The organism is Streptomyces sp. WM6378 (assembly GCF_001279695.1).
Taxonomy (GTDB): domain Bacteria; phylum Actinomycetota; class Actinomycetes; order Streptomycetales; family Streptomycetaceae; genus Streptomyces.
Window position 1 is genome coordinate 1 of the sequence record NZ_LGDD01000047.1, and the last position, 55632, is coordinate 55632.

Below are 55632 nucleotides of genomic sequence, written 5' to 3' on the forward strand. Positions count from 1 at the left end.
TACCGCACCCCCATCGAGTACGAAGTACGCTCCGAGAACGACACCATCCCGGCTGCCGGTTAGCCACCGAGCCTGGAACCCAAATGGTGGGTCAGGTCACATAGCGTCGTCAAGCGGCACCGCGAAGAGCTGTCCAGCAACGGAATGATCACCCTCAGCGCCGATGACCTGCGTGGCGATGTCATGGCCAAAACGGCCACGACATCCGATGCGTCCGACGGCGACCCCGAAAGTTATCCACAGAGGCGCCCTCGCCTCCGGGTTTTCACCCGCCGAGCCGTCCTCAACATAGCCATGCTTCTTCGCGACAGCGAAGTGGCGCGGTGCGTGCGTACCTACCTCCTCGACACTGAGGAAACCCCCAGGACCGTCATCGCGAGCGATCCCCGCCACGACGGTCTGGACCTCCGGGTCACCAACCTGGAGGGCTCCATGGCCCAGATCGGGCCCGCGCTCCAGGAGCTCGGTCCGGTGCTGCGGCGGATGTCGGTGCGGCTGGAGGCGATGGACCATCGGATGGCGGCGATGGATCACCGCATGGAAGCGATGGACCGGCGGCTCGAAGTCGTGGACGGTCGCCTGGAGAGCGTGGACCGACGGCTGGCCGCTGTGGACCACCGCCTCGAATCCACGGGCCGACGAGTGGAATCCGTGGACCGCCGGCTCGACGCCACCAACCATGTGGTCGGCGCCATGAGCGTCCGGCTCACCGATCTCTCCGAGGACGTCGCCGACATCCAGCGGCGGCTCCCCCATCCCCCTCATCCGCCTCATCCGCGTCGCAAGCGCCGGAGGTAGGTGGCCGGAGGTAGGTAGCCCGAGGTATCCGACCCCCGGCCGCACAACAGGCGGTGCCCGGCGACCAGTTGATGTCGCCGGGCACCGCCCCCGTCCGGGGAACCCCCGTCACTCCTCCCCGGCCAGCTTGAGGGTGCGCAGCTTCTGGCCCGCGTACCAGGTGGCCGCCGCGGTCACGCCCACCAGGAGGACGATCGCCAGCGGCAGGCCCACGTCGGAGGAGATCATGCCGTTCTCGCCGATCCTCTGGGCCAGGGCGAGCGACCACTGCTGGACGCTCAGGGTGCGTGCACCCGGCACCAGGTTGCCGAACAGCGACTCCCAGACCAGCGCGTACACCAGGCCGAAGACCACGGCGTGCCGGGTGACGGTGCCGAGCAGCAGGAAGACCGCAGCGTACGCGATGGAGGCGACCAGGGCCGCCACCGTGTAGGCGATCGCGATCTGCTGGCCGTTGCCGTTCAGGATGAACCCGGCGATCAGCGTGGGGATCGCGGAGAACGCCATCGTCACGGCGATCGCGACGATCAGCTTGGTGAAGATGATCGTCGAGCGCTTCACCGGCTTGGCCAGCAGGTAGACGATCGAGCCGTCGTCGATCTCGGGGCCGATCGCGCCGGTGCCGGCGATGACGCCGATCAGCGGCACCATCGTGGCCAGCGCGAAGCTGCCGAGGAGGTCGGCGGTGACCTGGTCGTCGGCTCCGCTGAAGGAACGCACGGCCACCGAGATCACGATCAGCAGGGCGGGCAGGACGAAGAGAATGGCGGCCCGGCGGCGGCCGAGCAGAGCCCGGTAGGTGAGCCGGGCGACGGTCGGGTTGTACATGGGAACGTCACCGCTCCTTTCAGGCGCTCAGGCCGCTACGAGGTAGGAGAAGACGGATTCGAGGGACTCGTCGGACGGCGAGACCGTCAGCAGACGGATGCCGTTCGCCTTGGCCACCTGGGGGAGCAGCGTGGTGAACCGGCCGAAGTCGACGGCCTGGATGCGCAGCGCGCCCTCCTTGAGGTCCACCTCGATCCCGGCGGTCGAGGGGTCGGCGATCAGGGCGGCGGCCAGCGCGCGGTCGTCGCTGGAGCGGATCAGATAGCGGTGCGGGCGGTCCGTCATGAGACGGCGGATCTTGCGGAAGTCGCCGCTGGCCGCGTGCCGTCCGGCAACGATGACCTCGATGTGCGAGGCGAGCTGCTCGACCTCTTCGAGGATGTGCGAGGAGAACAGGACCGTGCGGCCCTCGGCGCCCATCCGCCGCAGCAGGTCCATCAGTTGCATGCGCTGGCGCGGGTCCATGCCGTTGAACGGCTCGTCGAGCAGCAGCACCGACGGATTGTGGACGAGGGCGGAGGCCATCTTGACGCGCTGGCGCATGCCCTTGCTATAGGTCTGGATCTTGCGGTCCTGGGCGTACTCCATCTCGACCGTGGCCAGGGCCCGGCCGGCCTCGCGGGCGCCGAGGCCGTGCAACTCGGCGTTGGCGACGACGAATTCGCGGCCCGTGAGGAAGTCGTACATGGCCTCCCGCTCGGGGACGATGCCGATCTTCTTGTAGACGGACTCGTTGCGCCAGATCTGCTCGCCGTCGAGCGTGACCGTTCCCGTGGAGGGGGCGAGGAAACCGCCCATCATGTTGATGAGGGTGGACTTTCCGGCACCGTTGGGGCCGAGCAGTCCGGTCACGCCGGGGCCGACCGTCATGGTGACGTCGTTGACCGCCACCACGTTGCCGAACCAACGTGAGGTGTGGTCGATGTCGATGGTGGTCACAGCCCGACCTTCCGGTAGCGGCGCATCAGGACGGCGTACGAGCCGTAGATCAGCGCGAGGACGACGAGCAGATAGAGCGCTCCGACTCCCGACCCCGGGCCGTTGCCGCCGGGGAAGTTGGAGCTCGCGCCGAGGAACGCGCTCTGCACGCCGTCGATGAGCGTGATGGGGGAGAACAGGCCGAGCCACTTGACCGCTCCGGGGGAGCCCTGGTTGAAGGCGATGGCCTGGACCGCGGAGACCGCTCCGTAGGAGACGGTCAGGACGGCGATCACGGCGGCCACTCCGAAGCCGCGGCGCGGCGTCAGCGCGGCGATGACCAGGCCGAGGCCCGCGAAGAGGAGCGAGAGCAGTGCCACCGAGACCAGCCCCTGGGCGAACCCCTTGGTCTGGTCCGCGAAGTCGAGTTTGGCGAGCAGGGAGCCGATGTACAGGATCACCAGGGGTGCGCCGGTGATGATGAACAGGGCCGAGGCCATGGCCGCGAACTTGGCCAGGACGTAGTCGAGGCGCTCGATCGGCCGCGAGAAGTACAGCGGCACCGTCTTGAAGCGCAGGTCGCGCGAGACGGTCTGGGGCGCCTGGGCCGCGATGAACAGGCCGATGACGGCCTGGAGGAAGATCGCGTACCGCGTGTACTGCACCGGCAGGTCGTTGGCCTTGGTGGCGACGGCGACCGCGACCATGATGGCCGCGGGCACGCACATCACCGCGAACAGCAGCATCGGAAGCACCTTGGACTTGGCGCTGCGGCCCAGGCCGTACGCGCCGCGCAGGGACTGCGAGAAGAGCGAGCGGCGGGCGTAGGCCCGGCCGAGCCGCGGCCCGTCGTAGTTGCGGTAGCCGATGTTGTGGATCTGGGTCTGGGCGCTGTCAGTTGCCATCGCGGCCGCCTCTCTTCTGCTCGGCGCCGGCCGCGGTGGCTGCCCATGCGGCGGCGCGTTCGGAGACCGGCTCCTGCGCCGGGGTCTGGAACACCTCGGCGATGTGGTGACGGCGCTGTTCCATCCGTACGAGCCCGAGGCCCAGGTGGGCCACGGTGTCGCGGACCGTGTCGTAGGTGTCCTCGCCGGTGGCCTCGATGAGGAGGATGTGGCCGGCGCCCGGCAGTCCGTCCTCGACGCCCGCGTGCAGCGTGAGCCCCGCCGCGGTGAGCGCCTTGCGCACCGCCTCCGTGCCGTCGGGGTGGGTGTCGGAGTCGGTGACCTCGACCGCGAGGGTGGTGGTGATCTGGGTGAAGTCGCTGGTGGAGCTGGAGCGGAGCAGTTGCCCGCCGTCGATGACCACCACGTGGTCGCAGGTGCGCTCCAGCTCGCCCAGGAGGTGCGAGGTGACCAGGACCGAGATGCCGAAGTCGGTGTGGATGCGGCGGATCAGGCCGAGCATCTCGTCGCGGCCGACCGGGTCGAGGCCGTTGGTCGGCTCGTCGAGCAGGACCAGCTGGGGGTCGTGGACGAGCGCCTGGGCGAGCTTGACCCGCTGCTTCATGCCGGTCGAATAGCCGCCGATGGGCCGGTAGCGCTCCTCGTAGAGCCCCACGTGGCGCAGCGTGTCGGCGGTTCGCTCGCGGGCCGCGGTGGCCGGCAGGCCCGACATGCGCGCCATGTGCACGACGAACTCGGTGGCCGAGACGTCGGGTGGCAGGCAGTCGTGCTCCGGCATGTAGCCCACCCGCTCGCGGATGGCGCTGCCGCTGGTGGCCACGTCCAGGCCGAGCACGGCGGCGGTGCCCTCCGTGGCGGGCGAGAGACCCAGCAGGATCTTGATCAACGTGGACTTGCCGGCTCCGTTGGCGCCCACCAGCCCGGTCACGCCGGGGCCGATGTCCAACGAGAGCCGGTCAAGCGCGGTCACCTTGGGGAACCGCTTGCTCAGGCTTTCGGTCGCGATCACAGTCACGTCATCGACGGTAGTGGCGCAGGCCACATGAATCGTCAGCCCAGACGGCTGGATCCATGTCCGACTCCAGAGGTACGAGCCCGTAGGGGAACCCGTACGTGAGGCTGACGGGGTCACCGGCCCGGGGCACGGAGTTGTCCACAACCGGCCCGTTGTCCACAGGCTGGTGCAGGACCCTTGACGCAGCCGCCGGGCATTGTCACATTCATCAGTGTCAAGTTACGCACGCGTAGGGCGACAGGGGTGGACGAATGCCATCGGCACTGAAGGCTGAACCCGACGCGCGGCTGCGCGGGTTCAGGGAAGTACAGAGCCTCGCGTACGAGTGCGCGGAGGCGGTGGCCGCGCAGCTCAAGCCCGGGGTGACCGAGCGGGAAGCCGCGCGGATGCAGCGGGACTGGTTGCGCGAGCGGGGCGTGCGGGACTGGTTCCACCTGCCGTTCGCCTGGTTCGGCGACCGCACGGCGTTCGTGAACTTCCACCTCCCGTTGCAGTTCTTCCCCACCAACCGGCGTCTGGAGGCGGGGATGCCCTTCATCCTCGACATGGCTCCGGTCTACAAGGGCTTCACCGCGGACATCGGCTACTCGGGCTGCCTCGGGCTCAACCCGGTGCACGACCGGCTGCTCGCCGACCTGGAGGCGCACCGCGAGCTGATCCTGCGCGAGGTGCGCGAGAAGCGGCCGCTGCGCGAGATCTACGAGGACGTGGACCGGCTCATGGTCCGCCAGGGCTATGCCAACCGGCACCGCGCCTACCCGTTCGGCGTGATCGCCCACAAGATCGACCAGGTGAAGGAGCGCCGCTGGTCGCCGAACGTCTTCGGGTTCGGCACCCAGGCGCTGAAGGGTCTGGCGAGCGATGCGGTGCACGGCCACCGCGACGGCTGGTCGCCGCTGTGGTCCCCGTACAAGTTCTCCGACCACCCGCCGCAGCCGGGGCTGTGGGCGGTCGAGCCGCACCTCGGGTTCCGGGGTACGGGCGCGAAGTTCGAGGAGATCCTGGTCGTCACCGACTCCAAGGACCCCGAGCAGAGCGCGTTCTGGCTGGACGACGACCTGCCGCATGTGCGGCGCTGGGCCGAGGAGAAGGCGGCGTGAGCGTGACGAGCGTGGACATCGAGGGAGCGCGCGAGCGCTGGGTGCGGACCGGCGGCGTGGAGCTGTGCGTCGCCGAACTGGGCGACGAATCCCAGCCGACCGTGCTCCTGGTGCACGGCTACCCGGACAGCAAGGAGGTGTGGTCCGAGGTCGCCGAGCGGCTTGCCGAGCGCTTCCACGTGGTCCTTTACGACGTCCGCGGGCACGGCCGCTCCACCGCGCCGGCCCCGCTGCGCGGCGGGTTCACGCTGGAGAAGCTGACGGACGACTTCCTGGCGGTCGCGGACGCGGTCAGCCCGGACCGGCCGGTCCATCTGGTCGGCCACGACTGGGGTTCGGTGCAGGGCTGGGAGTTCGCGACCGTCGAGCGCACCGAAGGCCGCATAGCGTCCTTCACCTCGATGTCCGGCCCGTCGCTCGATCACTTCGGGCACTGGATCAAGAGCCGGATGAGCCGCCCGACCCCGCGCAAGGTGGGTCAGCTCCTCGGCCAGGGCGCCAAGTCCTGGTACGTGTACATGCTGCACACCCCGGTCCTGCCCGAGCTGGCCTGGCGCGGCCCGCTCGGCAAGCGGTGGCCGAAGATGCTCCAGCGCCTGGAGAACGTGCCCGCAGACGGCTACCCCACGGCCTCCCTTCCGCAGGACGCGGCGCACGGCGCCTGGCTCTACCGGGACAACGTCCGCGCCCGGCTGCGCCGCCCGCGCCCCGACGCGTACGCCCACGTGCCCGTCCAGCTGATCACGCCGCTCGACGACGTGTTCCTCTCGCCGAAGCTGTACGCCGAACTGGAGCACTGGGCGCCCCAGTTGATCCGCCGCACGCTGCCCGCCAAGCACTGGATACCGCGCACCAGGCCGGACCAACTGGCCGCCTGGATCGGCGAATTCGTCCGTTCCAATGAGGACGGCATCCCGGCCAAGGACACCGTCGCGACGGGCCGGTACGCCGACCGGTTCGGGGGACAGCTGGTCCTGGTGACGGGGGCGGCGAGCGGCATCGGCCGGGCCACGGCCTTCGCGTTCGCCGAGGCCGGGGCGCGGATCGTGGCCGTGGACCGGGACGCCGAGGGGGCGACGCGGACCGCGGAGATGTCCCGGCTGATCGGCTCGCCCGAGGCCTGGGGCGAGGCCGTCGACGTCAGCGACGAGCAGGCGATGGAGAAGCTCGCCGAGAAGGTCGCCACCGAGTACGGCGTCGTCGACGTCCTGGTCAACAACGCGGGAATCGGGCTCTCGGGCTCCTTCTTCGACACCACGGCCGAGGACTGGAAGAAGGTCCTCGACGTCAATCTGTGGGGCGTCATCCACGGCTGCCGCATCTTCGGCAAGCAGATGGCCGAGCGAGGCCAGGGCGGCCACATCGTCAACACCGCGTCCGCCGCCGCCTATCAGCCCTCCCGGGCGCTGCCCGCGTACAGCACGTCGAAGGCCGCGGTGCTGATGCTCAGCGAGTGCCTGCGCGCCGAACTGGCAGGTCAGGGCATCGGCGTCTCGGCGATCTGCCCCGGCCTCGTCAACACCAACATCACCTCGACGACGCACTTCGCGGGCACCGACGCCAAGGAGGAGAAGCGCCTCCAGAAGAAGACCTCGCGCCTGTACGGGCTGCGCAACTTCCCGCCGGAGAAGGTCGCTTCGGCGATCCTGCGCGCCGTGGTGAAGAACCAGGCCGTGGTGCCGGTGACGCCCGAGGCCCGCGGCGCCCACCTCATGTCCCGCTTCGCGCCGAGGACGCTGCGCGCGATCGCCCGATTGGAGCCGCCGCTGTGAGCACGGAGCGCCGGGAAGGCACGAAGAGCGAGGAGCACTACCGAATAACCCCGCGCCGGGTCTCGTTCGACTGGGACGGGACGCCGCTGCACTGGATTCCGGACGAGCCCACCGCCACCCATGTGATCAATGTGCTGCACCTGCTGCTTCCGGCGGGCGAGCGCTGGTTCGTGAAGGTGTTCAAGGAGGCCCTGCCGCTGGTCGCCGACCCGGTGCTGCTCAAGGACGTCAAGGGGTTCATGGGCCAGGAGGCCACCCACAGCGTCCAACACGCCCATGTCCTGGACCACTTGGCGCACCAGCGGCTCGACACCACCGCCTACACCCGGCACGTCGACTTCCTCTTCGAGAAGCTCCTCGGCGAGGCGCCGCCGTTCGGGGCGCCGATTCCGACCCAGGAGTGGCTGCGCTTCCGGCTCTCGCTGATCGCCGCGATCGAGCAGTTCACGGCGGTCCTCGGCAACTGGGTGCTGCACGCCGAGGGCCTGGACCGGGCCGGCTCGGACCCGGTCATGCTCGATCTGCTGCGCTGGCACGGCGCGGAGGAGGTCGAACACCGGGCGGTGGCCTTCGACATGTACCAGCACTGCGGCGGTACGGGCCTGCCCCGCTACGCCCGCCGTGTCGAGGGCATGGCCGTCGTCGCCCCGGTGCTGCTGTGGCTGTGGGTGTGGGGCGCCTCCTATCTGATCCGGCACGACCCCGGGCTCGCGGGCCGGGCGCGCTACTCGCTGCGTGAGCACAACCGGGCCGTACGCCGCGGCCTGCTGCCCACCTGGACGGAACTGGGCTCGGCCATACCCCGCTACTTCCGCCGGTCGTACCATCCCTCGCAGGAGGGCTCCCTGCGCAAGGCCGTCGAATACCTCGCGACCTCGCCGGCGGCCCGAGCGGCGGCGGGCGCGGTGGGCCGCGCCGCCCTGGGGTAGAGGGAGTGGGCTTGTCCGGGCAGTCAGCAGTTCAGCAGGTGGTGCCGCCGACGGCACCGGCCGAGTACCGGATCGAGGACCTGGCGCACGCCAGCGGCGCCACGGTCCGCACGATCCGCGCCTACCAGGACCGGGGCCTGCTGCCCCGGCCCGAGCGGCGCGGCCGCTCCAACGTGTACGGCGACACCCACCTGGCCCGGCTGCACCAGATCGCCGACCTGCTCGACCGCGGCTACACCCTGGCCTCCATCAAGGAGCTTCTGGAGGCCTGGGACGCCGGCCGGGGGCTCGGCGGCGTGCTCGGCCTGGTCGCCGAGGTCAGCGGGCCCTGGACGGACGAGGAGGCCGCCCGCATATCGCGCGCCGACCTCGACGAGACGTTCGGCGGCAACCCCGACGACAAGGCGGTCGCCGAAGCAGTGGAGCTCGGCATCCTGGTGCGCATCCCGGACAACGACGGCGAGTTCCTCGTCCCCAGCCCCCAAGAGCTGGCGGTGGCTGCCGAGTTGCATGCCGCCGGGGTGCCGCTCGACGCCATCTCGGGGCATCTGCGCGAGCTGCGCGGGCAGGTCGAACACATCGCGGCCCGCTTCCTCGACTTCACCACGGAGCACGTCTTCGCCCGCTATCTGGGCCACCACCCCCCGACCGACACCGAGGCCGCGGAGGCAGCCGACCTGGTGCGCCGACTGCGCCCGCTGGCCCAGCAGACGGTGGACGCCGAACTGGCCCGCGCGATGCGCCTGTTCGCGACCCGCCACCTCCAGAAACACCTGGGCGCCCCGGCCGCGACGCCCGCCGCCCCGGACCTCGGCCCGGTGCCGCTCCCCGCCGCGACGGTGCGGGCCGTTCAGGACCTGGTGGGCCCCGACAACGTCACCGCGTTCATCACGGCGGCCACGGAACGCGAGGTCCAGGCGCGCACCTTGGACGCCTTGACTCCCTCAACACCGGACAGCAACTGACTGCCCAGAACCCCAAATCCCCCATACGTGAATTTACTTGACCAAAGCTCGCTTACCGGGCATCAGTTGTCCACAGTGGCGTCAAATTACCTGTGGATAACGTGACTTCACTGTGGAACAAACCCAACTCGGGCCCTCAATAAGGTGATTGCTGTCACGCCATTTCGTTCTGGCTTTGTTCCCTCACTGATCGGCGAGCCAGTTGCCGTGGAAGCCGAACGGCACGCGCTGGGGAAGACGGACCGTCGCGACCGGCGGCGCCGCGAGGTTCTCCGCGTCCAGGATGACGAGATCGCTCGCGTCCCTGGCGGCGTCGTACACATAGCTGAGCAGCCACCCCGGGCCGCCCGGCCGGTCGTCCGCCGGGGCGAACGCCGCCTCCGCCGGGACCCGCCCCGCCGCGAAGTCGTGCCGTGCCACCGCCCCCGTCCGCAGGTCGTACCGGAGCAGCGCCCCCGACACCGGCCCCGAGGACGGCGTCCGCGCCGCCGTGACGTGCCCGAACCCGGCCGCAAGACCGGCCAGCCGGTCGTCGACCCGGGGGAACTCGCAGGCCTGGTCGTCGAGCTGTTCCTCCCGGACCACGCCCGTCGCCAGGTCCAGCGTCCACTTCCACAGGGTGGCCCCGCGTGCCCCCAGCCGCTCGTACCGCACGACGTGCAGCACGATCCGCGCCCCGCGCCCGTCGCCGTCCCCCGCCTCGTCGTACGCGTTCAGCGCGTGGAAGACGTAGCAGGGGTCGACCGTCAGCCACCGCACCTCGCCGTACGGATCGTCCCTGCGCAGCACGCCGAGCCGTGCCCCGTACTCCGCGTCCCAGCGGTAGGGCAGCCCACCGCCGGGACGCATCGCGATCTCCCGGTCGAAGACGGCCGGCAGGTCCATGAACACCACGTGGGAGGCGGTGAGGTGGAAGTCGTGCATCATCGTCGCGCCCGGCACCTCCACCGGCCGGCTCACCACCAACTCGCCCTTGGCGTCGGCCCGGTGATAGGTGAGATACGGCGGCGTGGCCGTCCCGTACCCGAAGAAGTGCAGCTCTCCGGTGACCAAGCAGGTCTTGGGGTGGGCGGTCATCGACGTGGTGAGGCGGCCGCCGAAGTCGTAGGCGCCCAGCGTCTCCAGCTCGTGCCCCGGCCGGCAGTCCAGCTCGTACGGGAAGGACGACTCGACCAGGGCCAGGGTGCGGCCGGCGTGCCGGATCACGTGGGTGTTGGCGACCCCGGCGGTGAGGTCGGTGTTGCCCTGCCGGTCGTGGACCCGCGCTCCGTCGGTGAACGTCGACGTGCGCACCCAGCGGTTGCGGTAGGCGCGGGCCCTGCCGCCTTCGAGCCGGACGCCGTGGGCCATTCCGTCCCCGAAGAACCAGTGCGGGGAAGCGGCGTCCTGCGGGTTGGGCCCGTTGCGTACGTACCAGCCGGTCAGCTCGGGCGGTATGGAGCCGGTCACCGCCAACCGGTGGGTGGTCAGTTCCGCGGCGACCGGGGCGAAGTTGCCCGCGAGGTGCGGGGCGGGCGGGGTCGCCGGGGCGGTGGGCGTCGCGGTCATCGTCAGGCGCCCTTCTGGACGGCGGCGCGGCGGGCGCGCTCCGGGTACTGGGCGGTGATGACGGCCGGGATGGCGAAGCCCGCGACCTGGGCGGCTATCGAGGCGGTGCCGCCCAGCGACTCGGCGTCGATGACGGAGAGGGCGACGGCGGTCAGGGTGAAGGCGAGGGCCCAGACGGAGGTCAGCACCACGTTGATCCGGATGAACACCGGGTTGGTCCACACCTCGCGCGGCGCCTGCCGCTTGGCGATCCCGGTGGTGAAGGGCTTGCGGACGGCCAGCGTGGCCCAGGCCGTCAGGGCCAGCCAGCCGGTGGCCAGCGCGCCGCCGTACTCGCGCAGCCCGCTGTCGGGAGCGGCGAACGCGATGACGCTCAGCACGGCGAAGAAGGCGATCGTGGACTGCTCCAGGATGAGGGAGTCGGCGGACAGCCCGCGCTTGCGGTCCATCGAGAAGAGGTAGGCGGCTGCGGCGAAGGCGGCGAGCGCGCCCCACTGCCAGTGCGCGCTGCCGACAGCGGCGAAGACGATCCACGGGATGAAACCGCGCAGGTAGTTCATGGGAGTCCCCCTTTGTTCCGAGCCCTTCGGCTCAGCTCCACATTCCAACTTCGACATGTCGAATGTAGAGGTTCTCCTTTTGACGTGTCAAGACTGGAAGGTAGAGTGGGACGCATGAGCCTCCGCCATGCAGTCCTGGGCCTGCTGACCAACCGCCCGGCCAGCGGTTACGACCTGATGAAGCTGTTCGAGACCTCGCTCGCCCACGTCTGGTCAGCGACGCAGAGCCAGGTCTACGGAGAGCTGGGCAAACTCGCCGACGGCGGTCTGGTCGAGGTGTCCGCCGAGGGGCCGCGCGGGCGAAAGGAGTACGCGATCACCGAGTCCGGACGATCCGAACTGCGCCGCTGGCTCACCGAGGTCGAGCCCGTCCGCACCCGCCGCAGCGATTCCCTGCTCCGCGTCTTCTTCCTCGGCGAGCTCACCCGCGTCGAGGCGAAGGCGTACCTCCTTGGCGAGGCCGAGCGTTCGGCCCGGCAGCTCGCGGGCCTCAAGGAGGCGGAGGCGGTCATCGACTGGGGCGAGGACCCGATCTCGGTGCACGGCCGGCTCGCCATGGAGTACGGCAAGCGGCTCAACGCGATGCACGAGGAGTGGGCCCGGTGGGCGGCGGAGCGGCTGGCTCCCTGACGAAGCCCGCCGCCAGGATGAATCGGGATGCCGGGGAATTGGGATGCCGGGGCCCCGTCCGGCCCGGCACCCTGGCGGCATGACGGAAAACCCGCCGGAGCCACCGCACGAGAGCGGGCGGCCGCTCCCCGACGACAAACGCACCGTCAAGGTGTCCAAATACCTCTCGAAGCACTTGCGCCATCAGCCCGAGCGGATCGGTCTCGTCCTCGACCCGAACGGCTGGGTGGAGATCGACGTGCTGCTGCGGGCCGCCACCGCGCACCGCTTCCCCATCACCCGCGCCGAGCTCGACCACGTCGTCGCCACCAACGACAAGCGGCGCTTCGCCGTCGAGGGCGGCCGGATCCGGGCCAGCCAGGGCCACACCGTGGCCGTGGACCTCGGCCTGCCGCCCGCCGAACCGCCCGCGTCCCTCTACCACGGCACCGTGGCCCGCAATCTGGACGCGATCCGCGCCGAGGGCCTGCGCCCCATGGACCGGCAGCACGTGCACCTCTCGCCCGACCGGGAGACCGCCACCCGGGTCGGCGCCCGCCGCGGCCGGCCCGTGATCCTGAGCGTCGACGCCGGGGCCATGCACCGGGCCGGCCACGTCTTCCACGTCAGCGCCAACGGGGTCTGGCTGACGGACTCCGTACCGCCGGAGTATCTGCGGCTGCGTGGCTGAGCCGGCACTTGGCATGATCGGTCCCGTGCCCCATCCCCACCTGCCCACCACCGAGTCCGTGGTCGCCGCGATCCGCGCGATCGCCGATGAGCAGCGGCTGGAGGTCGAGGTCACCGACGACATCGGCGCCGACCGCACCTCCCGCCGCACCTCGTCCGGGGTGTTCGCGGTCGTCGATCCGGACGGTTCGCTGCCGCACGAGGCGTACGTCGAACTCGGCGGCTCGCCTTCCCTGACCGTTCGGGTCTATCCCGAGGACGACGCCCAAGTCACCGTCGACGGCGTGCAGTTCGACGACGTGCCGCGCGATGCTGTGCCCGCCTTCCTGCGCTCCGTCTACGGCGGACTCGCCCATGTCAAGGGCCGGTTCTTCCCGCCGGGATGGTGGCTGGTCGTGCCACTGCCCGGCGACGAGACGTACAAGGAACTGGTCCTCGTCGGGCTCAGCCCTTGGATGAGCGCGCGCGTCCGCAGCAAGAAGGGTTAACGGCCGAGCTGCGCGAGCCCCTCGGTCGCGATCTGCTCGAAGACCTTCGGATCGGCCGCGAACTCGGAGTCCGGAATCGGCGCGTGCAGAACGATCTCGGTGAAGCCGAGCTCGAAGTGCCGGCCCGCGAAGTCCACGAACGCGTCCAGGGATTCCAGCGGACGGCCGGGCTGCGGGGTGAAGCCGGTGAGCAGGATCTTGTCCAGCTCGTCCACGTCGCGCCCGATCTGGTCGCAGGCGGCGCCCAGCTTCTTGACCTGCTCGCGAATCGCCTCGACGGACTGCTCGGGCGTGCCGGTCTCGAACAGCTTCGGGTCGCCTGTGGTCACCCACGCCTGCCCGTGCTTCGCCGCCAGCTTCAGCCCGCGCGGGCCGGTCGCGGCCACCGCGAAGGGAATCCTGGGCCGCTGGAGGCAGCCCGGGATGGTGCGCGCCTCGACCGCCGAGTAATAGGTGCCGTCGTACGTCACCGAGTCCTCAGTAAGCAGCCGGTCGAGCAGCGGCACGAACTCGCCGAACCGGTCGGCCCGTTCACGCGGCGTCCACGCCTCCTGGCCCAGCGCGGTGGCGTCGAAGCCGTTGCCGCCCGCGCCGATCCCGAGGGTGATCCGGCCGTTCGACACGTCGTCGAGGGTGATCAGGTCCTTGGCGAGGGTCACCGGGTGCCGGAAGTTCGGCGAGGTGACCAGGGTGCCGAGCCGCAGCCGGGTGGTGGCGGCAGCGGCGGCCGTGAGCGTCGGGACCGCCCCGAACCACGGGCCGTCCCGGAACGTCCGCCAGGACAGATGGTCGTACGTGTACGCGGTGTGGAAGCCCAGCTCCTCGGCGCGCAGCCACTCGTCGCGACCGCCGTCGTGCCAGCGGCGTACCGGAAGAATCACAGTGCTCAGACGCATACCCCGACCCTACGTCGGATAAGTGCGCCCCCGCAGACACCCATGTCCGCCAAGGGGCACCGCGCGCCGTCCTGCCCGGAACTGCACCGGTGTCGCGAACCCCCTCATGCCCCCCGGCGCACCGGTCCGCGCTCTCAGATGTGCGCCCTCTCGCACGCCCGTGCACCTGTATACGGGACAATGGCCCGGTGACCTCTGCTACGGATCCCGCCCCGGCCACCCGTCCCGTACCGACCGCACCACGGCTCATCGCGACCGACCTGGACGGCACCCTGCTGCGGGACGACAAGACCGTGTCGGACCGTACGATCGCCGCCCTGGCCGCCGCCGAGGAGGCGGGCATCGAGGTCTTCTTCGTCACCGGCCGCCCGGCCCGCTGGATGGACGTCGTCAGCGCCCATGTGCACGGGCACGGCCTGGCCATCTGCGGCAACGGCGCGGCCGTCGTCGACCTGCACGGCGACAGCGACGGCCACCGCTTCGTGAAGGTGCGGCCGCTGGAGCGGGCCGCCGCCCTCGACGTCGTCACCCTGCTGCGGGCGGCCGTGCCCGGCACGTCGTTCGCGGTCGAGCGCACCGGTGGCTTCCACCACGAACTCGCCTATCCGCCCATGCACCTGGACCCGGCGGCGAGCATCGCGCCCGCCGAGAAACTGCTGGCCGAGGACGCCGACACGGCACACCAGCCGGTGCTCAAGGTGCTCGCGTTCCACCCCGAGCTGGCCCCGGACGACTTCCTCGCGCTGGCCCGCACGGCGGTCGGGGCGCGCGCCGAGATCACCCGGTCCAGCCCGACCGCGCTCCTGGAAATCAGCGGCGCGGGCGTCTCGAAGGCCTCCACGCTGGCCCTTTGCTGCGCCGAGCGCGGCATCTCGCCCGCCGAGGTGGTGGCCTTCGGCGACATGCCGAACGACATGGAAATGCTGAGCTGGGCCGGCACGTCGTACGCGATGGGCAACGCCCACCCCGATGTCCTGGCCGCCGCCTCCGGCCGCACCGTCGCCAACAACGAGGACGGCGTGGCGGTCGTGATCGAGCAGATCCTCAAGGCGCTCTGAGAGGCGTCTCCGGTGCTGCTGGTGGCCTGCGGCGTGCTTCACGGGATCAACCGGTGGTCGCCGCGGGCCTGTGGTCGCTAGGGCCGGTGGTCGCGCGGCAGGGAGTGTTTCACGTGAAACGCGCTTCCCTGCACCGGCCCTGGCCCGCCCGACCGCGTACCACGGCTGATCAGAGCGGCGCCTCCCACAGGACGGTCGTGCCGCCCCCGGCGTCCCCGAGCCCGGGGCCGTACGAGCTCGATCCGCCCAGCGCCTCCGCACGCCGCTGAAGGTTGCGCAGTCCGCTGCGGCGGCCGCCCGGGGGGATCCCGACGCCGTTGTCCGCGACGGTCAGGCGCACGCCCGCGCTGCCGTCCGGCAGTTGTGCCGTGGCGTCCACGACGACTTCGATCCGGGACGCCTCGGCGTGCCGGAAGGCGTTCGAGAGCGCCTCGCGCAGCGCCGCGATCAGGTTCTTGCCGGTCAGCTCGCCGACCAGGGTGTCGACCGCGCCGAGGAAACGGTGGGCCGGCTTGAAGCCGAGCGGTACGGCGGCCATGTTGATCTCGCGCAGGACGCGGGTGCGCAGCCCCGAGGGCGCCTCGGCCGGGCCCTGCTGGAGCGCGAAGATCGCGGTGCGGATCTCCTGGATGGTGACGTCGAGTTCGTCGACCGCCTTGCCGATGCCGCCCTGCACTTCGGGCACGACAGACTTGCGCTGGGCGCCCTCCAGCATCATCCCGGTGGCGAAGAGGCGCTGGATGACCAGGTCGTGCAGGTCGCGGGCGATCCGGTCGCGGTCCTCGTACACCGCGAGCCGCTCCCGGTCCCGCTGAGCCTCGGCCATCATCAGGGCGAGCGCGGCCTGCGAGGCGAACTGGCTGGCCAGCGTCCGCTCCGCCTCGGTGAACGGGCGTCCGCCGCGCAGCCGGGGCGTGGCGAGAGCGCCGAGGACCCGGCCGCCGCTCTGCAACGGCAGCAGCATGCTCGGCCCGTACCGCTCCGACAGCTTGGTGATCATGCGGAAGTCGGTGGCGGCGTCCTCCACGAAGACAGCCTCGCCCTCAAGCAGGGTCGAGACGACCGGGCTCTCCGGTGGGATCACCACGCCGAGCGAGATGCGCGGGTTGTCGGCGGAGACCGCGACGATCTCCAGGCCGCCCTCCTCCGCGGGCAGCAGCACTATTCCGGCGTCGGAGACGGCGAGATGGCGGGCCTGTTCGGCGACGACCTCCAGGGCGTCGTCCGCGTCGCCGCCGGACAGGAGAGCCGTGGTGACGGCGACCGAGCCGTCGATCCACCGCTCGCGCTGGCGCGCCGCCTCGTAGAGCCGCGCGTTGCCGATGGCGATCCCGGCCTCGGTGGCGAGCACCCGCACCATGTGCAGGTCGTAGTCGTTGAACTCGCCCCCGTTGTGCTTCTCCGTCAGATAGAGATTGCCGAAGATCTGGCCCTGGACGCGGATGGGGACGCCGAGGAAGGTCCGCATCGGGGGGTGGTTCGGGGGGAGCCCGGCCGAACGCGGATCGGCCGAGATCTCCGCGAGCCGCAGCGGCTCGGGGTGGTGGATCAGCCAGCCGAGCAGCCCGCGGTGGCCGTCGGGCCGGTGCCCGATCGCCCGGGCCTCCTCGTCGCTGACCCCGTACGTCACGAAGTCGGAGAGCCCCCGGCCCTCTTCGTTGACGACCCCGATCGCCGCGTACCGGGCGTCGGCGAGCTCGGCCGCCGTCTCGCAGATCCGGTCCAGCGTGGAGTGCAGCTCAAGGCCCGTCCCCACCGAGCGCATCGCCTCAAGCAGCTGCGGCACCCGCGCGGTGAGCTCGGTGGACAGGCCCTGCAGGCTGCGGGTGGCCCGGGTCGCCGCTTCGAGCGGATCCTGGTCCTGGCGGTCGAGATCCGTGACGTCCTGCTGGCCCGTCGGTCTCTTCGGCACTGGCGGCACTGGCATGCCTTGAGACTAGTTAGTCCTATTTGGCGAGGAAAGTCGGGTACTGCGTGGCCTCGGTCTCGCGCTCCCTCTCCAGCATGCGCCGCAGGGGTCCCTCGACCAGCGCCAGATCTTCGTAGGCGCCGCGCTGCACGGTGCGCCCCTCGTCGAGCACGACCACTTCGTCGATGGCTTCCAGCCCCCGCAGCCGGTGCGTGATCAGCACGGTCGTACGGCCTTCGGTGGCATCGAGCAGGTCCTCGGTGAGCGCGTCGGCGGTCGCCAGGTCCAGGTGCTCGGCCGGTTCGTCCAGGACGAGGACGGGGAAGTCGGCGAGCAGGGCCCGGGCCAGCGCGAGCCGCTGGCGCTGGCCGCCGGACAGCCGGGCGCCGTGCTCACCGACGAGGGTGTCGAGGCCGTCGGGCAGAGCGTCGACCCAGTCCAGGAGCCGGGCCCGCGCCAGGGCGGCCCGCAGTTCGTCGTCGGTGGCGTCGGTGCGGGCGAGCCGCAGGTTCTCCCGCACGGAGCTGTCGAAGAGGTGCGCGTCCTGGGCGCACAGCCCGACGAGCCTGCGCACGTCGTCGCCGCCGTGCCGGGTCGCGTCGCTCCCCGCGATCTCGTACGCGCCCTCCTGGGCGTCCAGGAAGCGGAGCAGCACCTGGGCGAGGGTGGTCTTGCCGGATCCGGAGGTGCCGACCACGGCGACCCGCATGCCCTGGGTGAGGCGCAGCCCGAAGTCGTGCAGCGCGTCCCGCTCCTGCCCGGCGTACCGAGCGCTGAGCCCGCGCAGCTCCAGCGGGAACGGCGAGGCGGGCGCGGCGACGGGTACATCCGGCTCCTGTACGGGGGCGGGTGCGTCGAGCACCTCGTAGACGCGCTCGGCGCTGTGCCGGACCCGCTGGCGGGACTGCACGGCGAGCGGCAGGCCGGTCACGGCCTCGAAGGCGGCGAGCGGCACCAGCACGACCACCGCGAGCTCGACCCCGTCGAGGCGACCGGCCACGACCGCCTGCACGCCGACCAGCGCGGCGGCGGCCACGGTGAGTCCGCAGGTCAGAGTGGAGAGACCGGCTCCGAGCGCGGTGGCGGCCGCGCCCCGCGAGGCGATGCGGGTCAGTACCGAGTCGGCGTCCTTCACGTCACGGGTGCGGCGGCCGAGGGCCCCCGCCACGGTGAGTTCGCCGGTTCCGGTGAGCAGATCGGCCACCCGGGTGGCGAGCATCCCGCGGGCCGGGGCGAGCCGGCGCTCGGCCCGCCGTGCCAGGGCGCCGCTGACGAACGGGACCACGACCCCGGCGACGAGGAGTCCGGCGGCGAGCACGGCACCGGCCTCGGGCAGCAGCCAGGCGGTGAACCCGGCGCTCAGCACGGACACCACGACGGCGACGCCGGCGGGGAGGGCCCAGCGCAGCCAGTAGTCCTGGAGTTCGTCCACATCGGCGACCAGGCGGGACAGCAGGTCGCCGCGCCGGGTCTCACGCAGCCCGGCGGGCGCGATCCGCTCCAACTGCCGGTACACCGCGACCCGCAGTTCGGCGAGCATCCGCAGCACGGCGTCGTGCGAAACGAGGCGCTCGGCGTAGCGGAACACGGCGCGGCCGATCCCGAAGGCGCGGGTCGCGGTGACGGCCACCATCAGGTAGAGCACCGGCGGCTGCTGCGAGGCCCGCGAGATGAGCCAGCCGGAGGTGGCCATGAGGCCCACGGCCGAGCCGAGCGCCAGCGCGCCGAGGAGCAGCGCGAGCGCGATGCGGCCGCGCAGCCCGCGGGACGCGGCACGGACCCGGGCGAGCGGGTTCCGGGCGGCGACGGGGCCGCCTGTCGTGACGGCCTCTGTGGTGACGGCCTCAACAGGCGCCGCTGTCTTGCCAGTTGGGGTCGCGGCAGACGCTCCCGGCACCTGGAGCGAGGGCTGCGCTTTCGCGGGCCGCAGCTCCACCACCCGGTCCGCGACCGCGAGCAGCGCCGGACGGTGCACGACGAGCAGGACCGTACGGCCGACCGCCAGCCTGCGCACCGCGTCCACGATGCCGGCCTCGGTCTCGCCGTCGAGAGCGGCCGTCGGCTCGTCGAGCAGCAGCACCGGCCGGTCGGCGAGGAAGGCACGGGCCAGCGCGAGGCGTTGGCGCTGGCCGGCCGAGAGGCCCGCGCCGCCCTCGCCCAGGACCGTGGCCACGCCGTCCGGCAGCGCGGCCACGAAGTCGTACGCGCCCGCGTCGCGCAGGGCCTTCAGCACGGCCGCGTCGTCCGCGGCCGGCCGGGCGAGGCGGACGTTCTCGGCGATCGTCCCGGCGAAGAGGTGCGGCCGCTGCGGCACCCAGGCGATCCGCTCGCGCCAGTCGGCCAAAGACAGCGTGGCGAGATCGGCGCCACAGACCAGGACCCGGCCGCCTTCCTGCGGGGCCACGAAGCCGAGCACCGCGTTGAGAAGCGTGGACTTCCCGACGCCGCTCGGCCCGGTCAGCGCCACCGTCTCGCCCAGCTCCACCACCAGGGAGGCGGCCGCCAAGGACGGTTCCGTGCGCCCGGGGTGACGCACCGTCACGCCGTCGAGCTCGATGCGGACCGGGCCGGCGGGCACGTTGTCCTGGCCGCCCTCGGGCAGCGGAGTCTCCAGGACCTCGAAGATCTCCTCCGCGGCCGAGAGCCCCTCCGCCGCCGCGTGGTACTGGGCGCCGACCTGGCGCAGCGGCAGATAGGCCTCGGGAGCCAGGACCAGGACGACCAGGCCGGTGTAGAGATCGAGGTCGCCGTGGACCAGGCGCATGCCGATGCCGACCGCGACCAGCGCCACCGAGATCGTCGCGAGCAGTTCGAGCGCGAAGGACGAGATGAAGGCGATCCGCAGGGTCTTCAGCGTCGCCCTGCGGTAGTCCGAGGTGATCGCCCTGATCGACTCGGCCTGTGCCTTGGCCCGCCCGAACACCTTCAGCGTCGGCAGTCCCGCGACCACGTCGAGGAAGTGCCCCGAAAGCCGGGACAGCAGCCGCCACTGACGGTCCATCTGCGACTGGGTGGCCCAGCCGATGAGCACCATGAACAGCGGGATGAGCGGCAGGGTGACGACGATGGTCGCCGCCGACACCCAGTCCTCGGTGACGATCCGCGCGAGCACCGCCACCGGCACCACGACGGCGAGGCCGAGTTGTGGCAGGTAACGCGCGAAGTAGTCGTCGAGCGCGTCGACCCCGCGGGTGGCGAGGGCGACCAGCGACCCGGTGCGCTGACCGCCCAGCCACTCGGGGCCGAGCCCGGCCGCCCGGTCCAGGAGCCGGCCCCGCAGCTCCGACTTGACCGCCGCGCTCGCCCTGTTGGCGGCGAGCTCGGTGAGCCAGGAGACCAGACCCCGCCCGACCGCGACCGCGGCGAGAAACAGCAGCGGTGTCCGCAGCCCGGCCGCGTCGTGGCCGTGCTGGAACGCCCCCACGACGACATCGGCGATGAGCATCGCCTGGGCGACGATGAGCCCCGCCCCAACCAGACCGAGGGCCACCACCGCGGCCAGGAAGAAGCGGGTGGCACGGGCGTACCGGAGCAGACGCGGGTCGATCGGTTTCACGTGAAACATCCCCCAACCGGAAGGATCAGAGCGGGGCCGGAGGGGTGTGTTTCACGTGAAACACCCCCCCGTTGAACCATGAGGACCTCGGGATCAGTGCGCGTCGGCGATGTTCTTCGTGCCGATCCGCTTGCGGAACACCCAGTAGGTCCAGCCCTGGTAGAGCAGCACGATCGGGGTCGCGACCCCCGCGCACCAGGTCATGATCTTCAGCGTGTACGGGCTGGACGAGGCGTTGGAGACCGTGAGGTTCCAGGCGTCGTTCAGCGAGGACGGCATGACGTTCGGGAAGAGCGTCAGGAAGAGCATCGCCACCGCGGCCGCGATCGTGATGCCCGACAGCGCGAACGACCAGCCCTCGCGACCGATCTTGATGGCCGCGATCGCCCCGACCAGCGCGAGTACCGCGACGGCCATCGCGACCAGGCTCTTCGTGTCACCACGCGAAACCTGGGTCCAGATCAGGAAGCCGAGCGCGAGCACGGCCGTCGCCAGACCCAGCTTGAGCGCCAGCGCCCGGGCCCGCTCGCGGATGTCGCCGAGCGTCTTGAGCGAGGCGAACACCGCGCCGTGGAAGGTGAAGAGGAAGAGCGTGACCAGGCCACCCAGGATCGCGTACGGGTTGAGCAGGTCCCAGAAGGTGCCCACGTACTCCATGTGCGCGTCGATCTTCACGCCGTGCACGATGTTGGCGAAGGCCACGCCCCAGAGGAACGCCGGGATGAGCGAGGTCCAGAAGATGGCCTGCTCCCAGTTGCGCTGCCACTTCTCCTCGGGCCGCTTCGCCCGGTACTCGAAGGCGACACCGCGCACGATGAGGCAGACCAGGATGATCAGCAGCGGCAGGTAGAAGCCGGAGAAGAGCGTCGCGTACCACTCGGGGAAGGCGGCGAACGTCGCGCCGCCGGCCGTGAGCAGCCATACCTCGTTGCCGTCCCAGACGGGCCCGATGGTGTTGATCAGGACGCGCTTCTCGGTGCGGTTCCTGGCCAGCAGCTTCGTCAGGATGCCGATCCCGAAGTCGAATCCCTCCAGGAAGAAGTAGCCGGTCCACAGGACGGCGATGAGCACGAACCAGACGTCGTGGAGTTGCATGCCTCGATCTCCTCAGCCTCAGTACGAGAAGGCCATCGGCCGGTCGGGGTCACGGTCGTCCCCGCCGATCTTGGTGGGCGGGTTGAGGTCGGCCTCGGTGAGCTCGGGCGGCCCGGCCTTGACGTACTTGACCAGCAGCTTGACCTCGACCACCGCGAGCACGGCGTACAGCAGCGTGAAGACGATCATCGAGGTGAGGACCTCGCCCTGCGAGACGCTGGGGGAGACCGCGTCCTTGGTGCGCAGCACGCCGTACACGACCCAGGGCTGGCGGCCCATCTCGGTGAAGATCCAGCCCCACGAGTTGGCGATCAGCGGGAAGCCGAGCGTCCAGACGGCGGCGAACCAGTACCACTTGGTCAGTCGGCTGCCGAGCGCCCTGCTCTTGAAGAGCACCAGGTTCGGCACCTCGTCCTCACCGGTCCGCATCGCCGGCGCCAGCATGAACTTCTTGCGGGTGAGCCAGAGTCCGACCAGGCCGATGGCGAAGGACGTCATGCCGAAGCCGATCATCCAGCGGAAGCCCCAGAAGGTGACCGGGATGTTGGGCCGGTAGTCGCCGGGGCCGAACTTCTGCTGCTCCGACTTGTTCACGTCGTTGATGCCGGGGACGTACGAGGAGAAGTTGCTGTCGGCGAGGAAGGACAGTATTCCGGGCACCGAGATCTCGACGTCGTTGTGGCCCTTGGCCACGTCGCCGACGGCGAAGATCGAGAAGGGTGCGGAGTTCTGGCCGTCCCACAGGGCCTCGGCGGCGGCCATCTTCATCGGCTGCTGCTTGAACATGACCTTGCCGAGCGAGTCTCCGCTGACGGCCGTGAGCAGCCCTCCTATCACCAGCGTGACCAGGCCGAGCCGCAGCGAGGTGCGCATCACCGGGATGTGCTTCTTGCGGCGCAGGTGGATGGCGGCGACGCCGACCATGAACGCGCCACCGGTGAGGAAGGCCGCGGTCAGCGTGTGGAAGACGACGACGAGGGTGGTGTCCTGGGTCAGGACGTGCCAGAAGTCGGTGAGCTCCGCGCGCCCGGTGGCCTTGTTGAGCTTGTAGCCGACCGGGTGCTGCATCCAGGAGTTGGCCGCCAGGATGAAGTAGGCGGACAGGATGGTGCCGATGGAGACCATCCAGATGCAGGCGCAGTGGATCTTCTTCGGCAGCTTGTCCCAGCCGAAGATCCACAGCCCGATGAAGGTCGACTCGAAGAAGAAGGCGATGAGCGCCTCGAAGGCCAGTGGGGCGCCGAAGACGTCGCCGACGAACCGCGAGTAGTCGGACCAGTTCATGCCGAACTGGAATTCCTGGACGATGCCCGTGACCACACCCATCGCGATGTTGATCAGGAAGAGCTTGCCCCAGAACTTCGTCGCCTTGAGGTACTTGTCCTTGCCCGTTCGCACCCAGGCGGTCTCCAGGCCCGCGACAAGCGCCGCGAGCGAGATCGTCAGGGGGACGAAAAGGAAGTGGTAGACGGTGGTGATACCGAACTGCCATCGCGCCAGGGTTTCCGGCGCCAGAGCCAGGTCCACGTCGGCACTCTCCTTACATCGCCGTGGTCATAGCCGCAGCTTGCCCCTTTAATCCCACCGATCTCGGGACGAAGCGGGACACGCTTGTGAACGCGTTCACATTCACAAGCATTATGTCGCACTGACTGTCGACGTCCCTCAGGGGGGTCCCCTTAAAGCGGGGGCGGTAGCCGGCGGGCAGGGTCCCGGGGCCTGGACACCCCCTTCCCAAGACTTTCAACATATTGTTGAATTCGGCGCCATGGAGAACCAGCTGCGCATTCGCATCTCATGGCCCGCGGGCAGCCTCACCGCGACGCTCGAAGAAACCCCCACGAGCAAGGCGCTCGCGGGGGCACTCCCGATCGCCTCCACCGCCCACACCTGGGGCGAGGAGGTCTACTTCGACACCCCCCTCTCCCCCGCCCGGGAGCCGGACGCCCGCCAGGTGGTGGAGCCGGGGACGGTGGCGTTCTGGACCGACGGCGACGCGCTCGCGCTGCCGTACGGCCCCACGCCGATCTCGCGCGGCGACGAATGCCGGCTGGCGAGCCCCTGCAATGTCCTCGGCCTGATCGACGGCGACCCCCGGCAGCTCGCCACGGTCCGCTCCGGCGACCCGATCCGGGTCGACGCCATCTGAGACGTCCGCCCGGGACGTCGGAGCGCCCGCCTTCCCAGCCGCCTCAGGCCTGCTTGCGGAAGCCCTCCGCGACCTTGAGGAACAGGTCGTTGGCCTCGCTCTCGCCGATCGTGACGCGCACGCCCTCGCCCGCGAACGGCCGGACCACGACGCCCGCCGCCTCGCACGCCGCGGCGAAGTCGACCGTGCGCTCCCCGAGGCGCAGCCAGACGAAGTTCGCCTGCGTCTCGGGCACCGTCCAACCCTGCTGCACCAGGCCCTCGTACACGCGCTCCCGCTCGCAGACCAACGAGCCGACGCGGCCCATCAGTTCGTCCTCGGCACGCAGCGAGGCGACCGCCGCGTCCTGGGCCAGCTGGCTGACGCCGAAGGGCACGGCCGTCTTGCGCAGCGCCGCCGCGACCGGCTCGTGGGCCACCGCGAAGCCGACCCGCAGCCCGGCGAGCCCGTACGCCTTGGAGAAGGTGCGCAGCACCGCCACGTTCGGCCGGTCGCGGTAGATCTCGATGCCGTCCGGCACCTCGACGTCGCGGATGAACTCCCGGTACGCCTCGTCGAGCACCACCAGGACGTCGGAGGGCACTCGGTCCAAGAACCGCTCCAGCTCGGCCCGGCGCACCACGGTGCCGGTCGGGTTGTTCGGGTTGCAGACGAAGATCAGCCGGGTCCGGTCGGTGATCGCCTCGGCCATCGCGTCGAGGTCGTGCACGTCGCCGGAGGTCAGCGGCACCCGGACGGACGTCGCTCCACTGATCTGGGTGATGATCGGGTACGCCTCGAAGGAGCGCCACGCGTACATGACCTCGTCACCGGGGCCGGAGGTGGACTGGATCAGCGACTGGGCCACGCCCACCGAGCCCGTGCCGGTGGCCAGGTGCGTGACGGGAACCCCGAAACGCTCGGCCAGCTCGTTCATCAATCCGGTGCACGCCATGTCCGGGTAGCGGTTGAAGTTCCCCGCGGCCGCGACCGCGCTCTCCATCACGCCGGGCAGCGGCGGGTACGGGTTCTCGTTCGAGGAGAGCTTGTAGGCGACCGGGCCGTCGGACGCCGCGGGCTTGCCGGGCTTGTAGGTGGGGATGCCGTCCAGCTCGGCGCGCAGCTTGGGGCTCGTCTCGCTCACCGCAGGTCCTCCTCGACCGTTCCGTGCAGGTGCCGTTCCCGCCGCGGCGGGCAGCCCCGTACACATCCAATACTCCTCACCTTATGAGGATTCGGCTCGCCTGCGAATAGTGGACGGGGACCGATTCCCGGCGGGCGTACGGGAAGGGGGGAGCGCTCCTGTTCTGTCCGCGCGCCGGTGGCTCGCGCCGTGGCGCGCATCACCCGTGAAGGTGAGTTGAGACCTCTTCGAAACATCGGACAGTTGTCAGCCGCCCACGGGTCGACAAGCGCCACCACAACGCCAGATCGCCCAACTTCCTTGCATAGAAAGGCCATTGATAGCTAACGATCATGCAGAAACGTGCCTGTCAACGCGTGCATATGCACCCGGGCCAACCGCCCGTCATCGCCCTACTATCGGCTCGCCATGACAGCAGCAGGGAAGCACCAGGTGAGCCGGTCGACCGGTCGCCGGCTGGGGCGGGCGGGCATTCGGGACGTGGCCGCCGCCGCCGGTGTCTCCATCACGACCGTCTCCGACGCGCTCAACGGCAAGGGCCGGCTCCCCGACGCCACCCGCCGCCACGTCCGCGAGGTCGCAGACCGGCTGGGCTACCGCCCATCCGCAGCGGCCCGCACGCTCCGTACCGGAAAGTCGGGCCTCATCGGCCTGACCGTGACGACCTACGGGGATGAACCTTTCACCTTCACCGAATTCGCGTACTTCGCCGAGATGGCCAGAGCCGCGACATCGGCCGCGCTGGCCCGCGGCTACGCACTCGTCATCCTGCCCGCCACCTCACGCCGCAGCCCGGCGGACGTCTGGTCGAACGTCGCCCTCGACGGCACCGTCGTCATCGACCCCTCCGACCAGGACCCCGTCGTCACCGAACTCGTACGCCAGGGCCTTCCGGTCGTCTCCGACGGCCGCCCGGCGGGCTCGCTGCCCGTCACGGCCTGGGTGGACAACGACCACGAGGCCGCCGTACTCAACCTGCTCGACCATCTCGCCGCCGCCGGCGCCCGCCGGATCGGCCTGCTCACCGGAACCACCACCGACACCTACACCCGGCTGTCCACCGAGGCCTATCTGAGCTGGTGCGCACGCGTCGGCCAGGACCCGGTGTACGAGTCCTACCCGGCCCACGACCCCTGTGCGGGCGCCGTCGCGGCCGACCGGCTGCTCGCCCGCCCGGACCGGCCCGATGCCGTGTACGGACTCTTCGACCCCAACGGCACCGACCTGCTCGCGGCCGCGCGGCGCTACGGACTGCGGGTACCCGAGGACCTGCTCCTCGTGTGCTGCAGCGAGTCCACCGTGTACGCCACCACCGAACCGCCCATCACCACCCTCTCGCTCAAACCGCGGCGCATCGGCACGGCCGTCGTCCAGCTGCTCATCGACGCGATCGAAGGGATCGACAACGGTCACCCGATCGAGCAGGTAATACCGACCGAACTGATCGTGCGGACGTCGTCCCAGCGGCGCCCGCCGCGCACCACGGTCAGCCCGCCCCGCTCGCCGGCCAAGGACCAGACCGGCCCCAACAAGGAGTGAACTCCCGGCCGGGCGAGGACCCCCGGCCGGCTCACGTCGGACTCAAGATCGTCCGAAGGGCAGGAACCGGCCCGGACCGGATCACCACATTGAGGACATAACCACCCGCGAACGCCGCTCGCACCCGGATTGACCACCCCTGGTGCGTCACACAGCATGAGGCGCATTCCTATGATGGGCGCACGACACCACGGATCCCCGCCCGACCTGGCGGCTCCCACGGTGTACGGCGGCGCGACGGTGGTGGAGGGGTCGATGACTCAGGGGGCCGGTCAGGGACCCGTGCGGACGGAGACGTTGCGTGATTTCCGGGTGCCGCCGTACGCGCAACAGACCCCCGTGCCACCGCCGGAGGAACCTCTGGAGCGGCCGGAGCCGGGCGTGCACGTCTTCCGCCAGGAGCCGCCGACCGGTCACCCGGAAGCACCCGCGCCCTTCGCGTCCGCTCCGGAGCCCGGCGTGACCACCTATTCGGATGACGAGCCCCCCGAGGGCTACACGCCGACCGCGCGCGACCTCCCGGTGATCCACCGGGGGGACACCGTCAAGCTGCCGACGGTCGAACCCGTCGCCCCCGAGGCGTCCGAGGGCCCCGGCCCGCTGTACGTCGTCGGCGACGTGCACGGCTACCTCGACGAACTCCTGGCCGCCCTGCGCGAGCAGGGCCTCATCGACGAGTCCGGCAACTGGGCCGCGGGCACCGCCCGCCTCTGGTTCCTCGGCGACTTCACCGACCGGGGCCCCGACGGCATCGGCGTCATCGACCTGGTCATGCGGCTGTCCGCCGAGGCCGCGGCCGCCGGCGGCTACTGCAAGGCCCTCATGGGCAACCACGAACTGCTGCTCATCGGCGCCAAGCGGTTCGCGGACACCCCGGTCAACTCCGGTGCGGGCACCGCCACCTTCCAGGCCGCCTGGCTGCTCAACGGCGGCCAGAAGGCCGACATGGACCGGCTCCAGGACGTACACCTGCAGTGGATGTCCCGGCTCGACGCCATCGAGCAGGAGGACGACCACCTGCTCATGCACTCCGACACAACCGCCTATCTGGATTACGGCGACTCCATCGAGGCGGTCAACGACACCGTCCACGCCATCCTCAACCGGGGCGACGCCGACGAGTGCTGGGACCTGTTCCGCAAGTTCACCAAGCGCTTCGCCTTCCGTGACGAATCGGGCCCGCAGGCCGCCCGCGAGCTGCTCTCGGCGTACGGCGGGCAGCGGGTCGTGCACGGCCACAGTCCCATTCCGTATCTGCTCGGCGAGGTCGGCACGGAGGACGGCGAGGAGGACTCGCGCCCGGTGGTCGACGGTCCGCACGTGTACGCCGACGGTCTTGCCATCGCCATGGACGGCGGCGTGACCATGGCCGGAAAACTGCTGGTCCAGCAACTTCCGCTGCATGACTGACGGTTGACCGGGAAGGCGTTCTGCAAAGCGCCGGGTATGCCATTTCCGGAAACACCCTGTCACCCCGTGCCGTAGCGGCTCTACCATCGGGTTATCCGTAGCAGGCTCTCCTCCGTTTCCGCCCAACTGCCCGTTCATCAGGCGGGCTTCCCGGCCCTACGGAGCATCGGGGGATGCACATGAACAGCGCTCCACACCTGCTCGCCGAGGACCGCCCGGAGTTCGAGCGGATTCTCGACGAGGCACTGCGCACCGCGCATGAACGGCCCGAGCTGTCCGGTATCGGCGACCGCCTCAACGCCGTGCAACTGCGCACCATGGTGCTCGCCGCCGGTACGTTCGTCACCGAGCGGGCCGCCGCCGAGTACGAGAACTACGTCAAGGCGCGCGAAGAACTGCGCTCGCCCTCCGGGGCCGCCGCGCGCGACACCGTCCTCGCCTCCACCGACGGCGTGGGCCTGGAGCCCTCGGGCGCGGGCATCGGCGCGGTCGTCGCCGTGCTCGCCCCGGTGCTCGCCGGGACCGCCGCCGCGATCTTCCTGCTGGTCGGCTACATCCTGAAGATGCTCAACCCGGTGCCGGCCTTCGCCGACACCATGCTGACGGCGGGCTGGTTCTTCGGCGCGCTGACCGCCGCCGCGATACTCGCCGCCGCCGTCGGACTGCTGATCACCGCGGTGCGCAACGGCGCGACACAGGTCGTGGCCATCGACGAGGAGAGCGAGGCGGACGCCCCCGACGAGCGCACCCAGGAGTTCGCCCGCGCCCGCGAGGCCTGGCGCCATGCCCTGCTCGAACGCGGCATCTACCCGTTCCTGCGCGACGCGCTGGCCGACCCGAGCGTCGATCCCGGCGCCCCGGCCCCGCGCCGCCCGATCGGCCGCATCCCCACCCTCGGCTACGACCGCCCGGGCTTCGACAGCCCCGACGAGGGCGGCTCCCCCACCAGCCACCCCAGCTTCACCAGCCCGGACTTCACCAGCCCCGACTTCGGGGGCCCCGAGCACCAGCCGGACTAGGCCGTGGGGCGGCGCCGCTCCGGGAGCCGGTCGCTCCCGGGGCAGCGCGAAGACCGCATCGCCTCAGTCGGCGATCGGCAGATAGACCCGGTTGCCCGCGTCCGCGAACTCCTTGGACTTCTCCGCCATCCCGGCCTCGATCTCCTCGGACTTCAGGTCGCCGCCGTGCTCACGCCGGATGTCCTGGGAGATCTTCATCGAGCAGAACTTCGGGCCGCACATCGAGCAGAAGTGCGCGGTCTTGGCCGGCTCCGCGGGCAGCGTCTCGTCGTGGAACTCCCGGGCGGTGTCCGGGTCGAGGGCCAGGTTGAACTGGTCCTCCCAGCGGAACTCGAACCGGGCGTCCGAGAGCGCGTCGTCCCACTCCTGCGCGCCCGGGTGCCCCTTGGCCAGGTCCGCCGCGTGTGCGGCGATCTTGTACGTGATGACGCCGGTCTTCACGTCATCGCGGTTGGGCAGGCCGAGGTGCTCCTTGGGCGTGACGTAGCAGAGCATCGCGGTGCCCCACCAGGCGATCATCGCCGCACCGATGCCGGAGGTGATGTGGTCGTAGGCGGGCGCCACATCGGTGGTCAGCGGCCCCAGGGTGTAGAACGGGGCCTCCTCGCAGATCTCCTGCTGGAGGTCGATGTTCTCCTTGATCTTGTGCATCGGGACGTGTCCCGGGCCCTCGATCATCGTCTGTACGTTGTGACGCTTGGCGATCGTGTTGAGTTCCCCGAGCGTGCGCAGCTCCGCGAACTGGGCCTCGTCGTTGGCGTCCGCGATGGAGCCGGGGCGCAGGCCGTCGCCGAGCGAGTACGTGACGTCGTACGCCGCGAGGATCTCGCAGAGCTCCTCGAAGTTCTCGTACAGGAACGATTCCTTGTGGTGCGCCAGGCACCAGGCGGCCATGATCGAACCACCGCGCGAGACGATGCCGGTCTTGCGGCGGGCGGTCAGCGGCACGTACCGCAGCAGCACGCCGGCGTGGACCGTCATGTAGTCGACGCCCTGCTCGGCCTGTTCGATGACCGTGTCCTTGTAGATGTCCCAGGTCAGCTCCTCGGCGCGGCCGTCGACCTTCTCCAGGGCCTGGTACAGCGGCACCGTGCCGATGGGGACGGGGGAGTTGCGCAGGACCCACTCACGGGTGGTGTGGATGTTGCGGCCCGTGGAGAGGTCCATGACCGTGTCCGCGCCCCACTTGGTGGCCCACGTCATCTTGTCGACCTCCTCCTCGATGGAGGAGGTGACCGCGGAGTTGCCGATGTTGGCGTTGACCTTCACCAGGAATCGCTTGCCGATGATCATCGGCTCGATCTCGGGGTGGTTGATGTTGGCGGGCAGCACGGCGCGGCCCGCCGCGATCTCCTCGCGGACGACCTCGGGGGAGACGTTCTCGCGGATCGCGACGTACTCCATCTCCGGGGTGATCTCGCCGCGGCGCGCGTACGCGAGCTGGGTGACGGCCTGGCCGCCGCGGCCCCGGCGGGGCTGGCGCGGGCGGCCCGGGAAGACTGCGTCGAGGTTCTTGAGGCCCCCGCGCGGCGAGGTGTGCTTGATGCCGTCGTCTTCGGGGCGGACCGGCCGGCCCGCGTACTCCTCGGTGTCGCCGCGCCCGATGATCCAGTTCTCCCGGAGCGGGGCGAGACCGCGGCGGACGTCGGTCTCGACGTTCGGGTCGGTGTACGGCCCCGACGTGTCGTACAGCGTCACGGCCTTGCCGTTGGTGAGGTGCACCTGGCGGACCGGCACCCGGAGGTCGGGGCGCGAACCCTCCACGTACCCCTTGTGCCAGCCGATGGACTTCCCGCTCTCCTCAGTGCTGGAGGCAGGCGTGCGTGCATCCTGAATGGTCATGAGACCTACTCCCTACGCCGGCATTACCCGGTAACAGGTTCGGCGGTCGGCGCAGCGATTCCCGTACGGTTCGTACGGATTTCAGCGCCCTCTCAGCCCGGTGCTCCGAGCTCCCGCGTGTGCAAAGGTGTCACCACGCTAGCGTCATCACTGGCGCGCTGAACAGAGGGCCCCCTCGGTTCTTGCGATGATCGGGCGGTGACCTCACCAGAACCGCACCTTCCGCGACAGCACGGCGGACACGGCCACGGGCACGGCCACTCGCACAGCCACGGCCCCGCGGCCCCCGTCTCCAAGCACCTGCGCAAAGTCATCGCCGCGGTGCTGATTCCTTTCTCCACAGCGGTACTTGTGGGGCTCGTGGTGCTCTGGCCGGGCGGCGCCCCCTCGCACCAGCGCACCGGCGTCGGCTTCGACCGCCAGACCCAGCAGGCCAAGGTCATCAAAGTGGACAAGGTGGACTGCAAGTCGGTCAACGCCGGTCAGACTCCGTCGAACGGAGACACCTCCACCGCCGAGGGGCAGCAGGCCAGGAACGCTCAGCAGGGGCTGTGCGGAAAGGCCACGGTCGAGGTCACCTCGGGCAAGGAGAAGGGCCGCACCTTCACCGAGATCGTCCAGCCCGACTCGCCCCGCCAGCTGCACACGGGCCAGGGCGTGATCGTCGCGTACGCCCCCGACGCACCCCATGACCTGCAGTATTCGGTGACCGACGTGAACCGCAAGGTCCCCATGGCGCTGCTCGCCGGGATCTTCGCGCTCGCCGTCGTGGTCGTCGGCCGGCTGCGCGGGGTGATGGCGCTGGTCGCCCTGGTGGTCTCGTTCGCCATCCTGACGCTGTTCATCCTCCCGGCGGTGCTGCAGGGCTCCAATCCGCTGCTCGTGGCGGTGGTCGGGGCGAGCGCCATCATGCTGATCGCGCTCTACATGTGCCACGGCCTGTCCGCACGCACCTCCGTCGCCGTCCTCGGCACCCTCGTCTCGCTGATGCTGATCGGGCTGCTCGGCTCGCTCTTCATCGGCTGGGCCTCGCTCACCGGCAACACCGACGACAACACCGGCCTGATCCACGGCCTCTACCCGAACATCGACATGTCCGGCCTGCTGCTCGCCGGCGTCATCATCGGCTCGCTCGGCGTGCTCGACGATGTGACGGTCACTCAGACATCGGCGGTGTGGGAACTGCACGAGGCGAACCCGACGATGGGCCCGCGCGGCCTGTACCGGGCGGGCATCCGGATCGGCCGCGACCACATCGCCTCGGTGGTCAACACCCTGGTGCTCGCCTACGCGGGCGCCGCGCTGCCCCTGTTGCTGCTGTTCTCGATCGCGCAGAGCAGCGTGGGCACGGTGGCCAACAGCGAGCTGGTCGCCGAGGAGATCGTCCGCACGCTGGTCGGGTCGATCGGCCTGGTCGCCTCGGTGCCGTTGACCACGGCACTCGCCGCCCTGGTGGTGTCCGCGGACCGGCCGGCCGCCGAGGCCCGCCCGTCCCAACGCCTCAGTCCGGTGCGCGGCGGAGGCGGCCACCGCCGCAAGAAGTAGCCGGTCAGCCTGCGTTCTCCTCGGCGAGGATCCGCCCGAGCGCGTCCTCCAGGTGCTCGTCGAACTCTCCGAGCGTCCATTCCTGGCCCAGCGGTACGAGCTTGTCGGTGCGGTCGAGGAAGGCCACCAGGGGCGCGGCGCCGGCCCGGAAGACGGCGCGGTCGTCGCCCACCCGGAGCCGGATGTGCACATCGGAAAGCTCCTCGGGCTCGCTGGGCTCTACCCGCACATCACCGTCCCCGGCAGGCCCGTTGATGCCGTCGAGCAGCAGCTCACGGCCGAATGCCCAGGTGACGGGCGCGTCGCCGGGAAGGTGGAAGGTCATGCGCACCGCGTAAGGATCGATCGCCTCGTACGTCAGCTCCACCGGGATCCGGAAGGAAAGCTCCTCGGAGACGAGGAAGCTCATCATCACTTCTGCCTGAACCGATTCACGCATCTCATGAACCCCGCTTTAGCCGGAACTGGCCAGGAATGATCCCCCATGGCCCTCTTGACGCAATCGTGCTGGAAGCAGTAGCAGATCACAAGGAGTGAGTTTTCAGATACTGATAGAGAACACGCCCGAACGAAGGAGGCTTCCCACTTCGCCGCGCAGCCGCTCAATGGCGGGCAGTAGGCGTTCTTGCTGGTCAAGGGGTACGGAAATGGCCATGGTCGCGGCGCCGGAGCCGACCGTGACGGGGATGGCCGCGCAGACCGTACCCAGGGCGTACTCCTGCCGTTCGACGACGGGTTGCATACGCTCCGTAGCCGCCAGCCGGTCCGAAAGGGCGCGCCGGTCCCGCACGGTGTAGGGCGTGATCGCCTCGACCGGGTGCCGGTCCAGGTAGTCCTCGCGGGTGCGTTCGTCGAGCTGGCCGAGCAGGCACTGGCCGATCGCGTGGGCGTGCCCGGTCTCGCGGAAGTCGGCCCACTCCTCGACGGCGGGCACGGCAGGGGTGTCGGCAACACCGGCGACCTCGATCTCACCCTCGCGATAAACGGCGAAGTAGACGGGCACCCCAATGGAGTCCCGCCAGCGGGCCAGCGATTTGATGATCTTGCTGCGACGATTCTGCAGGGCTCCGCCGCTCGCCAGCCGCTCGGCCGCCGGGCCGAAGACGAAGACCCCGTTCTCGCGCTGCAGATAGCCCTCGTGGGTCAGGGTCCGCAGCAGGTGGTACGCGGTGGGCAGGGGCAGTCCGGCCTCGCGCGCCAGCTGTTTGGCGGGGGCGCCGTCCGCGTGGGAGCCCACTGCTTCCAGTAGGCGCAGGGCCCGCTGGACCGAGCCGATCAGGGTAGGAACGGCGGCATTCGAAGCCGTTGCCACAGGTCACCCCCAGGCGTGCCGACGGGCAGCACGCCCGCCCGCGGGGGCCACCCCCGCGCGCCCGCCGCGGTCCCCGGGGGCGTCGGCACGGGCCGGTCGGACCGGCACTCGGATGCGGTCAGGACCCGTGGCTCCCAAGGGGCGGCAGAGGCTTGCCACTCTAATGGCCGACCTCGTGACGGAAGGGGGTTTGGCCAGGTCCGTTCCCCCGGCCGGGCTAATCCCCCCACGCCCCGGACACGGCTCGCCGCATCCGTCCGGGCCTTGGTCCCGCCCGGTGCGGGTCCGGGCGGAATGATGTGTTCCGCCCGGGCCCGGCTACCAGTCGCTGTGCGAGGAGGACGAGGACGACATGAACCTGCGCACCAGGTAGATCAGTCCGCCGACCAGGGCCACGAAGACCAGGACCTTGAAGAGCAGCCCGAACAGGAAGCCCACCACGCTCGCGATCAAGCCGCCGAACACGACCAGGGCGATGACAGGCACGGCGACCCACTTCACCCACCAGGGCATCCCCGCGAATATCTGCCGTGCGGCCATCGTCCTTACCTCTTTCTGTCGGCATTTCTGTCAGTTCACGAGTTCTGTGCTTTCGACACTCTCGATGCTAGGGGCGAGAGAGTGCCGAGCGGGGCCGTCGCAGCCCTTGAACTCCCCTGACCGAACCCCTAGGGAGAATCGGGGGCGACCCTCACCTCTCGGGCGGAGAGAAGACGACCAGAACCCTCAAATCCTCGGTGATGTGATGGAACTTGTGCGCCACCCCGGCCGGCACATAGACCACGCTGCCCCGCGCGACCTGCGTCGTCTCCAGGCCCACGGTGATCGAGGCGCGGCCGCTGACCACGAAGTAGATCTCGTCCTGGGCGTGCGGGGACTGAGGGTCGTGCGCGCCGGCGTCCAGGGCGTAGAGCCCCGCCGACATGTTCCGCTCGCGCAGAAACTGCAGATACGCCCCGTCGTTGGCGGCCCGCTCCGCCTCCAACTCGTCGAGCCGGAAATCTTTCATCGCTTCTGCCCCTGCGCTTGTGCCGATCAGGTCTGCCACGATCAGACCCATGAAGAATTTCGTAGTCAAGACGATCGCCAACGCGGCCGCTCTGGCGGTCGCCATCTGGCTGGTGAAGAACATCACTCTGACCGGTGACAACACCGGCAAGAAGGCGCTGACGCTGGTTCTGGTCGCGCTGGTCTTCGGCGTGGTGAATTTCGTCGTGAAGCCCGTCGTGAAGTTCCTGTCGTTCCCCCTGTTCATCCTCACGCTCGGCCTGATCACGTTGGTGATCAACGCGTTGATGCTGCTCCTCACCTCGTGGCTCGCCGACAAGCTGAACCTCAGCTTCCACGTCGAGGGCTTCTGGACCGCCGTGGTCGGCGCCCTGATCATCTCGGTCGTGTCCTGGGCGATGCACGTCGTCCTGCCCGACGGCAAGGACTGAGCGTTGGCCACCCCCTATTCCGTCTGCTTCGTCTGCACGGGCAACATCTGCCGCTCGCCGATCGCCGAATCCGTCTTCCGGGCCCAGGTGGCGCGGGCCGGGCTCACGGGCCTGGTCTCGGTGGAGAGCGCGGGCACCGGAGGCTGGCACGAGGGCGACCCCGCCGACCCGCGCACCGTCTCGGTTCTCGACGAGCACGGTTATGAAACGTCCCACACGGCACGGCAGTTCCACGCCTCCTGGTTCTCCCGGCTCGATCTCGTGATCGCGCTCGACGAGGGCCACCTGCGGGAGCTGCGCCGCCTCGCACCGACCCGGGCCGAGGCCACCAAGGTGAGGCTGCTGCGCTCGTACGACCCCAATGCGGCCGGGGACCTGGAAGTTCCCGATCCGTACTACGGCGGCCGTGAAGGTTTCGAGGACTGTCTGGAGATGGCGGAGGCAGCGAGCGAGGGCCTGCTCGACGCCGTCCGCAATGAAATGGAGCGTGCGGCATGACAGGTGAGGGCACTCGATCGGTACGCGCCGGTCTTCCCGAGCCGGTGGCCTTTGAGCCCACCCTGCCCGGGCCGGTGTTCGCCGCCCACTTCCATCTGCCCGGCGAGGCGACCGGACCGTACAGCTACGGCCGCGACACCAATCCGACGTGGACCCATCTGGAGCGGGCCATAGCCGAGTTGGAGTCGCCCGACGAGAGCGCCGAGGCGATCGTCTTCGCCTCCGGGATGGCGGCGATCTCGGCCGTGCTGCTCTCCCAGGCGCGCTCCGGCGACACGGTGGTCCTGCCGGACGACGGCTATCAGGCCCTGCCGCTGGTCCGCGAGCAGTTGGAGGCGTACGGCATCGAGGTGCGCACCGCGCCGACGGCCGGCGATGCCCAACTGGCCCACCTGGACGGCGCGAAGCTGCTCTGGATCGAGACCCCCTCCAATCCGGGGCTCGATGTGTGCGACGTACGCCGTCTCGCACGGGCCGCGCACGACGCGGGCGCGCTGGTGGCGGTCGACAACACGCTGGCCACGCCGCTCGGGCAGCGTCCCCTCGAACTCGGCGCGGACTTCGCGGTCGCCAGCGGCACCAAGGGCCTGACCGGGCACGGCGATCTTCTGCTCGGCTATGTGGTGTGCCGCGATCCAAACCTCGCCGCACGGGTACGCACGTGGCGCAAGGTCGTCGGAGCGATCCCCGGCCCGATGGAGGCATGGCTGGCCCACCGCTCCCTCGCGACACTGCACCTGCGCGCCGAGCGGCAGGCCGCGAACGCCCTGGCCCTGGCCGAGGCACTGGCCAAGCGCGGCGAGGTGACGGGCCTGCGCTACCCGGGCCTGCTTTCGGACCCCTCCCACCGCCTGGCCTCGGCACAGATGCGGCGCTTCGGCTGCGTGGTCTCCTTCGACCTCCCCGACCGCGCCTTCGCTGAACGCTTCCTTGCGTCACTGAGCCTGGTCGACGACGCCACGAGTTTCGGCAGCGTCCGCTCCACGGCCGAACGCCGCGGCCGCTGGGGCGGCGACGCGGTGTCCGAGGGCTTCATCCGCTTCTCGGTCGGCGCGGAGGACGCCCCGGATCTGATCGCGGACGTGGAACGCGCGCTGGACGAGGCGGGGGCGGCGGGGTGAGACCGCCCGGGTCTGCCCAAAGGCGTTCCGTGAAGCCCTCTGCAAGGAACCCGCAGCCAGATCCCCTACGCAAGACGGACGGTCCGAGCCTCCCCCCTCATGGCTCGGACCGCCCCGGTTCTCGCGCGCCAAGAACCGCTCGGACAAGGCTAGTTGACTCTGCGTCAGTGTCCAATCACGGTAGCGACAGAGACCTATCGACATATTTATAGTTGTGTCCGGCCGGGGACGTCGTGAGGCAGTTCAGGACGGAGGGCACAGCATGGATCTTGCCCTGCTGCGTACGTTCGTCACCGTGCACCGGGCCGGCTCCTTCACCCGCGCCGCGGCGCTGCTCGGGCTCTCGCAGCCCGCGGTGACCAGCCAGATACGCACCCTGGAGCGGCAGTTGGGCCGCCCGCTCTTCCTGCGTCAGGCGCGCGGGGTGACTCCGACGACCATCGGTGACGAGCTGGCCCAGCGGGCCGCGCCGCACCTGGACGCGCTCGTCGAGATCGCCGAGGCCGGCCTCAGCGAGGAGCCGGGCCTGCGCACCCTGCACGTGGCCGGTCCGCCGGAGTTCACCTCGCTGCGCGCGCTGCCCGCGCTCACCCGGCTCCTCCCGCAGGGCCTCGCGCTGCGGGCCTCCTTCGGCAATGCCGAGGAGACCCTGGAGGGCCTGGCCGCCGGACATCACGATCTGGCCATCACCACCGCCCGTCCGCGCGGCCGGCTGCTGTCCTCGACTCCGCTGTGCGACGAGGAACACGTGCTGGTCGCCGGGGTGCGCTGGGCGGCACGGCTCGCCCCGGGCGCGCTGCGCCACGGCGGGGCCGAGATCCTGGAGCCCATACCGGTCGTGGAGGTCCACGAGTCGCTGCCGCTGGTGACGCGCTACTGGGCGTCGGTGTTCGACGCCAAACCGGCCGCCGCGGGCGCGGTCGTCGCCCCCGACCTACGGGCGGTCCTGGCTGCCGTCGCGGCCGGAGCGGGCCTCGCGGTGCTGCCGCGCTACCTGTGCGAGACGGCCCTGGAGGAGGGCCAGGTGGTGGCACTCCTCGACCCTCCGGTGCCGCCGCTGCGCACCTATTTCCTCGCGGTGCGCACCGGCACACTCGGCTTCGCGCACATCGCGCGGGCGCAGGAATGGCTGCTGCGCGCTGCGGTCGACTGGGCCTGAGAAGCGGCGGGGGAGGCGCGGGGAGTTTCGCAGGGGCCCCTTCGGGCCACATTTCTCCCATGACCGTACGTCCAGTGGTCAAGCGCACCGCACGAGCCGTTCTGCTCGACGGCGACGACCTGATTCTGATCAAGCGCACCAAACCCGGCATGGATCCGTACTGGCTCACCCCAGGGGGCGGCGTCGAACCCGAGGACTCCACCGTCGTCGAGGCCCTGCACCGCGAGGTGCACGAGGAACTCGGCGCGAAGATCACCGACGTGGTGCCCTGCTTCGTCGACACCGTCGAGCACATCGGGGCCGACGGAGGCGCGACCGGCGTGAAGGTGCAGCACTTCTTCGTCTGCCGCCTCGACTCCATGGACCCCTCTCTGCGGCACGGCCCCGAGATCGAGGAGCCCTGCGGGGAGTACGAGATCGTCCGCATCCCGTTCACCCGCGTCGGTATCGCCTCGGTGCACCTCGTCCCGCTGTCCCTCAGGCACTACCTGGACGGCAACATCGAGGGCGTGCGGGCCATGCACGCACCCGACCTGGGCTAGCCACGTCCGCTCACCCCACGGCGCGCACCAGCGCGTAGGCCTCGCGCAGGTCGCCGCCCGCGTACGTGTGCGTGGCGAGGCCCGCGAGATGGTGGTCCGCGTTCACCGCGACCGACACGGGCACCGCCGTGAAGAGGTCCACGTCGGACATCGAGTCCCCGTACGCCACACAGTTCCGCGGGCCGACGCCGAATTCGGCGCACAGCCGGTTCATGACGCTCACCTTGGCGGCTGGGCTGAGAATCCCGGCCGGGTCCACGGGACGCGTGAACGGCACGTCCGGGAAGACAGAGCCATGGGCGGCGTGGGCGCCCCAGGCGAGCAACCGCTGCACGAAGAAGGACGGGGAAAGCGAGATGACGGCGCAGTAGTCGCCCCGCTCACGGATCTCCTGCCAGACGTCCTGGATTCCAATGAGCCAGGGAGCGGTCGCGAAGGCGGCCGCCACATGCACCTCGGTGAGCCCGGACCACAGAGCGTGCACGCGCACCGCGTACTCGGGCGGCCCGATCCGGCCCGTGGACAGCTCCCGCTCCAGCTCGCCGATCTCGCTGAGCAGTCCGAGCTGCCGGGATATCTCGACCGGTGCGGCGGAGCCTCGCATGAGCGTTCCGTCGAGGTCGAAGAGGTGAAGTGTCGCCATGTACGCCGAGGCTAGTACGTGGGGTTACTCCCCCTGTCGGACGCCTGACGTGTGCCCGCACCGGCACGCTGTTTCACGTGAAACATCCTTCTCGCCCCGTATCCGGCCGCACGAGCCTCACGCCGTTTCACGTGAAACATCTCCGGCGGCCCGTCCGTCGCGGCTGGCTGGTGGCTCATGTCGCGGTCTCCGTGAGCTGGCTGGGCCTGACCATCGGGCTGCTCGCGCTCGGCATCACCGCCTACACCACGGACTCCGCCACCATGACCGAGGCCGCGTACCACGCCATGAAGGTCTTCGGTGACTGGCTGGTGCTGCCCATTGCCCTGCTGACATTGGGTACCGGCGTCGTGCTGTCTCTGGGCACCCGGTGGGGGCTCGCCCGGCACCGCTGGGTCTGGATCAAGTTCTGGCTGACCTTGATCACTCTCTGTCTGTCGGCCTTCTTGCTGCGGCCCGAGATCAACAGTGCGGCCGCGGCCGGCCTGCCCGACACCAGCCTGGTGGCCGCCCCGGTCATCTCCTCCAGCGCGTACTTCTTCATGACGGCGATCTCAGTGCTCAAGCCGTGGGGGCTGACGAAGCGTGGCCGGAAGTACCGTGCCGAGAACCGGAAAACGGTGGACGCCGCACCGGTGCGTCAGACAACCTGACCCACATGCTCTCACCGCTCGCCGAGCTCCCCCTGCGCCGCCTGACCACCGAAGACCTCATCGCCTGCGCCGACCTCTCCGAGGACCGGGGCTGGCCACGTGAGGAGCACAAGTGGGGACTCCTGCTCGCGGCGGGCACCGGATACGGGATCGACGCCCCGGACGGCAAGGGCCTGGTCACCGCGTGCGTCGTCACCTCGTACGGTCCGGGTCTCGCGGCCATCGGCATGGTTCTGGTGGCCGAGCGCTTCGCCCGGCAGGGCGTCGGACGCCGTCTGATGAAGCACGTGCTGCGGGAGCTGGAGGGCACTCCGCTCACCCTGCACGCCACCCCGAACGGGCGCCCGCTGTACGAGGAGCTCGGCTTCGAGGCGACCGGGCGCGCCGAGATGGTCAGGGGTCATTTCCGGCCGTCCGGCCCGGCCCCGTCGGTGGCGACCCGCCCCGCGACCGCCGATGACCTTCCCAAGATCCTGCGGCTCGACGCCGAGGTCTTCGGGCAGGACCGCACGCACATGATCACCCGCCTGCCGGCCTTCTGCGACCAGTTGCGGGTCTCGGAGGACTCGGCCGGGCTGACCGGGTTCGCGGCCGCCTGGCCCAACGTGAACACGCATGTGGTGGGCCCACTGATCGCCCGCGACACGGAGACCGCGAAGGCCCTGGTCGCCTCGCTCGCGGCCGGCACCGACCGCCCGCTGCGCACGGATGTCGATGTACGCCACGACGACCTGCTGACCTGGCTGAAGGCCTCGGGCATGGAGCCGGTCGGCTTCAACGCGGTGATGACCTACGGCATCCCGGCTCTCCCGGGCGACTGGACCCGCCGCTTCGCACCCCTGACGGTGGCCGCCGGCTAGCCCTCTGTGCACAGGTAGGAGCCTCCGCCCCCATGTGCCGTGACGCCGCAGGCACTTGAGGACGGACGCAAGGACGATCAACGCCGGGCCAGGGCCTCCGCAGCCGCGTTCGCGAACGCGTGGTCCTGGTCGGGGGCACCGCCACCCACGCCGATCGCGCCGATCAGACGGCCGTCACGGTGAACGGGGACGCCGCCCGCGATGAAGAGGAGCGGCCGGTCGAGGGCAGTCGGCAGGGTGTGGAACAGGCCGCCCGGCTGGACCGCGTCCACCAGGTCGGCGGTCGGGGCGTTCAGCTGGAGCGCCGTGTACGCCTTGCGGGTGCTGGTCTCCCCGGCGATCAGTACGGCCCGGTCGTCCCGGCGGAAGGCGAGCAGATGGCCGCCCGCGTCGAGGACGGTGACCGCGACGGTGGCTCCGGCCGCCTCGGCGGCGGAACGGGCCGCGTCAACGAGGGCTTCCGCGTCCTGGGTGGCGAGCGGGGCTACGGCGACGGTGGTGGTGCTCATGAGGGGTAACTCCTTGACGGTGCTGGACAGTTGACTCAGTGGTGCGCGGCGTGGGCCCGAACCGGCTCGGGAACGGCGCCCGCGACGACCCGGCTGCCCGCGTTCGTACGCCGCTCCAGCGCACTGGAGACGAAGGCGAGCACGACGGCGGACGCGGCGAGTACGGCACCGACCCAGTTGGGGGCGGTGTAGCCGAGGCCGGCCGCGATGACGATGCCGCCGAGCCAGGCGGAGAGCGCGTTGCCGAGGTTGAAGGCGCCGATGTTGACGGCGGAGGCCAGAGTGGGTGCGCCCGCGGCCTGGTCGAGGACGCGCTTTTGCAGCGGGGGCACGGTCGCGAAGCCCAGAGCGCCGATGAGGAAGATCACGACCGCGGACGCGGCCTTGTCGTGGGCGGCCACCGTGAACAGCGCCAGGACCAGGGCGAGCCCGGACAGCGACACGTAGAGCAGCGGCATGAGCGCGCGGTCGGCGAACCGGCCGCCGATGAGGTTTCCGGTGACCATGCCGAGGCCGAAGAGGACGAGCAGCCAGGTGACGGAGGTGTCGGCGTAGCCTGCGACGTTCGTCATCATCGGGGTGATGTAGGTGATCGCGGCGAACACTCCGCCGAAGCCGAGCACGGTCATCGCCATGGCGAGCAGTACCTGTACGTTGCGGAAGGCGGCGATCTCGTGGCGCAGCCGTACGCCCTCGGCTTTCGGCATGTCCGGGACGAGCTTGGCGACGCCGAGCAGGCCCAGCACGCCGAGTGCCGCGACGGCGAAGAACGTCGCACGCCAGCCGACCTGCTGGCCGATGAGTGTGCCGATCGGCACCCCCACGACGTTGGCGACGGTCAGGCCGGTGAACATCATGGCGATCGCCCCGGCCTTCTTCTCGGGGGCGACCAGATCGGCTGCGACGACCGAGCCGATTCCGAAGAACGCGCCGTGCGCGAGGGAGGCGACGAGCCGCCCGGCCAGCATCAGCCCGAAGACGGGCGCGACCGCGGAGAGTACGTTGCCGACGATGAAGAAGCCCATCAGCAGCATCAGCATCCGCTTGCGGGTGATCTTCGTACCCAGGATGGTCATCAGCGGAGCGCCGAGCATCACGCCGACCGCATAGCCGCTGACCAGGTATCCGGCGGTGGGGATGGAGACATCGAAGGTGCCGGCAACCTCGGGGAGCAGCCCCATGATCACAAATTCAGTGGTGCCGATACCGAACGCCCCGATGGCGAGGGCTAGGAGCGCGAGTGGCATGGGATGCCCTTCCAGGAGATTGCGTGAGCGCCTTACGGGCGTCCACAATAATTGCAGACGCGATTAGTTGCAAGCGCTGGCTATTGCACTCGTGGACTATCCTGATGACAAGCCGCTCCGGAGGAGGACAGATGGCCGCGACGGACCCCGCACTCACCGCCCTCTCCCAGGGCTGGTGCGCGCTCTCCCTGCTGCACGGCAAGATCGATGCCCACATCGAGCGCGCTCTGCAGTCGGGGCACGATCTCAGCGTGCGCGAGTATTCGCTGCTCGACGTCCTCAGCCGCCAGCACAGCGGCCCGGGCGGCCACCTCCAGATGAAGCAGGTCGCCGACGCCGTGGTCCTCAGCCAGTCGGCCACCACCCGCCTCGTCACCCGGCTTGAGGACCGCGGCCTGCTGACCCGGTACCTCTGCGACACCGACCGGCGCGGCATCTACACCGACGTCACCGAATCCGGTCTCGCGCTGCTCGCCGAGGCCCGGCCCACCAATGACAGGGCCCTGCGCGAGGCTTTGGACGAAGCGGCGAAGAACCCTGAACTGGCGCCCCTGGTCCGCACGGTCGAGGAGCTCCACGTCCCGGTCTAGGGCAGCCGGGCGTACGCTCCGACCCATGAGCGATCTTGTGATCAGGCCTGCGAGGCCCGAGGACATCCCGGCGATCGTGGCCATGCTCGCGGACGATCCGTTGGGCGCCCAGCGGGAGTCGCCGGACGACCTCACTCCCTACCGCACGGCCTTCGACCGCCTCGCGGACGACCCGAACCAGCACCTGGTGGTAGCCGATCGCGGCGGCGAGGTCGTCGGCACCCTCCAACTCACCGTCATCCCCGGACTCTCCCGCCGCGGATCAACCCGCTCGATCATCGAGGGCGTACGCGTCCACGGCGCCGAGCGCGGCAGTGGCCTCGGCACCCGGCTCATCGAATGGGCCGTCGACGAATCAGGGCGCCAGGGTTGCCAGTTGGTCCAGCTGACGTCAGACGCCACCCGCACCGATGCTCACCGGTTCTATGAGCGGCTGGGGTTCGAGGCCTCCCATGTGGGCTTCAAGAAACCGCTGTAGGCCGTGTTTCACGTGAAACACGGCCTACAAAGACCCGCAGATTCCTACGCCGGCCGTTTCACGTGAAACGTCAGACCCCGCGCCAGCCCTCGGGGTCCACTCCGCCCGGCACCGCCGCGGCCTCGGGTCCGTACGGCTCACGGGTGAACACGAACGATCCGAGGTCGAGATGGCTCACCGAGCCGTCCGGCCGCCGCACCGCACGGAGCGTCTCGCCCCGGTAATAGCCATCGAGGCCCAACCAGGCACCATCGGCGGCAGCCTTGAACCGAGAGGCCCGGCCCGCGCCGCGGAGCGGTTCCAGGGCCAGCCCGCGGTCGGCGGTCAGTCGCAGCCCGTAGGCGGTCGTGCCCCAGTACCACGGCCCCGTGAGCCCCAGGAGCTGCTCATCCGCCTCCGGAAGGGGCCGCCAGGGCTCCGGGAAGCGCGGCTCGGCCTCCGCCGTGATCCGTACGAGATCGGCCGCCAGAGTGCCGCACATCGGCCCTGAGGTCGCATTGGCGAGCGCGACGGCGGCCACTCCGTCCGCCACGCTCACCCACAGACCGGCCACGAATCCGGGCAACGAGCCGGTGTGCCCGGCGAGTTCACGGCCGCTGGAGCGAGCCAGCTGCAGGCCGAGCCCGTATCCGCCGTCCCAGCCACCAGCCTCTGGCGCCACGGCGGGAGTGCGCATCTCCGCCACCGATTCGGCGCTCAGCACCCGCTCGTCGCCCTCGGCAAGGAAGACGGCGAAGCGGCAAAGGTCCGCCGCGGTCGACCAGAGCTGCCCGGCGGGGGCCATCAGGCCGAGGTCCTCGGACGGTTCGGGCAGGAGCACATCGGCCCACGGATGCACGGCCCAGCCGCCCGCGTGGGGGTGCACCGGCTGCGTGGTCGTGCGGTGGAGGCCGAGCGGTTCGAGGATCTCGGTCCGCAGCGCCTCCTCCCAGGGCACCCCGCGCACCGCCTCCACCAGCGAACCAAGCAGTGTGTATCCCGGGTTGGAGTAGTGGTGCACCCGGCCCGCGGGATGCAGCTGCGGCTGATCTCCCAGCACATCGGCGAGCTCCGGGCGCAGTCCGCCAGGCGTCCGCTCCCACCACGGCGCGGGCGATTCGGCAGCCAACCCGGCGGTGTGGGCGAGGAGTTGGGCGATCGTTGCCCCGCCCGCCGCGGTGCCCGGAAGGTGCTTCTCCAGCGGATCGCCGAGGTCGATCAGCCCCTCGTCACGCAGCCTCATCACCAATACGGCGGTGAAGGTCTTGGTGATGGAGCCGATCCTGTACTGGACATCGGCGTCCGGGCCATGGCCGTCGACGGAGGTACGTGATCCGGACCAGACCATCCGGCCGTCCCGCACCACGGCCGCGACGAGCGAGGGCGCCCTCCCCTCGGACTGGGCCACCGCGATGCGGTGCAGGAGGGCGCGCCGCGTGGCGGGCAGCAGTTCTTCGAAGGGCGACGGTGATACAGGCGAACTCGATGAGGTCATGGCCCCAGGTCTAGCCGCGCGCCCGCGTCCAGTCGACCTCTTTTCGCGGGAGTCGACCTCTCTGGCTCATCGCCTCCCCGATCCGGAACATACGGAGCTGACGGGGCAAGTTCGCCGAAACTCAGAGGAAGTTGATGAAGCGGGACGTCAGTGGCCGACTGCCCTCCGCCCACTGTCGGTCCGGCGACGCGCGAAGAGAATCCCCCCGAGCGGGCTCTCGGCCGAGCTGAGCGTCATCTGTGCCTCGACCGTGAAGCCCGCGCCATCGAGCCAGGCGGACACTTGGGCCGGCTGACGTCGATGCACGTGGACCTTCATCGCGTGGCCCCCATAGCCCTGTGTCTTCAGCCGCGACTCGTCCCCGACGTGAAAGCTGAGCAGCACCAAGCCCCCCGGCCGCACCACCCGCCGGAAGTGGGCGAGGACCGGCCCGACCTCCTCGTCGGGAATGTGGATCAATGAGTACCAGGCCACCAGGCCCGCCACCGAGGCGTCGGCGAGCTCCAGATCCGTCATGGAACCGACCTCGAACCGCAGGCCGGGGTGCTCACGCCGGGCCGTCTCGACCATCGCGGGCGACAGGTCGATCCCGAACGCGTCCATGCCGAGACCTCGTAGATGGGCCGTGATCCGCCCGGGCCCGCACCCCACGTCCGCGACGGGGCCCCGCCAGTGGCTCGCACAAGCTCGGAGAACAGTGCCAGGACCGAGCGTTCGTAGGGCGTTTCGTCCAAGAGGTCCCGCAGCTGGTCCGCATAGCTGGCGGCGACGGTGTCGTAGGACGTGCGGGTGTCGGCCAGCCAGCCTTCGGTGCTCATGCCCGGAGACGGTAGTCCACCGGCCGAGGCCGGCGAACCCGCCCGCGGCAGCTACGTTCCGAGCGGAGTCGGCTGCCGTCCCGGTGCAGGTCCACGACCTCATGAGCACGGGGTCCTGCGGGGATGTCGGACTCCGCGCTCGCTGAGTGTGGCGGCAAAGGGCGGGCATCCACAGGAACCGTCGCCCCCGATGCTGCTCACGGGCGTGGCCGGTTGAGGCAGCCAGCCGCCTCGGGCTCGCTTCACACTCCGGGTGCGGGCCGCACTGCGATCCCGTTCCGCTCGAACAGCGCCGCCGTCACCCCGTCTCCCGGCACCAACTCCCCGGCGAATGACCCGTCGTAGACCACACCCCGTCCGCACGACGGACTGCGCGGCATCAACAGCGCCTCCGTGCAGCCTCCGTGCCGTGCCGCCGCCAGTGCGCGCCGTGCTCCGTCCACGAACTCCGCGGTCACGTCACGTCCCGTGTCCTCAACGACCCGCGCCGTCCCGTCGAGCACATCGTGCCCATCGCCGCCCACCAGCTCCGCGGGCCGACGCGGTGTCGCGAGCCCGCCGGCCACCTCTGGGCAAAAGGAGACGACTTCGCGGCCCGCCACTGCCTCCTCGATGCCCGAAGACGCCTTGTGCTGCCCGTCGAAGCGGCATGGCACCCCACGCAGACACGCGCTGACCAGGATTGCTTCCATTCCGCCAGGCTAGCCACAGTCGGCACCACGGACCGTCGCCCATGCTCACAGTCATCCGGATCTGCTCGTACAGGCCTGTCGACAACCCTCGTGCTGCATCGAAGGTCCTGTCTTCATGCACCCCCTGAGGCCTATCGGGATGTCAGCACACAGAACTCGTGACCGTCGGGGTCGGCCATCACCACCCAGTCGACGTCCCCTTGGCCTATGTCGATGCGTCTTGCCCCGAGGGAGACGAGCCGATCGATCTCCGTCTGCTGGTCACTGCCGGCCGGTGGAACGAGGTCGAAGTGCAGCCGTCCCTTACCCGCCTTCGACATCAGGGGTGGGCCACCCCACGTGATCTTCGGACCTCCGTGCGGTGAGCGGATCGCGGTCTCCTGGTCCTGGTCCCAGACCAGTGGCCAGCCCAGCGCTCGGCTCCAGAAGTACCCGGTCTCCTGCGAACCATCGCCCGCCAGCGCTCCGACAAATCCGCACTCGGCGAGGAAGCTGTTGCCCGGCTCGATGACACAGAACTCATTGCCCTCGGGGTCGGCCATCACCACATGCCCCTCCTCCGGGCGTTGACCGATGTCGATGTGCCGGGCGCCGAGTCGGAGCGCCCTCTCCACCACCTGCTTCTGGTCGTCGAGGGACGTGCTCGTCAGATCGAAGTGCATGTGGTTCTGGCCTGTCTTCCGCTCGCGGGTCGGGAGGAAACGGAGCCGGAACCCGGTGTCATCGCCGGGAAGCAGGGTGATGCCGTCGGAGGAGTCCTCGGCTGTCTCCCATCCGAGGAAGTCGGCCCAGAAGCGCGCGAGACGGAGCGGGTCGTGCGCATCGAAACAGAGTGCGTGCAGGCGAGAAGTCATCCGTAGGTCTCCCGGTAGGGACGGGCGGCTCGTGCTGGAGGCTGCCCGGCCGTTGCCACCTGGTCAGCTGATGGGCGCCCGCGCTCGTGCGCCGGCGAGCACGCTGGAAGCGGCCCGTGGCCTCACAGGCTGGCGAGGAGGGCGTCGAGCGGGGGTGGTGTCCGGTCCGGTGCGAGGGCCTCGGCAAGGAGACGGCCGTAGCGGATCTTGCGGCCCTTCTTCGTGCCGAGGAAGCGCCGCATCTGCCGATGCCGGGGCCGGCCGCGCTGTGCGGGCTGGCGCTGGAAGGACTGCCAGGCACGGAAGTCGCCCTCGGCACGGAAGATCTCCTCGACTCCTGCCGTGCCGAGCGCGCGGATGAGTTCGTCCTCCAGATCCGCGGTGCACACGTAGATGTCCTGGAGCGGTGCCTGTGACCGCGTCAGGCCACGCTCGTAGAAGCCCTTTTCGCCCTCGTCGCACAGTCCTGTCAGGCGCAGACCGAGGCCGGGCGGCCCGAGGAGCCCGGCATAGCGGCCGACGCTCATCGCCCCGCCCATCGGCACGACACACACCCCCTCGGCGGCCAGGTCCCGGCCACGCCGTGCGGCCAGCGCCTCGACGGCCGCGAGATCGCTCAGCCCTTCCAACAGCACCGCGGTCCGTGCGCCAAGGCCCTCCGCCAGATCGCGCGCCGGCCTCTCGGGACCGCCGGTCGCCCAGTCGTCGACCGCAGCCTGGAACGCCCTCATGTCCGCCATGGGGCGAGTCTGCAACGGCCACCGGCGGCACGGCACCGGATTATTCAACGGCCTCAGGTGCCCTCAGGAGCTGCGCCGCCGAACACTCGGCCGTACCGCCGCGGCCACTGCCGTACCTATCGGACCACCAACCCCGCGTTTCCACTGGAAACCTACGCGGAGGCCGATCAGGTCTGAGCCATGTCCACGAAGCGTGAGTAGTGGCCCTGGAAGGCGACGGTGATGGTCGCGGTCGGGCCGTTACGGTGCTTGGCCACGATCAGGTCCGCCTCGCCCGCGCGGGGCGACTCCTTCTCGTAGGCATCCTCGCGGTGCAGCAGGATGACCATGTCCGCGTCCTGCTCGATGGAGCCGGATTCACGCAGGTCGGACACCATCGGCTTCTTGTCCGTACGCTGCTCGGGGCCACGGTTCAGCTGCGAGAGCGCGATCACCGGGAGCTGAAGCTCCTTGGCGAGGAGCTTCAGGTTTCGTGACATGTCCGAGACTTCCTGCTGACGGCTCTCGGCTCGCTTCGAACCGCCCGACTGCATCAGCTGCAGATAGTCGATGACGACGAGGCGGAGGTCGTTGCGCTGCTTCAGGCGCCGGCACTTGGCGCGGATTTCCATCATCGACAGGTTTGGGGAGTCGTCGATGTAGAGCGGCGCCTGGGAGACGTCGGGCATGCGCCGGGCCAGGCGCGTCCAGTCTTCGTCGGTCATGGTGCCGGAGCGCATGTGATGGAGGGCGACGCGGGCCTCGGCCGACAGCAGACGCATCGCGATCTCGTTGCGCCCCATTTCGAGCGAGAAGATCACGCTGGGCAGGTTGTGCTTGATAGAACAGGCCCGCGCGAAGTCCAGCGCCAGCGTGGACTTACCCATCGCGGGACGGGCGGCGATGACGACCATCTGGCCGGGGTGCAGCCCGTTGGTGAGCGAGTCGAAGTCGGTGAACCCGGTGGGCACTCCGGTCATCTCGCCACTGCGCGAGCCGATCGCCTCGATCTCGTCGAGCGCGCCCTCCATGATGTCGCCGAGCGGCAGGTAGTCCTCGCTGGTGCGCTGCTCGGTGACCGCGTAGATCTCGGCCTGCGCGGAGTTGACGATGTCGTCGACGTCGCCGTCCGCCGCGTATCCCATCTGCGTGATCTTGGTGCCCGCCTCGACGAGCCTGCGGAGCACCGCCCGCTCGTGGACGATCTCCGCGTAGTACGAGGCGTTGGCCGCCGTCGGCACCGACTGGACCAGCGTGTGCAGATACGAGGCGCCGCCGACGCGGGTGATCTCGCCGCGCTTGACCAGCTCGGCGGCGACCGTGATGGGGTCGGCGGGCTCGCCCTTGGCATAGAGGTCGAGGATCGCCGTGTAGACGGTCTCGTGGGCGGGCTTGTAGAAGTCGTGGCCCTTGATGATCTCCACGACGTCCGCGATGGCGTCCTTGGAGAGCAGCATGCCGCCGAGGACGGACTGCTCGGCGTCGATGTCCTGGGGGGGCACTCGCTCGAAGCCGGAGGACCCGCCGTCCCAGTCGTCCTGGCCGCGGTCATGCTGGTCGTCACGGCCCCTGCCACGACCACGGCCTCGGCCCTCGCTGTCGCCGCGCTGGCGGGAAACAGGCAGACGGTCACTTGGACCGGTCTCGGCCCAGGGCTCGTCCAACGGCTCGGGAATGCTCACCGGGCCACCTCCTCCCGTCCGCTCCGCGGACCTAGCCGTGCCACTCTTTCTACGGCACGACGCTGACAAATCGAGAAGCCCGACTCCGGTTCCGGCGCGTCGGGCGCCGGACCACGTTAGGCCCGCGAGCGGCGTCAGCCAATCTGGTTATCCACAGGGCATGTGGACGAACGACCGGATGCTGTGGAGAAGTCTCCGGAACCTGTGCACGGACCGGGGGACAGCACTGTGGACAAAGTCATAGCCGCTCGCCAGCAACCATCCTGACCTGCACTTTCTCCATCCACCGGCTGTGGGGGCGAAAAACTTTCCCGACTGGCTCAAGATCTCGGCAAACGGCGCGCACCAGAACCGGACCCGACCTCCGAGGTAAGGATCACAGATGCATTGCGTCCATTACCTGTGGAAGATTAGATTGACCCCATGAAACAGGCCCCCGCGGCGCCGGAGAACGACCGGCGGACTTCCCGGCGCCGACACGATCGCGAGATCGTGTCCCTCGCCGTTCCCGCTTTCGGCGCCCTCGTCGCCGAGCCGCTTTTCGTGATGGCCGACAGCGCGATCGTGGGCCACCTCGGTACCCCGCAACTGGCTGGTTTGGGTATTGCCGCCCCCTTGCTCACCACCGCCGTGAGCATCTTCGTCTTCCTCGCCTACGCCACTACAGCCGCCGTCTCCCGCCGGGTCGGCGCCGGCGATCTACGGGCCGCGATCCGCCAGGGCATGGACGGCATCTGGCTCGCGCTGCTCCTGGGCGCCGCGGTCGTCGCCGCCGTACTGCCCGCCGCTCCCTGGCTGGTCGGCCTCTTCGGCGCCTCGGATACCGCGGCGCCGTACGCCATCACCTATCTCCGCGTCTCCGCCCTCGGCATTCCCGCCATGCTCGTCGTGCTCGCCTCGACCGGTGTACTGCGCGGCCTCCAGAACACCAGGACGCCCCTGTACGTCGCCATGGGCGGCTTCGCAGCCAACGGCGTGCTCAACCTCGGCCTTGTCTACGGCGCAGGGCTCGGCATCGCCGGGTCGGCATGGGGCACCGTCATCGCCCAGTTCGGGATGGCCTCCGTCTATCTCACCGTGGTCGTGCGCGGGGCCCGACGGCACGGCGCCTCTCTGCGGCCGGACGCCGCGGGCATCCGGAACAGCGCACAGGCGGGCGTACCGCTCCTGGTCCGTACGCTTTCGCTGCGAGCCGTCCTGATGATCGCCACCGCAGTCGCTGCCCGCCTCGGTGACGTCGACATCGCCGCTCACCAGATCATCCTGTCCCTGTGGAATCTGATGGCCTTCGCCCTCGACGCGATCGCCATCGCGGGGCAGGCGATCATCGGCCGCTATCTGGGCGCCGCCGACGCAAGGGGTGCCAAGCAGGCCTGCCGCCGCATGGTGGAGTGGGGCGTCGCCTTCGGAGTGCTGCTCGGCCTGCTCGTGGTGGCGGCTCGCCCGCTCTTCATCCCGCTCTTCACCAGCGACCGGACCGTCCAGGGCACCCTGCTGCCGGCTCTGCTCGTGGTCGCCCTCATCCAGCCGGTCGCCGGCGTCGTCTTCGTGCTCGACGGCGTGCTGATGGGCGCGGGTGACGGCCCCTATCTGGCCCGGGCCATGCTGCTGACCCTGGTGGTCTTCGCCCCGGTAGCGCTCCTCGTGCCGACCTTCGGCGGCGGGCTGACCACACTGTGGTGGGCCATGGCTCTGATGATGACGGTCCGCATGCTGACCCTCGGCTGGCGGGCCCGCTCCGGACGCTGGCTGGTCACCGGCGCGACGCGCTGACCCCGGGGCCCGTGAAACGGCCGACGTGACGTTTCACGTGAAACGCAGTCCTCGGCTCTCCCTGTTTCACGTGAAACACAGCGGAAAGGGCCGCACCCCGAGGGGTACGGCCCTTTCTACTGTGCTGTGCAGCGCTTAGGCGGCGATGACCTCGACGCCAAGCTTCGCGACAACGTCGGCGTGCAGACGCACGGACACCTGGTGAGCACCCAGGGTCTTGATCGGCGCACCGAGCTCGACGCGGCGCTTGTCCACGTCCGGGCCACCGGCAGCCTTGATCGCCGCAGCGACGTCGGCCTGGGTGACGGAGCCGAAGAGACGGCCGGCGTCGCCGGAGCGAACAGCCAGACGAACCTTCACGCCCTCGAGCCGGGCCTTGACCTCGTTGGCCTGCTCGATGGTCGCGATCTCATGGATCTTGCGCGCACGACGGATCTGCGCGACGTCCTTCTCGCCACCCTTGGTCCAGCGGATCGCGAAACCACGCGGGACCAGGTAGTTGCGAGCGTAGCCGTCCTTGACGTCAACGACGTCGCCGGCAGTGCCGAGGCCAGAGACCTCGTGGGTGAGGATGATCTTCATTTTTCGGTCACCCTTCCCTTATCGCGCGGTGGACGTGTAGGGCAGCAGCGCCATCTCACGGCTGTTCTTGACGGCCGTGGCGACGTCACGCTGGTGCTGCGTGCAGTTGCCGGTCACGCGGCGGGCACGGATCTTGCCGCGGTCGGAAATGAACTTCCGCAGCATGTTCGTGTCCTTGTAGTCCACGTAAGCGGTCTTGTCCTTGCAGAAAGCGCAGACCTTCTTCTTAGGCTTGCGCACAGGCGGCTTCGCCATGGTGTTTCTCCTGTGTGATCAAGAAGTGGGGGTTACGAGCTGCCCTAGAAAGGCGGCTCGTCCGAGTAGCCGCCGCCGGAGCTTCCGCCCCAGCCGCCACCGCCGCCGCCACCCTGCGGCTGTCCGCCACCGGTCGGCGCGCTGGAGGCCCAGGGGTCGTCGGCGGGAGCACCGCCGCCGCCCTGCTGGCCACCGCTGGGGGCTCCGCCCCAGTTGCCGCCGCCCTGCTGCTGACCGCCACCGCCGTACCCACCCTGGCCACCGCGACCCGTGGTCTTGGTGACCTTGGCCGTGGCGTTCTTGAGGCTGGGGCCGACTTCCTCGACGTCCAGCTCGTAGACCGTGCGCTTGACGCCCTCGCGGTCCTCGTACGACCGCTGCTTCAGCCGGCCCTGCACGACGACGCGCATGCCTCGCTGGAGCGACTCGGCGACGTTCTCCGCCGCCTGACGCCAGACCGAGCAGGTCAGGAACAGGCCTTCGCCGTCCTTCCACTCATTGGTCTGACGGTCAAAGGTGCGGGGAGTCGACGCGACACGGAACTTCGCGACGGCCGCACCCGAGGGGGTGAAGCGCAGCTCGGGGTCGTCGACGAGATTGCCGACGACCGTGATGACGGTCTCGCCTGCCATGGATGAACCTCTCGGCGGGGATTGCTGCTGGCTGCTGTGTTGCTACTCGGACCCGATTACCTCTGAGCGGAAGCTCAGTGGGTCTCGGGACGGAGGACCTTGGTCCGGAGGACCGACTCGTTCAGGTTCATCTGACGGTCGAGCTCCTTGACGACCGCAGGCTCGGCCTGAAGGTCGATGACCGTGTAGATGCCCTCGGGCTTCTTCTTGATCTCGTAGGCGAGACGACGACGGCCCCAGGTGTCGACCTTCTCAACCTTTCCGTTGCCCTCGCGGACGACGGAGAGGAAGTTCTCGATCAGGGGAGAGACAGCGCGCTCCTCCAGATCGGGGTCGAGGATGACCATCACCTCGTAGTGACGCATGTGGAACCCACCTCCTTTGGACTCAGCGGCCACGGTCGTTCCGTGGCAGGAGGGTCGTGATGCGTAAGCAACGGTATCGGCCCCCACTGACAATCCCCCTCCGAGAGGAGCGGGACGGCATGCGGGCACGGCTGACACCGGTGCAGACCGTCCAGAGTACCTGTTGACCCGCTTCCGGTTGAAATCCAGTGGGCAGGGGACGCAATCTGTACACATCGGGTGTGTGCGGCGTCACCCTTCGCCGCCTTCCGCCAGGAGGTGCCCCATGGCACAAGCAGTGCGACCGAATGCCCCTGTCTCCCTCTTCGCCACCGACGGCAAGCCCCATCCCCTCCAGGACGCGTTCGCGGCCGTCACGGTCGTCCTGGGCGTGCTGGCCTTCACCACGGCCTGGTTCTACAACCTCCACCTGGTCAGCTCGTGGGCCGGCCTCGTCGGCATCGTCACGGGCGCGTACGGCCAGTTCATCTCGGCGACGACGCGAGAACGATTCCTGTTGATCCTCGGCCTCGGCGCATCCGCTGTCGGGTTCTTCCTCGGCATGGCCCACGGCGGGCTCTTCGGCGGCATCGTCGGCGGCTGACGGCCGCGCGGCACCCGCCACCACCGGATGGCCGTACGGCCCATCACCGTACGGCCATCCGGGGCGCTCCTGTGGCCCAGTAGGCTTCGGCACGAGAGCCGGAGCCCCTGTACCCATGGGGACACACCTGCCGAGGAGCGCCCCGCATGAGCCTGACCCTGAGGACCATCAGCCGTGAGCAGCATCTGGCGTACATCCAGAGCCTGCCCTCGGCGAGCCACTGCCAGGTCCCGGCGTGGGCTGACGTGAAGACGGAATGGCGTTCGGAGAGCCTCGGCTGGTTCGACAAGAACGGCGAGCTCGTCGGCGCCGGTCTGGTCCTCTACCGCCAGCTCCCCAAGGTCAAGCGCTACTTGGCGTACCTGCCCGAGGGCCCGGTCATCAACTGGTACGCGCCCAACCTGGACGAGTGGCTGAAGCCGATGCTCGCGCACCTCAAGCAGCAGGGCGCGTTCTCGGTGAAGATGGGCCCGCCGGTCGTCATCCGCCGCTGGGACTCGACGGCCATCAAGTCCGGTATCCAGGACCCCGATGTGAAGCGCCTGCGCGATGTCGAGGCCACCCACATCGAGCCGCGTGCCTTCGAAGTCGCCGACCGACTGCGGAAGATGGGCTGGCAGCAGGGCGAGGACGGCGGTGCCGGCTTCGGCGACGTCCAGCCGCGCTACGTGTTCCAGGTGCCGCTGGCCAACCGCTCGCTGGACGACGTCCTCAAGGGCTTCAACCAGCTGTGGCGCCGCAACATCAAGAAGGCCGAGAAGGCCGGCGTCGAGGTCGTCCAGGGCGGCTACGAGGACCTCGCCGAGTGGCAGCGCCTGTACGAGATCACCGCGGTGCGCGACCACTTCCGGCCGCGTCCCCTGTCGTACTTCCAGCGCATGTGGACGGTCCTCAACTCCGAGGACCCCAACCGGATGCGGCTCTACTTCGCGCGCCACAACGGGGTGAACCTGTCGGCCGCGACGATGCTCGTCGTCGGTGGCCACGTCTGGTACTCCTACGGCGCCTCCGACAACATCGGCCGCGAGGTGCGGCCCTCCAACGCGATGCAGTGGCGGATGCTCCGCGACGCCTACGCGATGGGCGCGACGGTCTACGACCTGCGCGGCATCTCCGACTCCCTGGACGAGACCGACCACCTCTTCGGCCTCATCCAGTTCAAGGTGGGCACCGGCGGTGAGGCGGCCGAGTACCTCGGCGAGTGGGACTTCCCGCTCAACAAGCTGCTCCACAAGGCGCTGGACATGTATATGTCGCGCCGCTGACCGGTTGCGTAACCTCGTTCCTCGTACCTCCGACACATCGCAGCCATCAGAAAGGTCCGGACGGCCATGGCGCTCACCCTCTATGTCGACTCCGCTCGCTGGCGGGCGCACCAGAAGTCCGTGATCGACCAGTTCCCGGGCATCGTCCCGGTCTGCAAGGGCAACGGCTACGGCTTCGGCCACGAGCGGCTCTCGGACGAGGTGTCCCGCTTCGGCTCGGACATCCTCGCGGTCGGCACCACGTATGAAGCCGCCAGCATCAAGGACTGGTTCAGCGGCGACCTGCTCGTCCTGACGCCGTTCCGGCGCGGCGAGGAGCCGGTGCCGCTGCCCGACCGCGTCATCCGCTCGGTCTCCTCGGTGGACGGCGTGCACGCCCTGGTGGGCGCCCGCGTGGTCATCGAGTGCATGAGCTCGATGAAGCGTCACGGCGTGAAGGAGGAGGAGCTCGGCATGCTCCGCTCCGCCATCGAGGACGTACGGCTCGAAGGCTTTGCGCTGCACCTTCCGCTGGACCGCACCGACGGCTCGGACGCCGTCGAGGAGGTCATCGCGTGGATGGACCGGCTGCGCGCGGCCCGGCTGCCGCTGCACACCATGTTCGTCAGCCATCTGCGCGCC

General features: G+C 69.8%; 56 protein-coding genes, 1 pseudogene and 1 riboswitch (1 of these 58 only partly in view). Of the genes and pseudogenes, 27 read left to right on the forward strand and 30 right to left on the reverse strand.

Going from position 1 to position 55632, the window contains the following annotated elements; all coding sequences use genetic code 11:
* Positions 1–327 precede the first annotated feature (327 nt).
* Positions 328–798 carry a hypothetical protein gene (locus ADK54_RS06995; RefSeq protein WP_159047657.1) on the forward strand — a complete coding sequence of 157 codons (471 nt, stop codon included), beginning with the start codon at positions 328–330 and terminating at the stop codon, positions 796–798.
* Positions 799–906: 108 nt separating this feature from the next.
* On the opposite strand, the gene ADK54_RS07000 is transcribed toward ADK54_RS06995, so the two are convergent.
* From ADK54_RS07000 to ADK54_RS07015, 4 genes are read right to left on the reverse strand one after another with little or no spacing between them, the layout of a single operon-like run.
* On the reverse strand, positions 907–1626 hold the full coding sequence (locus ADK54_RS07000) for an ABC transporter permease (RefSeq protein ID WP_053724657.1): 720 nt from the start codon (positions 1624–1626) through the stop codon (positions 907–909).
* A gap of 27 nt (positions 1627–1653) precedes the next feature.
* Positions 1654–2565, reverse strand: coding sequence for an ABC transporter ATP-binding protein (locus tag ADK54_RS07005; RefSeq protein WP_053724658.1), 912 nt, complete (start codon positions 2563–2565; stop codon positions 1654–1656).
* Complete coding sequence (locus ADK54_RS07010) at positions 2562–3449, reverse strand: ABC transporter permease (protein WP_053724659.1); 888 nt, start codon at positions 3447–3449, stop codon at positions 2562–2564. Before ADK54_RS07010 ends, ADK54_RS07005 begins: the two co-directional genes overlap by 4 nt.
* Positions 3439–4458 carry an ABC transporter ATP-binding protein gene (locus ADK54_RS07015; protein WP_053724660.1) on the reverse strand — a complete coding sequence of 340 codons (1020 nt, stop codon included), beginning with the start codon at positions 4456–4458 and terminating at the stop codon, positions 3439–3441. The genes ADK54_RS07010 and ADK54_RS07015 overlap by 11 nt, the downstream gene beginning before the upstream one ends.
* Before the next feature lie 257 nt (positions 4459–4715).
* Between ADK54_RS07015 and ADK54_RS07020 the strand changes: the two genes are divergently transcribed.
* Genes ADK54_RS07020 through ADK54_RS07035 form a run of 4 tightly spaced genes read left to right on the forward strand, consistent with a single transcriptional unit; the run spans position 4716 to position 9230 of the window.
* Positions 4716–5564 carry a M24 family metallopeptidase gene (locus tag ADK54_RS07020; RefSeq protein ID WP_053724661.1) on the forward strand — a complete coding sequence of 283 codons (849 nt, stop codon included), beginning with the start codon at positions 4716–4718 and terminating at the stop codon, positions 5562–5564.
* A gap of 11 nt (positions 5565–5575) precedes the next feature.
* Positions 5576–7336, forward strand: a complete 1761-nt coding sequence (locus ADK54_RS07025) for an SDR family oxidoreductase (RefSeq protein ID WP_053724750.1) — start codon at positions 5576–5578, stop codon at positions 7334–7336.
* Positions 7333–8265 (forward strand): metal-dependent hydrolase, encoded by a 933-nt coding sequence (locus ADK54_RS07030; protein WP_053724662.1) that lies wholly within the window; start codon positions 7333–7335, stop codon positions 8263–8265. Before ADK54_RS07025 ends, ADK54_RS07030 begins: the two co-directional genes overlap by 4 nt.
* A 5-nt stretch (positions 8266–8270) precedes the next feature.
* Complete coding sequence (locus tag ADK54_RS07035; protein ID WP_053724663.1) at positions 8271–9230, forward strand: MerR family transcriptional regulator; 960 nt, start codon at positions 8271–8273, stop codon at positions 9228–9230.
* 183 nt (positions 9231–9413) lie between these two features.
* On the opposite strand, the gene ADK54_RS07040 is transcribed toward ADK54_RS07035, so the two are convergent.
* Both ADK54_RS07040 and ADK54_RS07045 read right to left on the reverse strand, forming a co-directional pair.
* Positions 9414–10778: a carotenoid oxygenase family protein gene (locus ADK54_RS07040; protein WP_053724664.1), complete on the reverse strand. Its 1365-nt coding sequence runs from the start codon at positions 10776–10778 to the stop codon at positions 9414–9416.
* A 2-nt stretch (positions 10779–10780) separates the two neighbouring features.
* The gene (locus tag ADK54_RS07045; RefSeq protein WP_053724665.1) at positions 10781–11338 is read right to left on the reverse strand and encodes a hypothetical protein; all 558 of its coding nucleotides are present in this window, start codon (positions 11336–11338) and stop codon (positions 10781–10783) included.
* 114 nt (positions 11339–11452) lie between these two features.
* Between ADK54_RS07045 and ADK54_RS07050 the strand changes: the two genes are divergently transcribed.
* The 3 genes from ADK54_RS07050 (at position 11453) to ADK54_RS07060 (ending at position 13125) form a co-directional block, all read left to right on the forward strand.
* A complete protein-coding gene (locus tag ADK54_RS07050; protein WP_053724666.1) occupies positions 11453–11968 on the forward strand; it encodes a PadR family transcriptional regulator in 516 nt (171 codons plus the stop codon).
* A gap of 79 nt (positions 11969–12047) precedes the next feature.
* Positions 12048–12638, forward strand: a complete 591-nt coding sequence (locus tag ADK54_RS07055) for an RNA 2'-phosphotransferase (protein WP_053724667.1) — start codon at positions 12048–12050, stop codon at positions 12636–12638.
* Between the two features lie 25 nt (positions 12639–12663).
* The gene (locus ADK54_RS07060; protein ID WP_053724751.1) at positions 12664–13125 is read left to right on the forward strand and encodes a hypothetical protein; all 462 of its coding nucleotides are present in this window, start codon (positions 12664–12666) and stop codon (positions 13123–13125) included.
* On the opposite strand, the gene ADK54_RS07065 is transcribed toward ADK54_RS07060, so the two are convergent.
* Positions 13122–14021 (reverse strand): LLM class flavin-dependent oxidoreductase, encoded by a 900-nt coding sequence (locus ADK54_RS07065; RefSeq protein WP_053724668.1) that lies wholly within the window; start codon positions 14019–14021, stop codon positions 13122–13124. The two genes, ADK54_RS07060 and ADK54_RS07065, sit on opposite strands and share 4 nt — an antisense overlap.
* A gap of 170 nt (positions 14022–14191) precedes the next feature.
* Between ADK54_RS07065 and ADK54_RS07070 the strand changes: the two genes are divergently transcribed.
* The gene (locus tag ADK54_RS07070; RefSeq protein ID WP_053724752.1) at positions 14192–15079 is read left to right on the forward strand and encodes a Cof-type HAD-IIB family hydrolase; all 888 of its coding nucleotides are present in this window, start codon (positions 14192–14194) and stop codon (positions 15077–15079) included.
* Between the two features lie 169 nt (positions 15080–15248).
* On the opposite strand, the gene ADK54_RS07075 is transcribed toward ADK54_RS07070, so the two are convergent.
* The 4 genes from ADK54_RS07075 to ADK54_RS07090 all read right to left on the reverse strand — a co-directional run bounded on the left by ADK54_RS07075 (position 15249) and on the right by ADK54_RS07090 (position 23166).
* Positions 15249–17006, reverse strand: a complete 1758-nt coding sequence (locus ADK54_RS07075; RefSeq protein ID WP_078966176.1) for a GAF domain-containing sensor histidine kinase — start codon at positions 17004–17006, stop codon at positions 15249–15251.
* A gap of 19 nt (positions 17007–17025) precedes the next feature.
* Positions 17026–20544 carry a thiol reductant ABC exporter subunit CydD gene (gene cydD / locus ADK54_RS07080; protein ID WP_053724670.1) on the reverse strand — a complete coding sequence of 1173 codons (3519 nt, stop codon included), beginning with the start codon at positions 20542–20544 and terminating at the stop codon, positions 17026–17028.
* A gap of 93 nt (positions 20545–20637) precedes the next feature.
* A complete protein-coding gene (gene cydB / locus ADK54_RS07085; protein WP_053724671.1) occupies positions 20638–21639 on the reverse strand; it encodes a cytochrome d ubiquinol oxidase subunit II in 1002 nt (333 codons plus the stop codon).
* Positions 21640–21657: 18 nt separating this feature from the next.
* Positions 21658–23166 carry a cytochrome ubiquinol oxidase subunit I gene (locus tag ADK54_RS07090; RefSeq protein ID WP_053724672.1) on the reverse strand — a complete coding sequence of 503 codons (1509 nt, stop codon included), beginning with the start codon at positions 23164–23166 and terminating at the stop codon, positions 21658–21660.
* Between the two features lie 241 nt (positions 23167–23407).
* On the opposite strand from ADK54_RS07090, the gene ADK54_RS07095 reads away from it, so the two are divergent.
* Positions 23408–23788 carry a cyclophilin-like fold protein gene (locus ADK54_RS07095; RefSeq protein ID WP_053724673.1) on the forward strand — a complete coding sequence of 127 codons (381 nt, stop codon included), beginning with the start codon at positions 23408–23410 and terminating at the stop codon, positions 23786–23788.
* Between the two features lie 43 nt (positions 23789–23831).
* Here the strand turns inward: ADK54_RS07095 and hisC are convergent, their stop codons facing one another.
* Positions 23832–24911, reverse strand: a complete 1080-nt coding sequence (hisC, locus tag ADK54_RS07100; protein WP_053724674.1) for a histidinol-phosphate transaminase — start codon at positions 24909–24911, stop codon at positions 23832–23834.
* Positions 24912–25319: 408 nt separating this feature from the next.
* Here hisC and ADK54_RS07105 point away from each other — a divergent pair, with 408 nt between their 5' ends.
* From ADK54_RS07105 to ADK54_RS07115, 3 genes are all read left to right on the forward strand, one after another.
* Positions 25320–26450 (forward strand): LacI family DNA-binding transcriptional regulator, encoded by a 1131-nt coding sequence (locus ADK54_RS07105; RefSeq protein ID WP_053724675.1) that lies wholly within the window; start codon positions 25320–25322, stop codon positions 26448–26450.
* Positions 26451–26705: 255 nt separating this feature from the next.
* Positions 26706–27860, forward strand: coding sequence for a metallophosphoesterase (locus tag ADK54_RS07110; protein WP_053724753.1), 1155 nt, complete (start codon positions 26706–26708; stop codon positions 27858–27860).
* A 173-nt stretch (positions 27861–28033) separates the two neighbouring features.
* Positions 28034–28879, forward strand: coding sequence for a hypothetical protein (locus ADK54_RS07115; protein ID WP_053724676.1), 846 nt, complete (start codon positions 28034–28036; stop codon positions 28877–28879).
* 63 nt (positions 28880–28942) lie between these two features.
* Here the strand turns inward: ADK54_RS07115 and thiC are convergent, their stop codons facing one another.
* Complete coding sequence (thiC, locus tag ADK54_RS07120; protein WP_053724677.1) at positions 28943–30721, reverse strand: phosphomethylpyrimidine synthase ThiC; 1779 nt, start codon at positions 30719–30721, stop codon at positions 28943–28945.
* Positions 30714–30848, reverse strand: a riboswitch (TPP riboswitch). (Overlaps the previous gene by 8 nt.)
* A gap of 71 nt (positions 30849–30919) precedes the next feature.
* Here thiC and ADK54_RS07125 point away from each other — a divergent pair.
* Positions 30920–32266 (forward strand): YibE/F family protein, encoded by a 1347-nt coding sequence (locus tag ADK54_RS07125; protein ID WP_053724678.1) that lies wholly within the window; start codon positions 30920–30922, stop codon positions 32264–32266.
* Positions 32267–32270: 4 nt separating this feature from the next.
* On the opposite strand, the gene ADK54_RS07130 is transcribed toward ADK54_RS07125, so the two are convergent.
* The 4 genes from ADK54_RS07130 to ADK54_RS07145 all read right to left on the reverse strand — a co-directional run bounded on the left by ADK54_RS07130 (position 32271) and on the right by ADK54_RS07145 (position 34587).
* A complete protein-coding gene (locus tag ADK54_RS07130) occupies positions 32271–32705 on the reverse strand; it encodes an SsgA family sporulation/cell division regulator (protein WP_053724679.1) in 435 nt (144 codons plus the stop codon).
* 102 nt (positions 32706–32807) lie between these two features.
* Positions 32808–33578, reverse strand: a complete 771-nt coding sequence (locus ADK54_RS07135) for an IclR family transcriptional regulator (RefSeq protein WP_078966177.1) — start codon at positions 33576–33578, stop codon at positions 32808–32810.
* Between the two features lie 318 nt (positions 33579–33896).
* Positions 33897–34118, reverse strand: coding sequence for a DUF5326 family protein (locus ADK54_RS07140; RefSeq protein WP_053724680.1), 222 nt, complete (start codon positions 34116–34118; stop codon positions 33897–33899).
* A 151-nt stretch (positions 34119–34269) separates the two neighbouring features.
* Positions 34270–34587 (reverse strand): cupin domain-containing protein, encoded by a 318-nt coding sequence (locus ADK54_RS07145; RefSeq protein WP_053724755.1) that lies wholly within the window; start codon positions 34585–34587, stop codon positions 34270–34272.
* A 49-nt stretch (positions 34588–34636) separates the two neighbouring features.
* Between ADK54_RS07145 and ADK54_RS07150 the strand changes: the two genes are divergently transcribed.
* From ADK54_RS07150 to ADK54_RS07170, 5 genes are all read left to right on the forward strand, one after another.
* Positions 34637–35017 (forward strand): phage holin family protein, encoded by a 381-nt coding sequence (locus ADK54_RS07150; protein ID WP_053724681.1) that lies wholly within the window; start codon positions 34637–34639, stop codon positions 35015–35017.
* 3 nt (positions 35018–35020) lie between these two features.
* Positions 35021–35515 carry a low molecular weight protein-tyrosine-phosphatase gene (locus tag ADK54_RS07155; RefSeq protein WP_053724682.1) on the forward strand — a complete coding sequence of 165 codons (495 nt, stop codon included), beginning with the start codon at positions 35021–35023 and terminating at the stop codon, positions 35513–35515.
* Entirely contained in the window at positions 35512–36636 is a 1125-nt protein-coding gene (locus ADK54_RS07160; protein ID WP_053724683.1) for a cystathionine gamma-lyase, read from the forward strand. The genes ADK54_RS07155 and ADK54_RS07160 overlap by 4 nt, the downstream gene beginning before the upstream one ends.
* A gap of 262 nt (positions 36637–36898) precedes the next feature.
* The gene (locus ADK54_RS07165; RefSeq protein ID WP_053724684.1) at positions 36899–37795 is read left to right on the forward strand and encodes a LysR family transcriptional regulator; all 897 of its coding nucleotides are present in this window, start codon (positions 36899–36901) and stop codon (positions 37793–37795) included.
* Between the two features lie 59 nt (positions 37796–37854).
* Positions 37855–38337 carry an NUDIX domain-containing protein gene (locus ADK54_RS07170; protein ID WP_053724685.1) on the forward strand — a complete coding sequence of 161 codons (483 nt, stop codon included), beginning with the start codon at positions 37855–37857 and terminating at the stop codon, positions 38335–38337.
* A 10-nt stretch (positions 38338–38347) separates the two neighbouring features.
* Here the strand turns inward: ADK54_RS07170 and ADK54_RS07175 are convergent, their stop codons facing one another.
* Entirely contained in the window at positions 38348–38980 is a 633-nt protein-coding gene (locus tag ADK54_RS07175; RefSeq protein WP_053724686.1) for an HAD family hydrolase, read from the reverse strand.
* Between the two features lie 131 nt (positions 38981–39111).
* Here ADK54_RS07175 and ADK54_RS07180 point away from each other — a divergent pair, with 131 nt between their 5' ends.
* Both ADK54_RS07180 and ADK54_RS07185 read left to right on the forward strand, forming a co-directional pair.
* On the forward strand, positions 39112–39633 hold the full coding sequence (locus ADK54_RS07180) for a hypothetical protein (RefSeq protein ID WP_053724687.1): 522 nt from the start codon (positions 39112–39114) through the stop codon (positions 39631–39633).
* A 5-nt stretch (positions 39634–39638) separates the two neighbouring features.
* The gene (locus ADK54_RS07185) at positions 39639–40493 is read left to right on the forward strand and encodes a GNAT family N-acetyltransferase (RefSeq protein WP_053724688.1); all 855 of its coding nucleotides are present in this window, start codon (positions 39639–39641) and stop codon (positions 40491–40493) included.
* A 77-nt stretch (positions 40494–40570) separates the two neighbouring features.
* On the opposite strand, the gene ADK54_RS07190 is transcribed toward ADK54_RS07185, so the two are convergent.
* Positions 40571–41002 carry a GlcG/HbpS family heme-binding protein gene (locus ADK54_RS07190; protein ID WP_053724689.1) on the reverse strand — a complete coding sequence of 144 codons (432 nt, stop codon included), beginning with the start codon at positions 41000–41002 and terminating at the stop codon, positions 40571–40573.
* A 35-nt stretch (positions 41003–41037) separates the two neighbouring features.
* On the reverse strand, positions 41038–42249 hold the full coding sequence (locus ADK54_RS07195; protein WP_053724690.1) for an MFS transporter: 1212 nt from the start codon (positions 42247–42249) through the stop codon (positions 41038–41040).
* Positions 42250–42380: 131 nt separating this feature from the next.
* Between ADK54_RS07195 and ADK54_RS07200 the strand changes: the two genes are divergently transcribed.
* Complete coding sequence (locus ADK54_RS07200) at positions 42381–42839, forward strand: MarR family winged helix-turn-helix transcriptional regulator (protein WP_053724691.1); 459 nt, start codon at positions 42381–42383, stop codon at positions 42837–42839.
* A gap of 25 nt (positions 42840–42864) precedes the next feature.
* Positions 42865–43317: a GNAT family N-acetyltransferase gene (locus tag ADK54_RS07205; RefSeq protein WP_053724692.1), complete on the forward strand. Its 453-nt coding sequence runs from the start codon at positions 42865–42867 to the stop codon at positions 43315–43317.
* Between the two features lie 70 nt (positions 43318–43387).
* Here ADK54_RS07205 and ADK54_RS07210 read toward each other — a convergent pair whose 3' ends face one another.
* The 6 genes and pseudogenes from ADK54_RS07210 to dnaB form a co-directional block, all read right to left on the reverse strand.
* A complete protein-coding gene (locus ADK54_RS07210; protein WP_053724693.1) occupies positions 43388–44791 on the reverse strand; it encodes a serine hydrolase domain-containing protein in 1404 nt (467 codons plus the stop codon).
* Positions 44792–44938: 147 nt separating this feature from the next.
* Positions 44939–45609, reverse strand: a pseudogene (locus ADK54_RS07215) (class I SAM-dependent DNA methyltransferase).
* 242 nt (positions 45610–45851) lie between these two features.
* Entirely contained in the window at positions 45852–46301 is a 450-nt protein-coding gene (locus tag ADK54_RS07220) for a DUF523 domain-containing protein (RefSeq protein WP_053724694.1), read from the reverse strand.
* A gap of 131 nt (positions 46302–46432) precedes the next feature.
* Entirely contained in the window at positions 46433–47155 is a 723-nt protein-coding gene (locus ADK54_RS07225; RefSeq protein ID WP_053724695.1) for a VOC family protein, read from the reverse strand.
* A gap of 122 nt (positions 47156–47277) precedes the next feature.
* Complete coding sequence (locus ADK54_RS07230; protein ID WP_053724696.1) at positions 47278–47895, reverse strand: TOPRIM nucleotidyl transferase/hydrolase domain-containing protein; 618 nt, start codon at positions 47893–47895, stop codon at positions 47278–47280.
* Positions 47896–48062: 167 nt separating this feature from the next.
* Positions 48063–49556: a replicative DNA helicase gene (gene dnaB, locus ADK54_RS07235; protein WP_053724697.1), complete on the reverse strand. Its 1494-nt coding sequence runs from the start codon at positions 49554–49556 to the stop codon at positions 48063–48065.
* Positions 49557–49979: 423 nt separating this feature from the next.
* Here dnaB and ADK54_RS07240 point away from each other — a divergent pair, with 423 nt between their 5' ends.
* On the forward strand, positions 49980–51329 hold the full coding sequence (locus ADK54_RS07240; RefSeq protein ID WP_053724698.1) for an MATE family efflux transporter: 1350 nt from the start codon (positions 49980–49982) through the stop codon (positions 51327–51329).
* Between the two features lie 135 nt (positions 51330–51464).
* Here the strand turns inward: ADK54_RS07240 and rplI are convergent, their stop codons facing one another.
* The 4 genes from rplI to rpsF form a co-directional block, all read right to left on the reverse strand.
* Positions 51465–51911, reverse strand: coding sequence for a 50S ribosomal protein L9 (rplI, locus tag ADK54_RS07245; protein ID WP_053724699.1), 447 nt, complete (start codon positions 51909–51911; stop codon positions 51465–51467).
* A gap of 18 nt (positions 51912–51929) precedes the next feature.
* The gene (rpsR, locus tag ADK54_RS07250; RefSeq protein ID WP_005315025.1) at positions 51930–52166 is read right to left on the reverse strand and encodes a 30S ribosomal protein S18; all 237 of its coding nucleotides are present in this window, start codon (positions 52164–52166) and stop codon (positions 51930–51932) included.
* 44 nt (positions 52167–52210) lie between these two features.
* Positions 52211–52798, reverse strand: a complete 588-nt coding sequence (locus tag ADK54_RS07255; RefSeq protein ID WP_053724700.1) for a single-stranded DNA-binding protein — start codon at positions 52796–52798, stop codon at positions 52211–52213.
* Between the two features lie 74 nt (positions 52799–52872).
* Positions 52873–53163 (reverse strand): 30S ribosomal protein S6, encoded by a 291-nt coding sequence (gene rpsF, locus ADK54_RS07260; RefSeq protein ID WP_053724701.1) that lies wholly within the window; start codon positions 53161–53163, stop codon positions 52873–52875.
* Between the two features lie 265 nt (positions 53164–53428).
* On the opposite strand from rpsF, the gene ADK54_RS07265 reads away from it, so the two are divergent.
* From ADK54_RS07265 to ADK54_RS07275, 3 genes are all read left to right on the forward strand, one after another.
* Complete coding sequence (locus ADK54_RS07265) at positions 53429–53746, forward strand: hypothetical protein (RefSeq protein WP_053724702.1); 318 nt, start codon at positions 53429–53431, stop codon at positions 53744–53746.
* Positions 53747–53892: 146 nt separating this feature from the next.
* Positions 53893–55011, forward strand: a complete 1119-nt coding sequence (locus ADK54_RS07270; RefSeq protein WP_053724703.1) for a lipid II:glycine glycyltransferase FemX — start codon at positions 53893–53895, stop codon at positions 55009–55011.
* A gap of 66 nt (positions 55012–55077) precedes the next feature.
* A protein-coding gene (locus ADK54_RS07275; protein WP_053724704.1) for an alanine racemase crosses the window boundary here: on the forward strand, positions 55078–55632 show its 5' portion. Its footprint extends 477 nt past the window's final position; only the first 555 of its 1032 coding nucleotides appear in the window; the start codon lies at positions 55078–55080; its stop codon lies beyond the right edge, outside the window.

Coding starts and splice junctions, on each gene's coding strand:
- ADK54_RS07000 (WP_053724657.1), bottom strand. CDS start 1,626: ATGTACAACCCGACCGTCGCCCGGCTCACCTACCGGGCTCTGCTCGGC.
- ADK54_RS07010 (WP_053724659.1), bottom strand. CDS start 3,449: ATGGCAACTGACAGCGCCCAGACCCAGATCCACAACATCGGCTACCGC.
- ADK54_RS07020 (WP_053724661.1), top strand. CDS start 4,716: ATGCCATCGGCACTGAAGGCTGAACCCGACGCGCGGCTGCGCGGGTTC.
- ADK54_RS07040 (WP_053724664.1), bottom strand. CDS start 10,778: ATGACCGCGACGCCCACCGCCCCGGCGACCCCGCCCGCCCCGCACCTC.
- ADK54_RS07045 (WP_053724665.1), bottom strand. CDS start 11,338: ATGAACTACCTGCGCGGTTTCATCCCGTGGATCGTCTTCGCCGCTGTC.
- ADK54_RS07050 (WP_053724666.1), top strand. CDS start 11,453: ATGAGCCTCCGCCATGCAGTCCTGGGCCTGCTGACCAACCGCCCGGCC.
- ADK54_RS07055 (WP_053724667.1), top strand. CDS start 12,048: ATGACGGAAAACCCGCCGGAGCCACCGCACGAGAGCGGGCGGCCGCTC.
- ADK54_RS07065 (WP_053724668.1), bottom strand. CDS start 14,021: ATGCGTCTGAGCACTGTGATTCTTCCGGTACGCCGCTGGCACGACGGC.
- ADK54_RS07075 (WP_078966176.1), bottom strand. CDS start 17,006: ATGCCAGTGCCGCCAGTGCCGAAGAGACCGACGGGCCAGCAGGACGTC.
- cydB (WP_053724671.1), bottom strand. CDS start 21,639: ATGCAACTCCACGACGTCTGGTTCGTGCTCATCGCCGTCCTGTGGACC.
- ADK54_RS07095 (WP_053724673.1), top strand. CDS start 23,408: ATGGAGAACCAGCTGCGCATTCGCATCTCATGGCCCGCGGGCAGCCTC.
- ADK54_RS07105 (WP_053724675.1), top strand. CDS start 25,320: ATGACAGCAGCAGGGAAGCACCAGGTGAGCCGGTCGACCGGTCGCCGG.
- ADK54_RS07110 (WP_053724753.1), top strand. CDS start 26,706: ATGACTCAGGGGGCCGGTCAGGGACCCGTGCGGACGGAGACGTTGCGT.
- ADK54_RS07115 (WP_053724676.1), top strand. CDS start 28,034: ATGCACATGAACAGCGCTCCACACCTGCTCGCCGAGGACCGCCCGGAG.
- thiC (WP_053724677.1), bottom strand. CDS start 30,721: ATGACCATTCAGGATGCACGCACGCCTGCCTCCAGCACTGAGGAGAGC.
- ADK54_RS07130 (WP_053724679.1), bottom strand. CDS start 32,705: ATGCGTGAATCGGTTCAGGCAGAAGTGATGATGAGCTTCCTCGTCTCC.
- ADK54_RS07140 (WP_053724680.1), bottom strand. CDS start 34,118: ATGGCCGCACGGCAGATATTCGCGGGGATGCCCTGGTGGGTGAAGTGG.
- ADK54_RS07145 (WP_053724755.1), bottom strand. CDS start 34,587: ATGAAAGATTTCCGGCTCGACGAGTTGGAGGCGGAGCGGGCCGCCAAC.
- ADK54_RS07150 (WP_053724681.1), top strand. CDS start 34,637: ATGAAGAATTTCGTAGTCAAGACGATCGCCAACGCGGCCGCTCTGGCG.
- ADK54_RS07160 (WP_053724683.1), top strand. CDS start 35,512: ATGACAGGTGAGGGCACTCGATCGGTACGCGCCGGTCTTCCCGAGCCG.
- ADK54_RS07165 (WP_053724684.1), top strand. CDS start 36,899: ATGGATCTTGCCCTGCTGCGTACGTTCGTCACCGTGCACCGGGCCGGC.
- ADK54_RS07170 (WP_053724685.1), top strand. CDS start 37,855: ATGACCGTACGTCCAGTGGTCAAGCGCACCGCACGAGCCGTTCTGCTC.
- ADK54_RS07175 (WP_053724686.1), bottom strand. CDS start 38,980: ATGGCGACACTTCACCTCTTCGACCTCGACGGAACGCTCATGCGAGGC.
- ADK54_RS07185 (WP_053724688.1), top strand. CDS start 39,639: ATGCTCTCACCGCTCGCCGAGCTCCCCCTGCGCCGCCTGACCACCGAA.
- ADK54_RS07190 (WP_053724689.1), bottom strand. CDS start 41,002: ATGAGCACCACCACCGTCGCCGTAGCCCCGCTCGCCACCCAGGACGCG.
- ADK54_RS07195 (WP_053724690.1), bottom strand. CDS start 42,249: ATGCCACTCGCGCTCCTAGCCCTCGCCATCGGGGCGTTCGGTATCGGC.
- ADK54_RS07200 (WP_053724691.1), top strand. CDS start 42,381: ATGGCCGCGACGGACCCCGCACTCACCGCCCTCTCCCAGGGCTGGTGC.
- ADK54_RS07205 (WP_053724692.1), top strand. CDS start 42,865: ATGAGCGATCTTGTGATCAGGCCTGCGAGGCCCGAGGACATCCCGGCG.
- ADK54_RS07210 (WP_053724693.1), bottom strand. CDS start 44,791: ATGACCTCATCGAGTTCGCCTGTATCACCGTCGCCCTTCGAAGAACTG.
- ADK54_RS07220 (WP_053724694.1), bottom strand. CDS start 46,301: ATGGAAGCAATCCTGGTCAGCGCGTGTCTGCGTGGGGTGCCATGCCGC.
- ADK54_RS07225 (WP_053724695.1), bottom strand. CDS start 47,155: ATGACTTCTCGCCTGCACGCACTCTGTTTCGATGCGCACGACCCGCTC.
- ADK54_RS07230 (WP_053724696.1), bottom strand. CDS start 47,895: ATGGCGGACATGAGGGCGTTCCAGGCTGCGGTCGACGACTGGGCGACC.
- ADK54_RS07240 (WP_053724698.1), top strand. CDS start 49,980: ATGAAACAGGCCCCCGCGGCGCCGGAGAACGACCGGCGGACTTCCCGG.
- rplI (WP_053724699.1), bottom strand. CDS start 51,911: ATGAAGATCATCCTCACCCACGAGGTCTCTGGCCTCGGCACTGCCGGC.
- rpsR (WP_005315025.1), bottom strand. CDS start 52,166: ATGGCGAAGCCGCCTGTGCGCAAGCCTAAGAAGAAGGTCTGCGCTTTC.
- ADK54_RS07255 (WP_053724700.1), bottom strand. CDS start 52,798: ATGGCAGGCGAGACCGTCATCACGGTCGTCGGCAATCTCGTCGACGAC.
- rpsF (WP_053724701.1), bottom strand. CDS start 53,163: ATGCGTCACTACGAGGTGATGGTCATCCTCGACCCCGATCTGGAGGAG.
- ADK54_RS07265 (WP_053724702.1), top strand. CDS start 53,429: ATGGCACAAGCAGTGCGACCGAATGCCCCTGTCTCCCTCTTCGCCACC.
- ADK54_RS07270 (WP_053724703.1), top strand. CDS start 53,893: ATGAGCCTGACCCTGAGGACCATCAGCCGTGAGCAGCATCTGGCGTAC.